A 57671-nucleotide genomic window follows, 5' to 3' on the forward strand; every position below is an offset into this window, starting at 1 on the left:
TCTGTATTAATTTTTAAATTATCAATTTTTATTTTATCAAATAATAAATTATATTTTTTTAAAGCATTATCTCCTTTTTTTTTTACTTGATTTAAAATATTTGTTACATTATTTTTAATTTTTTTATCTATTAAAAATATTGGTCGAGATAATATTTTTTTTTTTTCATCTTTATTATGATTATGCCAATAAATTAAATTATTTATAATAGTCATTTTATTACTCCATTATTTTTTCAATAGGTAAAACTAAAATAGAACTTGCTCCTAATAATTTTAATTTTTCCATTTTTTCCCAAAATAGTGTTTCACTACATACCATATGTATGGCTATTTTTTTAGTTTCTCCCATTAATGGTAAAATAGTAGGATTTTTAACATAAGATAATAATGACATTACTTGTTTTAATTTTTTATTTGGAATATGTAACATTATATATTTAGATTCTCTAGCTTGAATAACTCCTTTTATTCTAGTTAATAATTTATTTATTAATTTTTGTTTAAAATTTGATATTTTATCATAACGTTGTATTAAACACGCTTGAGAAGCATATATAATTTCTACTTCTTTAATACCATTAGCTTCTAATGTTGCTCCTGTTGAAACTAAATCACAAATAGCATCTGATAAACCTACTCTAGGAGCTAATTCTACTGAACCATTTAACATACATGATTTAAATATAATATGATGTTTATCGAGATACTTTTTTAATAAATTAGGATAAGAAGTTGCTATACAAGTATTTTGTAAAGATTGTAATCCTGTATAATTTTTATTAATAGGAATTGCTATAGATAATCTACATATACCAAAATCTAATTTACGTAATGTTAGATAATTTGCATTATCTCCTCTTGAGAGTCTAGTTAAAACTTCTTCTTCCAAAACATTTTTCCCAATAATACCTAAATCAACTACACCTTCCATAATTAATCCAGGAATATCATCATCACGTACTCTCAGAATATCAATAGGCATATTTTCTGTAAAAGCAATTAATCGTTGTTGTTGTAAATTAATTTTAAGACCACAATTTTTTAAAAGTTTACTAGATTCATTACTTAAACGACCAGATTTTTGTATTGCAATACGTAAACGATTATTATCTAGCATATTTTACCTTTTTATTTAAAAAACTTTAATTTTTTAAATATAAATTTAATAATTAAAAATTATTTATTTTATTTAAACTTAAATAACTTATTTAAAAATAACAACCATTTTTATTAAAAATTTTTTATAAATTTATTTTTTTAAATTTTATAAAAATATTTTTTAAAAAATTAAAATATATTTATTTTTATTTTATGTAACCTAAATCCCTATTTATAGGGTTTTTTGCTGAAATACGAGCTAATTGATCACATTTATTATTCATTTCATGATATGAATGTCCTTTAATCCATTTCCAATAAATATTATGGTTAGATAAAGCAAATTCTAATCTTTTCCATAAATCAATATTTTTTACTTTTTTTTTATTATCACGTAACCAATTACATTTTTTCCAATTATATATCCATTTTGTAATTCCTTTTTGTAAATAATTACTATCAGTAAATATGTAAATATTACAATTCTCTTTTAGAGATTCTAATGCTATAATAGAAGCCATTAACTCCATTCTATTATTAGTTGTTAAAAAAAATCCTTTAGTTAAAATTTTTTCATATTTATGATATTGTAAAATAGCAGCACATCCTCCTGGTCCAGGATTATATATACAAGAACCATCTGTAAAAATATTTATATTTTTATACATATAACTTTTTTATTAAAATTTACATTATTTATATAACAAATATGAAAAAATTTAATATACGTCAAGTAGTTTTAGATACAGAAACAACTGGGATGAATTTATCTTATCCCTATTATATAGGACATCGTATTATAGAAATAGGAATTATAGAAATTATTAATCGTAATATTACTAAAAATTACTTTCATACATATATAAATCCACAACAAACTATAAGTAAAGAAGCATTTAATATTCATGGTATTTCTAATGAATTTTTATATAAAAAACCTATTTTTTCTAACATTGTTGATAATTTTTTAAATTATATTAAAGGTTCAGAACTTATTATTCATAATGCTCAATTTGATATTAATTTTTTAAATTATGAATTATCTTTATTAAAAAAAAATTTTCCTAAAATAGAAGATATTTGTACTATAAAAGATACTCTTAAAATAGCTAGAAATCTTTTTCCAGGAAAAAGAAATTCATTAAATTCTTTATGTTCTAGATTTAATATTGATAAAAGTAAACGTAATTTACATGGAGCTTTATTAGATGCGAAACTTTTAGCATATGTTTTTTTATTTATGACTACTGAACAAAATTCATTTGAATTAAAATTTTCTAAAGAAAAAAATAATGAATTAGAAAATTTATTTAAAAAATTTAAAAAAAAAAAATTATTAATTATCACAGCTTCTAATCAAGAATTAAAATTACACAAATTAAATTTAAATTTAATTAAAAAAAAATGTGGTTTTTATTTATGGAAAAAATAAATAAAAGTATTGACGATTAACAATATGATATATAATATAATAATTATTATGGTGCGATAGTTCAGTTGGTTAGAATACCGGCCTGTCACGCCGGGGGTCACGGGTTCAAGTCCCGTTCGCACCGTAGTATTAAATTTTTAATATAGTAAAAATATAATAATTTATTAATAATATTATTAATCATTATTAATCCATAATACACATGATTTTTTATATAATTCTAAATTATTTTTTAAAATATTAATTAAATCTGAACAAATTTCTTTTTTATTTATAAAATCATTAATCCAAAAAAAAACAGTAAAATTAATAGAATTATTAGTAATTTCATCAACAATAACATTAACAATTGAATTTTTTATTATTTTATCATTTAAGGAAACAGTATCTAATAAAATTTTTTTAATCATATTTATATCTTTTTGTATTAAATCTCGTGAAATACCTAAAGTAATTTTATTACGATATTCATTTGATTTAGAAAAATTTACTATATTTTCTGTAAGAATTTTTCCATTCGGAACAGATATAATACTACCATCAAATGTTTTTAAAAGAGTACAAAAAATTTCAACATTAGTAATTTTCCCAGTAATATTACCTATGTTAATATAATCTCCTACTTTAAAAATACGAAAAGTAATAATTAATAATCCTGAGGCTAAATTTGCTAATGCACTTTGCCAAGCTAAACCAATTACTAATCCTATAGTTCCAAATGCAGCAAAAATTGATGATGTTTTTAATCCAATACTACTTAATGCACTAACTATAACAAAAATAGTTAAACTATATTTAAAAACATTTGTCAGAAATCCAGTTGTAATAGGATCTATATTTCTAATAGTAAAAACATTTTTTATTGTTTTAGTAACAAATTTCACCCCCCATAATCCAAAAAATAAAACCATCCCGGCTAAAATAAAATGCTCACATTGATATAAAATAAAAATTCTATTTTTAAATATCCACATTTTTATAAAATCTAATACACTAGTAAATTTATTCATATTTTAATAATCCCTTTTATAAAATAATTTGTATTGTTTTTTATAATTTAAGTAATTTATTTTTTATAATATATTAATCGCATTTAATTCTTTAAATGTTCTTTCTAGTCGTTTTTTCATAGAAATTTGTGATGCTCTAATCCATGATCTAGGATCATAATATTTTTTATTAGGTTTATTTAATCCTTCTGGATTACCAAGTTGGTTCTGTAAATATTTTTTATATTTTTTATAAAATTTTAATATACCTTCCCATGTAGCCCACTGAGTATCTGTATCAATATTCATTTTAATAACACCATAATTTATAGATTTTTTAATTTCTAATAATGAAGATCCAGAACCACCATGAAATACAAAATTAATAGGATTTTTAGAAAGATTATGTTTTTTACTAATAAATTTTTGTGAATTTTTTAAAATTTCAGGCAATAATTTTACATTTCCTGCTTTATATACTCCATGAACATTACCAAAAGAAGCAGCAATAATAAACTGTGAACTGATTAATTTTAATTTTTCATAGGCATAATTTACATCATTATAATCAGTATATAATAATTTTTTATTTAAATTACTATTATCAATACCGTCTTCTTCTCCTCCTGTACATCCTAATTCTATTTCTAATGTCATTTTCATATGTGACATTCTTTTTAAATAATAACTACATATTTTAATATTATCTTTAAGAGACTCTTTAGATAAATCTATCATATGAGATGAAAATAAAGATTTTTTATGTATTAAATAGTATTTTTCATTTTCATTTAATAAATGATCTATCCAAGATAATTTATTTTTTGGACAATGATCAGTATGTAAAATAACTGGGATACCATAATATTTAGCAATTTTATGAACATGTTTAGCTCCAGAAATAGCTCCTATTACAGAAGCTAATCTAGGATTTATTTTTTGTAATCCTTTACCAGCAATAAAAGAAGCTCCTGAATTTGAAAATTGAATAATTACTGAAGATTTTACTTTTGCTGCAGTTTCTAATACTACATTAATAGAATCAGTACCAATACAATTAATAGCTGGTAAAGCAAAGTTATTTTCTTTTGCTATTTTAAATATGGTTTGTACATCATTACCAACAACGACACCAGGTTTTACATAATTTAAAATTTTAGACATAATATATACTTTACCTTATTGTAATTTTTTTATTATTAAAAATTTTAATATTTTAATTAAAAATTAAAATATTATAAAATATTTTCTAATATAGATATAACAGGTAATTTACGTCCTTCGATATATTTTAAAAAAGCTCCACCACCTGTAGAAATATAGGAAATTTTATTAAAAGCATTAAATAATTCTATTGCAGCTAATGTATCTCCTCCTCCTACAATAGAAAAAGCATTACTATTTATAATAGCTTTAACTATATTTTCAGTACCTTTTCTAAAATTTTTAAATTCAAATACTCCAATAGGACCATTCCATAATATGGTTTTTGCTTTTTTTAATTCATTTTTAATAATATTTATAGTTTTATGCCCTATATCGAGAATTTTTTCATTTTTTAATATGTTATTAATATTTTTTATTTTTACTAAAGAATTATTTTTAATAGATGTACTAACTACACAATCAACGGGAAGAATTATATTTTTATATTTATTAATTATTTCTTGTGCTAATAAAATAGCATTAGGTTCATATAATGAACTTCCAATATCATTATTTAATGATAATAAAGTATTTGCTATACCTCCTCCTACAATTACTTTATCAGATAATTTAGATATTTTTTTTAAAACATTAAATTTAGTAGATATTTTAGCTCCACCTATAATAGAAATTATTGGTTTTACAGGATTTTTTAATAATTTTTTTAAATTTTTTATTTCATTTATTAATAAAAATCCTGCACAAGATTTTTTAGCAAAATTAATAACACCATAAGTAGATGAATGAATACGATGAGAAGTTGCAAATGCATCCATTACAAATATATCGCATAAAGATGCATATTGTTTAGATAGTTTTATACTATTATCTTTTTCACCAATATTAAAACGAACATTTTCTAAAAGAATGATTTCATTATTTTTAAACTCACATCCATTTAAATAATTTTTTTGTAAAATAACTTTATGATTTAAAATTTTTTCTAAATATATAGCAATTTTTTTTAGAGAAAATAAAGAATTATATTTTCCTTCACTAGGTCTTCCTAAATGAGAAGCTATAATAATTTTAGATCCTTTTTTTAAAGCATACTTTATAGTTGGTAATGATAATCTAATTCTAATATCAGAAATAATATTACCATTTAAATCTATAGGCACATTAAAATCAGATCTAATTAATAAAATTTTATTTTTAATATTTAAATTTAAAATACTCAACATAAGTAATTTAATCCTATAATTTAAAATGTTAAAACAATTAATTATATATATTTTTAAAAATTTTTTTAATTTTTAAAATAATGTTTTCAACAGTAAAACCAAATATTTTAAATAATTCTTTTGCAGGAGCAGAATATCCAAAAGTATTAATACCAATTACACTACCATTTAAACCTACATATTTATACCAAAAATCTTTAGAACCAGCTTCAATAGCTATTCTACATTTAATATTAATAGGTAATATATAATTTTTATATTCTTTTGTTTGTTTATCAAAGGTATCAGTAGATGGCATAGATACTACTCTAATTTTATATTTTGAAATAGATAATTTTTTATATACTTCAACAGCTAAAGATACTTCAGAACCAGAAGCAATTAAAATAATTTGGGGATTTTTATCTATACAATCTTTTAATATATATCCTCCATATGATATAAATGATATTTCTTTTTTATTTCTTTTTTGTGTAGGTAAATTTTGTCTGGATAAAACTAATACAGTAGGTTTAGATATATTTTCAATAGCAATTTTCCATGCTAGAGCGGTTTCAATTTGATCACATGGACGCCAAATACTTATATTTGGAATTAATCTTAAACTAGATAATTGTTCTATAGGTTGATGTGTAGGTCCATCTTCTCCTAATCCTATAGAATCATGGGTAAAAATCATTATATTTCTAATTTTCATTAAAGAAGCCATTCTTATGGCATTACGACAATAATCTGAAAAAACTAAAAAAGTAGCAGTATAAGTAATAAATCCCTTATATAAGGAAATTCCATTTGCTATAGCCATCATACCAAATTCTCTTACTCCATAATGGATATAATTACCATCTTTAAATTGATTAATAGGTCGAGAATTTTTTAAAAAAGTTAGATTACTACTAGATAAATCTGCAGAACCTCCGAATAATTCTGGTAATAATTTTGAATATTTTTGTAAAATATTCTTAGATGCTTCTCTTGTTGAAAGATTAATATTAAAATGATTTAATTTATGGATATATTTATTTATTTTATTATTCCAATTATATGGTAGAATATTATTAATTCTTCTTTTAAATTCTTTAGCTAAAAGAGGAAATTTATGATAATAATTTTTAAACATATTTATCCATTTAAGTTCTTTTATACTACCTATTTTTTTTGCATTCCATTTGTCATAAATATATTCAGGAATTTCAAAAGGTTTATAATGCCAATTTAATTTTTTTCTTATTAGTATAATTTCTTCTTTACCTAAAGGAGTTCCATGTGCAATATTTTTTCCTGATTTATTAGGTGATCCAAAAGCAATAATTGTATTACAAATTAATAAAGAAGGTTTTTCTTCTTTAAGAGATTTAGCATTTTCAATAGCTATTTCTATATTTTTATAATTATGTCCATTTATATTTGGAATAACATTCCATCCATAAGATTCAAATCTTTTTTGAGTATCATCATTACACCATCCTTTAATATTTCCATCTATAGAAATGTTATTATTATCATAAAAAACTATTAATTTTTTTAATTTTAATGTTCCTGCTAAAGAACATACTTCATGAGAAATACCTTCCATTAAACAACCATCACCTACAAAAACATAAATATAATGATCAATTATATTAAAATCTAATCTATTAAATTGTGCTGCTAACGTTTTTTCAGCTATAGCCATACCAACAGCATTTGCTAATCCTTGTCCTAAAGGACCAGTACTAGTTTCAATATTAGAAGTACAGCCATATTCAGGATGTCCCGGAGTTTTAGAATATAGTTTTCGAAATTTTTTTAAATCAGAAATTGTTAAATTATATCCAGTTAAATGTAACAAACTATACATTAACATTACACAATGTCCATTGGATAATATAAATCGATCACGATTTATCCATAAAGGATTATTAGGATTATGATTTAGATAATTACGCCAAAGTACTTCAGCTATATCTGCCATACCCATTGGTGCTCCAGGATGTCCGGACTGAGCATTTTCTATAGCATCTATACTTAAAAATCGAATAGCATTAGCAAGATTTCTTCTAGAAGGCATAATTTAAATTACTCCTAAAGTTAAAACAAAAATATTTTATAAAAAAATTATTTATATAAAGAAATATATACTTAAAATGTTTTAAAATCTATGTATTATAATTTTAAAATTTTAATTTTTAAAAATTTTATATATATTTTATTTTAAATAAATATATAATAATAAAGAAAAAATATTTTTAATTATAAAAGGTAATATTAATGACAGAATATTTATTTACATCAGAATCTGTATCAGAAGGACATCCTGATAAAATAGCAGATCAAATTTCAGATGCTATACTAGATGATATAATAAAACAAGATATTAAGGCTCGTGTAGCATGTGAAACATATATTAAAAATAATATGATATTAATTGGAGGAGAAATAACTACAAAAGCTAAAATAAATATAGAAAAAATAACAAGAAAAACTATAAAAGAAATAGGATACACTAATCCTAATGCAGGATTTAATGCTAATACATGTACAATACTAAATATTATTAGTAAACAATCGGAAGATATTAATAAAGGAATAACATCTAATTTAGATAGATACAATCAAGGAGCAGGAGATCAAGGTTTTGTTTTTGGATATGCAACAAATGAAACAGATGTTTTTATGCCAGCACCTATTGTATATGCACATAAATTAGTATATCAACAAGCACAAATTAGAAAAAAAAAAATATTATCATGGTTAGAACCAGATGCTAAAAGTCAAATTACTTTTAAATATAAAAATAATAAAATTATTAATATAGATTCTGTTGTTTTATCTACACAAATTTCTAAAGAAATATCATATAAAAAATTACAAGAAGCTATTATGGAAGAAATTATTAAACCAGTTTTGCCTAAAAATTGGATAAATAAAAAAACAAAATTTTTTATTAATCCTTCCGGTCGTTTTATTATAGGAGGACCTGTTAGTGATTGTGGTTTAACTGGAAGAAAAATTATTGTAGATACTTATGGAGGAATGGCTAGACATGGAGGAGGAGCTTTTTCAGGTAAAGATCCATCTAAAGTAGATAGATCTGCTGCTTATGCAGCGCGTTATATAGCAAAAAATATAGTAGCATCCTCTTTAGCTTCACGTTGTGAGATACAAATTGCCTATATTATAGGTATTGCTAATCCAATTTCAATAATGGTAAATACTTTTGGTACTGGAAAAGTATCTAATAAAAAAATAATATTATTTATTAAAGAAATTTTTGACTTAAGACCTTTTAATTTAATTAAAATGTTAGATCTTTTAAAACCAATATATAAAAAAACTGCATGTTATGGCCATTTTGGAAGAAATATTTTTACATGGGAAAAAATAGATGAAGTAAATAAATTTAAAGATTTTTTTAGTATTTAAGAAAAAAAATATTAATTATTTATAATAATATTTTTTAAAAAATTAAATTCCATAAATTAGAAAGATTATTTAAATTTTCTGTAATCCAACAATTTTTTCATTAAATTTAGTTTTCATTATAATTACACCTTTAGTATTACGTCCAACAACACAAATTTCAGATATATTAACACGTATAAGTGTTCCCATATTAGTTATAATAATAACTTGATCATTGTTTTCTACTTTTAAAGATCCTATTAATTTTCCATTTCTTTTATTAATTTTTATAGATATAACACCTTTTGTAGATCTAGATTTTGTTGGAAATGCTATGTGATTTGTACATTTACCGTATCCATTTTCTGTTATAGTAAAAATATTATTTTTAGATTTATGTTTTATAATTATTAATGAAACTATATAATCATCTTTTTTATTTAAAATATTCATTCCTTTTACACCTATTGTATTCCTTTCCATAGATCTAATTTGAGATTCATTAAATTTAACTGCTTTTCCTGAAGAAGAAAATAACATTATTTTATCATCTTTATTAACAAGTGATACTCCTATTAAAGTATCGTTTTTTTTTAATTTTATTGCAATAATTCCATTAGATCTAGGATTACTAAATTTTTTTAAATTTGTTTTCTTTATTTTTCCTTGTGAAGTTACTAAAATTAGATTTGAATTATTTGTATAGTCATTTACTACAAGAAAACTATTAATTACTTCTTTATCTCTTAAAGAAATTAAATTTATAATAGGTCTTCCTTTAGCATATCTGTTAGCTTCAGGAATATTATATACTTTTAACCAATATAAACGACCTTTATTAGAAAAACATAAGATGTTATCATGAGTATATGCTATTAAAATTTTATGAATAAAATCATTTTCTTTTAATTTTATAGCTAATTTACCTTTACCTCCTCTATGTTGTAAATTATATTCAGTAATTTTCTGATATTTAATATAACCTTGATAAGATAAAGTAATAATAACTTTTTCATGATTAATTAAATCCTTTTTTTGAATAAAAGAATTATTATTGAAAATAATTTCTGTTTTTCTATGATCTCCAAATTCTTTTTTTATTAAAATTAATTCATTATAGATTACTTTCATTAAGTATTCATAATTATTAATAATTTTAATTAATTTTGATATTTTATATATCAAATTTTGATATTCTATACATAATTTTTTATGTTCTAGGGTTGTTAATTTATTTAATTTTAATTCTAAAATAGCTTGAATTTGTTTATAACTAAAATGATAATTATCATTAAATTTTATTAAATTAGAATTAGTTAAATAAATATTTAATGTTTTTTTTTCTTTTAAATCAAAAATTTGAAATATATTTGGAATTTTCCAAGATTGAATATAAATTTTATTTCTTATAGTTTCTGATATTTTAGAAGAACGTATAATTTTTATAATTTCTTGTATATTTAATAAAGCTACTATTAATCCTTCTAATATATGTGCTTTATTGCGAGCTTTATCTATTTCATAATTTGTTCTTCTTATCACTATTTCACGACGATGAGAAATAAATGCTTTAATAATTTTTTTTAAAGACATTAATTTAGGCTCACCCTTATATAAGGAAACCATTTTTATACTAAAAGTAGTTTGTAATGATGTTAATTTATATAAATTATTTAAAAGAACATTAATAGATATATCTTTTTTGATTTTAATTAAAATACGTATACCATCTTTATCAGATTCATCTCTTAAAGTTTTAATACCTTGAATTTTTTTTTCTTTTATTAAAAAAGCTATTTTTTCTATTAATTTAGATTTATTTACTTGATAGGGGAGTTCATAAATTATGATAGTTTTATAATTTTTTTTTTCATCTTTAATTATTTTAATACGTCCTCTAAGAAAAATTTTTCCTTTTCCTGTACTATAAGCATTTTCAATACCATTTATACCATAAATAATCCCTGCAGTAGGAAAATCTGGACCTGGAATATGATTCATTAAATCTTTAGTAGTAATTGAATTATTATTAATATAAGCTAAACAAGCATTAATTACTTCAGTAATATTATGAGGAGGAATGTTAGTTGTCATTCCTACAGCTATACCTGATGATCCATTTATTAATAAATTAGGTATTTTAGTAGGCATTATTTCAGGTATTTTTTCAGTACCATCATAATTAGGTAAAAAATTTACTGTATTTTTTTCTAAATCAGTAATAATCTCCTGAGAAATTTTAGACATTTTTACTTCAGTATAACGCATAGCAGCAGCTGAATCTCCATCAATAGAACCAAAATTACCTTGTCCATTTATTAATGGATATCTTAAAGAAAATATTTGAGCTAATCTTACAATAGTATCATAAACTGCATTATCTCCATGAGGATGATATTTTCCTATAACATCACCTACTATTCTTGCTGATTTTTTATAAGGTTTATTCCATGTATTTCCTAATACATACATAGCGTATAATATACGTCTATGTACTGGTTTTAATCCATCTCTTACATCTGGTAATGCTCTTCCTATTATAACTGACATAGCATAATCTAAATAAGAATTTTTTAATTCTTCTTCAATATTAATTAATTTTATTTCTTTAGCAAAAGAATTCATATAAATAAATATCCTTTAAACTTAATTTTATAGGTTAAATATTTATCATTTATATTTATAAATATATAAATTTATTACAAAATTTATAAAAAAGTATAAATAAATTTTTTGATAAAATAAATTTTTGTATTTTTATATTCATATAATTATAATAATTATATTAATATAATAAATATATATATTTTATATAATACTAAATTTTTTAAAATATTTTTAACTTAAAGTATTATAATTTTTTAATTGTTTAATTTTTTTTTTTGCTTGATTAATAACTTCTTTAGGAATTCCTGCTAAAGATGCTACAAATAAACCATAATTTTTATTAATTGATCCAATTTTAACTTTATGTAAAAAAACAATAGAATTGTTTAATTCTATTGCATCAAAATATACATTTTTTATACATTTATTTTTAATTTTTAAGTTAGTTAATTCAATATAGTTAGTTGCAAATAAAGTAAGTGATTTATTTTTTTTTGCAATATTTTCTGCACAAGCCCAAGCAATAGCTAAGCCATCATGAGTGGATGTTCCTCTTCCTATTTCATCCATCAATACTAAACTTTTTTGTGTTGCATTTCTTAAAATATTTGCAGTTTCTATCATTTCTACCATAAAAGTAGATAATCCAGAAGAAATATCATCTGTTGATCCTATTCTAGTAAAAATTCTATCTATTGGTCCTATAATAGCTTTATCTGCAGGAACATAACTACCTATATAAGTCATTAATATAATTAATGCAACTTGCCTCATATAAGTACTTTTTCCCCCCATATTAGGACCTGTTATTAACAATATATTATGATTATTATTTAATAATACATTATTAGCTATAAATGGTGATTTTATAATATTTTCAACAATAGGATGTCTAGAATTAATTAAAGATATTCCTATTTTTTTTTTTATTATAGGACAAGTATAATTTAAAGTTAAAGATCGTTCAGCTAAGTTACATAATACATCTAATTCTGATAAATATAATGATAATTTTTGTAAATTTTTTAAAAAAGGATTAATGTAATCAAATAATTCTTCATATAATTTTTTTTCTAAATTTATAAGTTTTTCTTTTGAATTTAGAATATTTTTTTCGTATTTTTTTAATTCTGGAATTGTATATCTATTAAAATTTTTTAAAGTTTGGATTTGAATATATTTATTAGGTATATCAGATTTATAACTTTTATTAATCTGAATATAATATCCATGAATTGTATTAAATCCAATTTTTAATTTTTCTAATTTTAATAAATTACGTTCTTTTTGTTCTAAAAAAGATAGATATTTATTAGAATCTTTTGAAAATTTTCTTAATTCATCTAATAATATATTATATCCAGAAGCTATAACGTCTCCCTCTCTTAAGGATAAGGAAGGTTTTTTTTTTATAGATTTTTCTAATAAATTTTTTAATGAAAGAAATGATCCTAAATTTAAAATTTTAGTTTTTATTTCACAATTATCTATATTTTTAAAAATTTTATAAAAATAAGGTAAATAATTTAATGTTTGTCTTAAAGAAACTAAATCATGTGGTTTAGCAGTTTTTAATGCTAATCTAGCAATAATTCTTTCAATATCTCTAATTTTTAATAAAATTTTTTTAAAATCAAAATAATATTTTTGTAATATTGAAATATTTTTTTGTCTATTTAAAATAATTTTTATATCCCTTATAGGGTTATTTAACCATCGTTTTAATAAACGACTACCCATACTAGTAGTAGTATAATCTAATACTTTAATCAAAGTATTCTCATTATTTCCTGAAATACTGTTAATAATTTCTAAATTTTTACGAGTATTTTCATCCATAATAATTTCATTATTATGATTTTCTAAAAAAATATTATTAATATGCGGTAAATATACTCGTTGAGTATCTTTAACATATTGTATTAAACATCCTGCAGCTCTAACAGCTATAAGTGATTTTTCAATACCAAAACTTTTTAAATTTTTAGTTCCAAATTGCATATTTAATTGTTGAAAAGCTGTATCTATATCAAATTCCCACAATGGTCTACGTCTAATACAGTTTCTTTTTTCTATTAAACTTATATTTGTAAAATTTTCAGAATATAATAATTCTGTAGGGTTAGTTCTTTCTAATTCTCCTGCAATTATATTAATATCTTTATTTTCCATAATTCTAAAATCACCAGAACTAATATTTAATGTGGCATAACCAAATCCTAATTTTATATCTTGATATATTGCACCTAATAAATTATCAAAGTAATTATTTAATAAAACATCATCACTGACTGTTCCTGGTGTAATAATACGAACTATTTTTCTATCTAAAATTTTTTTTTTAGATAATATTTTTTTTTTTTGTATTTGTTCACAAATTGCTACTGATTCTCCTAATTTAATTAATTTTGATAGATAATTTTCTATACTATTAACAGGTATACCTGCCATAGGTATTGGTTTTCCATTTAATTTTCCTCTTTTAGTTAAGACAATATTTAATAATTTTGAGGCTTTTTTTGCGTCTTCAAAAAACATTTCATAAAAATCTCCTAATCTATAAAATAATAGAATATTAGGATATTGTTTTTTTAATTTAAAATATTGATCTATCATGGGTGTAGACATGTTTTTGTAATTTTTTAATATTTACTATTTTGAAAATTTATATTTCTTAATTTAAACAAAAATATTTTATATTAATAAAAATAAATAATCTATAAACAATTTTTATTTAAAAATAATTATTATTTATCATCATTATTATCATTAGTATCAATTAATCTTAGTATTATAAAAAATAAATTAATAAAGTCTAAATACAACATAAGTGCACCTAAAATAGCATATCTTCTTAAATTATCTTTATCATTTATATTTAAACTAATTTTTTTTGCAATATTTTTTAATTTTTGAGTATCATACGCAATAAGTAATGTAAAAAAAATTACACCAATATAATTTATTATAGATGCTACAAAATTATTTTGTAACCATAAATTTACAAATGAAGCTATAATTATACCAAATACACCCATTAATATAGTATTACCTAAATAACTTAAATCTTTTTTTGTATAATACCCCCAAATACACATAGATAAAAAAGTAAGTGATGTAGTTATAAATGCTGTAAAAATAGTATTTTGATTATATGTGCAAAATATTCCTGCTGTAGTTAACCCAGTTAAAGATGAATAAAACATAAATAAAGTAGTTAGTGTTTTTCCAGATAATCTATTTAAAAGATTTGAAATAGTAAATACTAGTACAAATTGTAAAAAACATAAACCTAATAAAAAGAATTTATTATTTAATATATAATTCATTATTTGAATTGTACTAGATACATACCATGCAACAAATGCTGTTAATAATAACCCACAAGACATCCACCCGTATACTTTTCTAAAGTATGTTTGTATATGATATTTTTCTTGTTTTAATGTAGTACTTTTAAAATTTGGATATTCTATCATAATTACACCTTTTAAAAAATTTAACCAAAATTTTAAAATAAATATTTTTATAAAAAAATATATTTTAACTATATTAATATTATATTATATAATATGTAAAATATATAGTATTTAATTTAAATATATATCATATAATGAATCATATACCTGTTTTATTAAAAGAATCTGTTCATAGTTTAAATATTAAAAAAAATGGAATATATATAGATGCAACCTATGGTTGTGGAGGACATACAAAATTAATTTTATCTAAATTAGGAAATTATGGACGAATATATGCCATAGATTGTGATATAAAAACAATATTAAAATATAAAATTATGGATAATAGAATTATTTATATCCATAATAAATTTTCAAATTTAAAATTAATTTTAAATAAAATGATAGGTAAAATAGATGGAATTTTTTTTGATCTAGGTATTTCTTCTTTTCAATTAAATAATCCTAAAAGAGGCTTTTCTTATATGTCTAATGGCCCATTAGATATGCGTATAAATCAAAATAATAAAATAACTGCTTTAAATTTATTAAAAAATATAAGTGAAAAAAAAATATCTGAAATATTAAAAAATTATGGTGAAGAAAGATATCATAAAAAAATAGCATATAATATAAAAAAATATATTTTAAAAAATAAATTACATAATACATATGATTTATCAAATTTAATTTGCTCTACAATTATTAAAAATAATAAATTTAAACATCCAGCAAAAAGATCTTTTCAAGCTATAAGAATCTTTTTAAATAAAGAAATAGAAGAACTTAAAAAGGTTTTAAATATTTCATTAGAATTATTAAAAAAAAATGGCATTATATCAATAATTAGTTTTCATTCAATAGAAGATAGAATTATTAAGAATTTTATGAAAAAACATAGTCCTTATTATAAGGGTAATATTAATAGTAAATTACCTTTAACTGAAAAAGAAATTAATTATTTATATTATAAAAATAATAAATTTAAATTAAAGATTATTAACAGAGTTTTTCCAAGTAAAAATGAAATTTTTAAAAATCCAAGAGCAAGAAGTGCAATATTACGTATTGCAAAAAAAATATAAAAAATAATAAATTTTATTTCTTTTATAGATTTAATAAAAATATTTTAAATTAAGGATTTAATCATTGAATTCTTCTTTATGTAGTTTACAAAAATTATTAAATAATTATATAAAAAATAATTTAATAAAAAATATTTTAATAGATAGAATAGTTTTAGATAGTAGAAAAATTAAAGGAAAAAATTGTCTTTTTATAGCAATAAAAGGACATAAAAATGATGGTAAAAATTTTATAGAACATGCTATCTTAAAAGGTGCTATTGCTATAATAACTTATTCAGATAATAAGGTACCATCTTATAGTATTTTATTTAAAAAAAATATACCTATTATTTATTTACCTAATTTACATAAATATATTTCATACATTGCAGGAATCTTATATAATCATCCAAGTAAAAAAATACCTGTTATAGGAATTACCGGAACTAATGGCAAAACAAGTATAACACATTTTTTAATGCAATGGATTACATTATTAGGAGGAAAACCAGCTGTTTTAAGTACAATAGGAAATGGTTTTTTAGAAAAATTAGTTAAAACTAAAAATACAACAGATTCAGCAATAAAAATACAATCTACATTAAAAAATTTTATAAAACAAAAAGCTAATATTATAATAATGGAAGTTTCATCTCATGGATTAACTCAATTTAGAGTATCAAATATACTATTTTCTATAGGAATTTTTACTAATTTAACTAGAGATCATTTAGATTATCATAAGAATATGCATAATTATGAATTATCTAAATTAAAATTTTTTACCGATCATAAAGTAAAAAAAAAAATTATAAATATTGACGATAATATAGGATTTAAATGGTTTAAAAAATTATCTAATGTAATATTAGTTACTACAAAAAAAAAATTTTTATGTAAATCTAATTTATTTATTTATGTAAAACATATAACTTATTCATCTGATAAAACAATTATTGTATTTAATTCTAGTTGGGGTAATGGAAAATTAAAAATTAATCTTATAGGTAAGTTTAATGTTATAAATATTATTTTAAGTATGGCTGCATTATTAAATTTAAATTATCCTTTAAAGAAATTAATAAAAACAGTATCTAAAATACATTCCGTGAAAGGAAGAATGGAAAAAATATTTTTTAAAAAAAAATATTCTAACATAATAATAGATTATGCTCATAATCCTGATTCTTTAAAAAATTTATTATTAACTATAAGAAAAAATAATTATGGTAAAATATGGTGTATTTTTGGATGTGGAGGAGAAAGAGATATAGGAAAAAGAAAAATAATGGGATATATAGCTACTAAATATGCTGATAATATAATCTTAACAACTGATAATCCTAGAACAGAAAATATAAATAATATAATTAAAGATATAAAAAAAGGATGTAGTAAATTAAATAATGTTTTTACTATTTTAGATAGGACTAAAGCTATTTCTTATGCAATCTTTAATTCTTCTAGAAAGGATATTATTTTGGTAATTGGTAAAGGTCATGAAAATTATCAAATTATTGGTAAAAAAATTTTAAATTATTCAGATTTTGATACTATTAACAATATATTAAGAAATATTAAATGAATAAATTAATTAGTTTAAAAAAAATATCAAAAATAGTCAATGGAATATTAATAGGTAATGATATTAAAATAATAAATTTTTCTATAAATAGTAGAAAAATAAAAAAAAAATGTATGTTTATTGCTATTTATGGTAAAAAATTTGATGGACATCATTTTATTAATGATGCCATTAAAAATGGAGCTTTAGCTATATTAGTTAATAAATATATTAATGTTAATATTCCTCAAATAATTGTATTAGATACTATCCTAGGATTAGGCAAATTAGGTTTATGGAAAAGAAATCAGTTTACAAATAATATAATAGGTATTACTGGTTCATCTGGTAAAACATCAGTTAAAGAAATGACAGTATCTATTTTAAAAAAAAAATATAAAACTATTTTTACTAAAAAAAATATGAATAATCATATCGGTATACCTTTAACATTATTAAATTTAACTAATAAATATAGATATGCCGTAATTGAAATAGGTGGTAATCAACTTAATGATATTTCTTATACTAGCAGTTTAGTAAAACCTAATATAGCAATAATTAATAATATATCAGAATCACATTTAGAAGGTTTTAAGTCATTAAAAAATATTATTAAAAGTAAAAGTAATATTTTTAATTATTTAACTGATAAAGGCACTGCAATTATTAATTATGATGATAATAATCAAAAAAAAATTTTAGAAAAATTAAATTATAATAAAAATATTTTAACTTTTTCCTTAAATAATAAAAAAGCTAATTTTTTTTCAAAAAATATAATAATTTTATCAAATAAAATTCAATTTATTTTAAATTCTCCTATAGGAGAAATATTAATTCAATTATTTCTTATCGGTGGAGGTATACATAATATTAATAACGCATTAGCATCTGCTGCATTATCTTTTGCAGTTGGATCTTCTTTAGAAGAAATATCTAATGGTTTAAAATATTTTAAACCTATTCAAGGAAGAATGTATCCAATTATTATTAATCATAATAAATTAATCATAAATGATACATATAACGCTAATCCTAATTCTGTAAATATAGCTATTAATGTTCTTAAAAATTTTCCTGGTAAAAAAATTTTAGTTATTGGAGATATGTTAGAATTAGGTATATATACATCATTTTATCATCAAAAAATAAAAAATTTAGTTTTTGTATCTAATATAGATTATATTTTTAGTATTGGTAAATATAGTAAATGTATTACTGAAAATAATATAAGAGCAAAACATTTTTCAAATAAAAATTTATTAATAAATGAATTATTTATAATTATTAAAGAATTAAAAAATTATACAATTTTATTTAAAGGATCACGTAAAAATAAAATGGAAATATTAATTAATATTTTACTGGAGAAATTAAAATGTTAATAATATTATTTAAATATTTAAATTTATTTTTAATTAATTTTAAATTACGTTTTATAATGACATTTTTATCATCATTTTGTATAACTTTTTTTTTTAGTCCCCTACTTATTAGTTACTTTAATCAAAAAAAAATTTCTCAAATTATTAGAAAAAATGGGCCTATTACACATTATTATAAAAACAATATTCCTACTATGGGTGGTTTAATTTTATTATTATCTATTTTAATTTCTGTTATTTTTTGGTCTAATTTATCAAATAAATATATTATTTATTCATTATTTATTATGATATTATATTCTATAATAGGTTTTATAGATGATTATTATAAAATAATTTTTAATAACTCAAAAGGATTAGAGCCATATAAAAAACTTTTTTTACAATTAATAGCCACTACTATAATTATAGTTATTATTTATATAAATAATAAAGAAAAGCTATATATACAATTTATTTTACCTTTTATTAATCAAATAATAAAATATAAATTAAATTTAACTATATATTTAATAATATCTTATTTAATTATTATAGGAATAAGTAATTCTGTAAATTTAACTGATGGATTAGATGGTTTAGTAATTATGCCTATAATTTTTATTTCTTTAGGATTATCTTTATTATGTTATTTTTCAGGAGATATATTTTTTTCTCAGTATTTTAATTTTATTTATGTAAAAAACGCAAAAGAATTAATAATTATATGTTTATCTATTGTTGGTTCTGGATTAGGTTTTTTATGGTATAATACATATCCTGCAAAAATTTTTATGGGAGATGTAGGATCATTATCTCTAGGAGCTATTATATCAATAATAGCTATTTTAATAAGACAAGAATTTTTATTTCTTATAATGTGTGGTATATTTATATTAGAATCACTATCTGTAATAATCCAAGTTATAAAATTTAAATATAATAAAAAACGTTTTTTTTTAATGGCTCCTTTACATCATCATTATGAATTACAAGGAATTGCTGAACCTTGTATTATTATTAGATTTTGGATTATTTCGTTAATATTAGTACTATTTTCTTTAATTTTAATAATATAAAAATTTTGTAAAATGAAAAAAAAAATTCTTATTATAGGATTAGGTATAACAGGCATATCATGCGTAAATTTTCTTTTAAAAAAGAAAATTATACCATCTGTAATGGATAAATGTATTAATCCAAAATTAATAGAAAAAATACCATCTTACATTCCATGTCATTTAGGATCTTATAAGAAAGATTGGATATTAAATTCTAATTTAATTATTTTAAGTCCTGGTATATCAATATTTAATAATTTTCTATTAGAAGCACAACAAAAAGGAATTGAAATAATAGGAGATATAGAATTATTTGCTCGTTATAATACTACTCCTGTAATAGCTATTACAGGTACAAATGGTAAAAGTACCGTTACTAATATGATTAGTAAAATTATGAAAAAAAATAATTTTAATATTAGTATAGGGGGTAATATAGGATATCCAGTATTAGATTTATTATCTTTTACAAAAGATTTCTATATTCTAGAAATATCTAGTTTTCAATTAGAAACAATAAAACAATTAAATATATATATTGCCGTTATTTTAAATATTTCACAAGATCATATGGATAGATATCCTTTAGGTATTAAACAATATCGTAACTTTAAATTACGTATTTATAAACATTCATCTATTTGTATATATAATTCTGATGATAAATTATGTTATCCTCATTATTTTTCTCCAAAAAAAAAATATATAACTTTTGGTAAAGTTTCTGGTAAATATAAATTATGTTATTATAAAAATAATATATATTTACAAATTAATAATAAAAAAATTTTAAATTTTAATAAAACAAAATTAATTGGTATCCATAATTATGTAAATGCTTTAGCTGTATTAGCTGTGACAGATACATTAAAAATTTCCAAAAAAATTTCTTTACAAGAAATAACTAATTACTTAAATATGAATCATATTTTACAAATAATCCATGTAGAAAATGGAGTTACTTGGATTAATGATTCAAAATCTACAAATATTAATAGTACTAAAGCAGCTTTAAAATATTTAGATAAAAAAAAAATTTGGTTATTATTAGGAGGATATGACAAAAATTGTGAATTATATTTATTAAAAAAATACTTACAAAAAAGAGATAATATTAATATTTACTGTTTTGGAATATCAAGTAAAAAAATATTATCTATTTATCCTAAAGCAATACTAGTAAAAACAATATATCAAGGAATTAAAAAAATAATTAAATTAGTAAAATTTGGAGATTTTGTATTATTATCTCCTGCATGTTCTAGTATTGATCAATTTAAAAATTTTAAACATCGTGGTAACGAATTTATTAGATTAGTTAAAAAATTTCATAATATTGAATAATATTTTTTTATTAAAAAATATTATATAATTAAAATATTTTAATTTATATCAAAATATTTTTAAATTATGAAAAAAAACAAAAAAATTCTTATAGTAGCTGGAGGAACAGGAGGACATATTATTCCTGCTTTAAATATAGCATATACATTAATAAAAAAAGGATGGGAAGTACGTTGGTTAGGAACATATTCTAGAATGGAGTCTAAAATTATTCCTAAAAAAAATATACGTATTTATTTAATAAAATTTTTTAGATTTAAAAAAAAAAATATTTTTTCAATTATTATTACTATAATTAAATTATTTATATCTACTTATAAATCAATTTTAATTTATAAAAAATATAAACCACACTTAGTATTAACAATGGGAAGTTATATTTCTGGACCTAGTGGTTTAGCTGCATGGTTATGTAAAATACCATTAGTCATACATGAACAAAATAATATTCCAGGTATAACAAATAAAATATTATCTAAAATTGCTACAGTCGCAATGCAAGCATATCCAAATACATTGCAGAATGCAATAGTAGTAGGAAATCCTTTAAGTGAAAAAATTATTAAATTATCTTTATATAAGAGATCTATTTTAAAAATTCATAAACCAATTCATTTATTAATTACAGGAGGTAGTCAAGGATCAAATATAATAAATAAAATAGGTATAAAATTAGCTTATATTTTAAAAAATAAAATATCAATTTTACATCAAGTAGGAAAAGGTAATTTAAAAAAAATATTTCATAAATATAAAAAAAATAAAATTAATAATTTAATTATAAAAGAATATATTAAAAATATGCATCAAGCATATGAATGGGCTGATATTATTATCTGTAGATCAGGAGCTATGACTGTAAGTGAGATTACTGCAATAGGATTACCTGCTATTTTTATACCATTTCAACATAAAGATAAACAACAATATTTTAATGCAATAAATTTACAAAAAATAGGAGCTGCTAAAATTTATGAACAACATAATTTAAATATTAATAATATTGTAAATACTATATTATCTTTAAATACCAAAAAAATGCTAAGTATATCAAAAAAATCTTATAATCTATCTATTATAGATTCTACAAAATTGATTTATAAAGAATTAAATAGAATAAAAATTAATTAATTTAATATTTACATAAGATGAAAATTAAAAATGTTTAGTAAAAAAATTTTTAATAAAATACCAAAAATGAAAAATATTAATCATATATATTTTATTGGTATTGGTGGTTCTGGAATGGGGGGGATTGCGACTATATTGGCAAAACAAGGATATAAAATTAGTGGTTCAGATTTATTTTCTAATTTTATTATAAAAGATCTAACTTTATTAAATATAAAGATATATTTTAAACATGATGCTAAAAATATAACAAATAATATAGATCTCGTTATAGTATCTACTGCTATAAAAAATGATAATCCAGAATTAATTACTGCAAAAAAATTAAATATTACTATACTTAGTAGAGCACAAATGTTGGCAAAATTAATGAAATTTTCTTATGGAATAACTATTACAGGAACTCATGGAAAAACAACAACTACAGCTATGATATATGAAATATATAAATTAGCTGGATTAAATCCTACATTTATAAATGGGGGTATTTTAAAATCTTCTAAAAAATACGCTTATTTAGGTTCAAGTAAATATTTTATTGCAGAGGCAGATGAAAGCGATGGATCTTTTTTACATTTAAAACCTATTATAAACATCATTACAAATATTGAAAATGAACATTTAGATTTTTATGAACATAATATTGAAATATTAAAAAAAACATTTTTAAAATTTTTAAAAAAACTTCCATCTTATGGATGTATAATTATTTGTATAGATAATATACATAACTATGATTTAATCAAAAAAAATAAACATCTTTTAAAAAAAAATATTATTACATATGGATTTCATAAAGATGCTGATATACAATTGTTTAATTATAACCAGAATGGTTATAAAACTAGTTTTTTTTTATTAGAAAAAAAAAAAAATTTATATTTAAAAATAAAATTAAATATTCCTGGTTATCATAATGTATTAAATGCAACAGCTGCATTTGCAGTATCATCTTATATTGGTTTAAATTATTCAATAATTTTAAGATCTTTAAAAAAATTTCAAGGTATTAAAAGAAGATTTGATATTTTAGGAATGTTATTTCCTTATAAAAATATAAATAATAAAAAAAATATAATTATTATTGATGATTATGGTCATCATCCAACTGAAATAAAAATGACTATAAATACAGCTCGTAAAATATGGCCAAATAGAAATTTAATCATGATTTTTCAACCACATCGTTATTCTAGAACTAAAAATTTATCAAATGAATTTGTAAAAATATTATCAAAAGTTGATAAATTATTTTTATTAAAAATTTATTCTGCAGGAGAAAAATTTATAAAAAATGCTAATAGTGAATATTTATTTAAAAAAATTAAAAAATTAGGAATTATAAAACCTATTTTGATTAAATCGAAAAATTATTATATTATTATAAATAATATATATTCGCAATTAATAGGAAATGAAATATTAATTTTTCAAGGAGCAGGTGATATAAATAATATATCTTCATTATTAATGAAATATAAATTTAAAAATAAAAAAATTAATAATCAAAACTTATAATAAATTTTAATTAAATTATGTCTAGAAAAATAGCTGTATTATTTGGGGGTAATTCTCCAGAAAGAGAAATTTCTTTAAAATCTGGTAAAGCAATTTTAAATGCTTTAGTAAAATTAGGTATTAATGCTATTGGGATAGATCCAATAAACTTCCCATTATTATATTTAAAAAAATATGGATTTAAAAAAATTTTTATATCTTTACACGGTAAAGGTGGAGAAGATGGTACTGTACAAGGAATATTAGATTATCTTAATATTCCTTATACTGGAAGTGGATTATTATCTTCTGCAATAACTATGAATAAATTTATTACAAAAACTCTTTGGAGAGAGTATGGATTACCTGTTGTCTATCCTTATTTTTTATTAAATAAAAAAAAATTTATAAAATCAAATTATTTAAAAATAGAAAAAAAAATTTTAAAATTTAAATTACCTATTTTTATAAAACCTAATTGTAATGGATCTAGTTTAGGTATTTCAAAAGTAAATCATTTAGATAATTTATTTGATGCAATAAAAAAAGCATTTATATATAGTGAGGATATTTTAATTGAAAAATATATAAAAGGTGAAGAATATACAGTTGGAATTCTAGATAAAAAAATTTTACCTCCTATAAAAATAGAATATTCTAGTTCTTTTTATAATTATCAAGCTAAATATTATTTAAATACTACTAAATATTTTTGTCCTAGCGGATTAAATAAAAATAAAGAAAAAGAATTAGAAAAAATAGTTTTAAATGCTTGGAATGTTGTAAAATGTAATACATGGGGAAGAATTGATATTATTTTAGATGAAAATAAAAATTTTCAATTATTAGAAATAAATACTATACCTGGTATGACTTCTCAAAGTTTGTATCCAATAGCAGCTAAAAAAGCAGGATTATCTTTTTATGATTTAGTTATAAAAATTTTAAATTTAACTAAATAAATTTTTCTATATAAAATAATTTATTTAATAAAAATTAATTTAAATTTTATTAATAATAGGCTATTTTAATAAATCTTTTTATTATATAACCTAATTTTTTAGGACTTTTTTTTGCAATATTTAATAATAATTTAGCACTATATTTCGTTAATAAATTTTTTTCTAAATTATATTTATTATTAATATTATTTTTAATAAATGTTGTTTTTAAAAAAACAGGATTAATTTTAATATCTATCTTTTTTAAAGATGGAATAACATATTTTTTTAGATAAACTAAAATAGTTGATTTTATAGATAAAAATCTCATTAAGGAACTTGCATTATATGTTTCTATAATTAGAATATTATTTTTTAAATTTTTAACATTATACCAATGGTGTAATTGTACAGGTAAATATTTTTTGATAATTTTATTAATTTTTATTAAAATATCTGTATGTATATATATTTTATGTAATATCTTCGTATAAGAAGAATAATATTTTTTTTGAAAAATTGTATTAATTAATAATAATTTATTATTACGCATCATTTTTGTCTTTTAAAGTTTTTTATAAAAAATTATAAATATTTTTTATATTTTTGTTAAAATAAATATTAAATAATATTTATAATTATACAATTATATTTTTATTAAGAGTATTTATATGTTAAAAAAAATTTTTACTAAAATTTTTGGTAGTAATAATGATCATGTTTTACGACGTATTCAAAAAACAGTAAATATTATTAATGATATGGAAATAGAATTTGAAAAATTAACTAATTTTGAATTACAAAATAAAACTTTATTTTTTAAAAAAAAATTACAAAATAATTTTTCTTTAGAAAATATTTTACCAGAAGCTTTTGCAACAGTTAGGGAAGCTAGTAAAAGAGTATTTGGTATGCGTCACTTTGACGTTCAATTAATAGGAGGTATTGTATTAAATAATAATTGTGTAGCAGAAATGAAAACTGGAGAAGGTAAAACATTAACATCTACATTACCAGCATATCTTAATGCTCTTACTGGTAAAGGAGTCCATATTGTTACTGTTAATGATTATTTAGCAAAACGTGATGCTATAAATAATAAAATATTATTTAAATTTTTAGGATTAAATGTCGGTATTAATATATCAAATATGTCATTACAAGAAAAAAAAATTGCTTATCAAGCAGATATTACTTACGGGACTAATAATGAATATGGATTTGATTTTTTAAGAGATAATATGGTTCTTGATTATAATGATAAAGTACAACGTAGTTTAAACTACGCTATTATAGATGAAGTTGATTCAATATTAATTGATGAAGCTCGCACTCCTTTAATTATTTCAGGATCTGCTGAAGATAGTTCAGATTTATATATTAAAATAAATAATATTATACCTCATCTAATATATCAATCAAAAGATGATTCTCCTTCTTATCAAGGTAAAGGACATTTTTTTATAGATGAAAAATCTCGTCAAGCATATTTAACTGAGAAAGGTTTAATTTATTTAGAAAAAATATTAATAGAAAAAAAAATAATAAATATAGGAGAATCTTTATATTCTAAAAATAATATTATTATTTTACATCATATTATTTCTGCATTAAGAGCACATAAACTTTTTAAAAAAAATGTTGATTATATATTAAAAAATAATAAAATTATAATAGTAGATGAACATACTGGAAGATTAATGGAAGGTAGAAGATGGTCAGAAGGATTACATCAGGCTATAGAAGCTAAAGAAAATGTTAAAATTAATAATGAAAATCAAACTCTAGCATCTATAACATTTCAAAATTATTTTAGATTATATAAAAAATTATCAGGAATGACAGGTACCGCTATTACAGAATCTTTTGAATTTAAAGAAATTTATAAATTAGATACAATAGTTGTTCCAACTAATAAACCTATGATTAGAAAAGATTTAGCAGATTTAATTTATTTAACTAAAAAAGAAAAAATAAAAGCTATAATTAAAGATATAAAAGAAAAACACCTAAAAGGTCAACCTATATTAGTTGGTACTGTTTCTATAAAAAAATCAGAATTAATTTCTCAAAAATTAAAAGAAATAGGTATAAAACATAATATTTTAAATGCTAAATTTCATGCTAAAGAAGCAGAAATAATTTCAAAAGCAGGTATAAAAAATGCAGTAACTATTGCAACTAATATGGCAGGTAGAGGGACAGATATTGTTTTAGGTGGTAATTTTATATTTAGTAATAATAAATATAATTTAGATAAAATAAAAAATTTAAAATTACAATGGCAAGAAAAACATAATGAAATTGTAAAATTAGGTGGTTTATATGTTATCGGAACTGAACGTCATGAATCTAGAAGAATTGATAATCAATTAAGAGGTCGTTCTGGTAGACAAGGAGATAAAGGTATATCAAGATTTTATTTGTCAATGGAAGATTCTTTAATGCGTATTTTTGCTCCTAAAAATATGTTATTTTTAATGAATAAACTTGGTATGAAATCTAATGATTATATTGAACATCCTTGGATAACTAAAGCTATATCTACAGCACAAAAAAAAGTAGAACATTATAATTTTGATATACGTAAACAATTACTTGAATACGATGATGTAATAAATGATCAACGTTTAGCAATATATTTACAAAGAAATAAATTATTAAAATCATTAAATATTAATCAAATAATTAAAAATTTTAGAATTGATGTTTTTACAAAAATAATAAATAGTTATATAAAATCTGATAGTTTTATCAAAGAAAAGTGGAATTTAAAAAAACTAAAAATTTATTTTTTTAATGTTTTTAATTTACAATTTCCTATTAAAAATTGGATACATAAATATCAAGAAAAAAATAAAAAAAAAATTAATAAAAATTATTTTTTTAAAAAAATTATTAATTTTTCAGAACAAGAATATATAAAAAAAATAAATACTCTAGATATTAAAACAGAATATATAAAAATTTTTGAAAAAAATATTGTTTTACAGATTTTAGATAGTTTATGGAAAGATCATCTTGCTGCAATAGAATATTTAAAACAAGGTATTCATTTAAGAGGCTATGCACAAAAAGATCCTAAACAAGAATATAAACGTGAATCTTTTCATATGTTTAATATTATGTTGGATACTTTAAAAAAAGAAGTTATTATTACTTTAAGTAAAATAGAAAATGAAATAATAAAAAATTATCATAAATCTTCAAAAAAATCAGAAAAAACTAGAATTTTTAACGATTATATAAAAAATAATAACTTAATTATTATAAAAAAAATATCTGATTCTTCTATAAATAATACAAATAAATATTTAAATAATACAAATTTTCTTCAAAAAAAAATAGGTAGAAATGAAAAATGTCCTTGTTTTTCAGGAAAAAAATATAAATTTTGTCATGGTTTAATAATAAAATAACTCTCATAATAATAGAGGGTATAAAAAATAAATTTATTTTTTATACCCTCTATTATTATGAGAGTTATTTTATATTATAAAAAAAATTTTTAATATTATCTAAAAATTTTCTTATTTTAGGAAAATTTTTATAACTAGAAAATTCATTAAAACTTTCATCTAATTGATACAAAATATTTTTTTGTTTATTATTTAAATTAATTGGTGTTTCAATTATTATCTTACATAATAAATCACCAAAAATACTATTTTTTCTAATTGATTTTATTCCTTTATTACGTATTCTAAACATCTTACCTGTTTGAGTCCCTTCAGGAATTTTTAATTTTACATAACCATTTAACGTAGGTATTTTTATATTACCACCTAATGTAGCTGTGATAAAATTAATAGGTAATTCACAATATAAATTACTTCCTTCACGAATAAAAAGAGAGTGTTTTTTAATTTTAATTTCTATATATAAATCTCCAGATTTAGCTCCATTATTACCTATTTCTCCCTCCCCATTTAATCTAATACGATCTCCAGTATCAATACCACTAGGTATTTTAACTGATAACGTTTTATAAACTTCTAATTTTCCTTGACCTTTACAATAAAAACAAGGATTTTTAATAAAATTACCTTGTCCATGACATCTAGGACAAGTTTGTTGTACAGTAAAAAAACCTTGGCTCATTTGTATTTGTCCATGTCCATTACATGTGTGACATTTTTGTAAAGAACCTTTAGCACCTGTTCCATTACAATAATTACAAGTTTTTAAAATAGGAATTTTTATTTCTTTAGTTATACCTTTTATTGCTTCTTCTAATGAAATTTCAATTAAATATTTTAAATCAGCACCTTTTTTAGATTTTTGATTACTTCTTGAACTACCAAATATATCACCAAAAACATCTCCAAAAATATCACTAAAATCAGTTGTATTACTTATGTTTTCTTGCTCAAAAGCAGAATGTCCATATTGATCATAGGCATTTCTTTTTTTTACATCACTTAAAATTTCATAAGCTTGTTTAATTTCTTTAAACTTATTTTCAGCCTCTTTATTTCCCGGATTACGATCGGGATGAAATTTCATAGCTAAACGTTTATATGCTCTTTTAATCTCACGATCTTCAGCATTTTTAGCAACACCTAAAATATCATAATAATCTTTTTTTGCCATAATAAATTACACTATTCTAATCTAACTTCATAATTTTATTAATACCGATCACTTTTAATAAATAAACGGTACTAATAATATTTTTTAATAATTTATTTATAGAAATAATTAAATAATTATTTTTTTTTATCTTTAATTTCTTCAAATTCAGCATCCACAACTTCATTATCCTGATTTTCAGGTTTTATATTATTATTTTTTTCTTCTTTAATATTATCATTATTTTTAGTTAAATTCATAATATTACTAGATACTTCTATTAATTTTTGTATTTTTGTTTGTATATTATCTTTATCTTCTGTTTTAAGGGATTTATTTAATTCATTAATTGCATTTGTTATTAATAATTTATCTTCTTTTTTAATTTGATTGTTTATTTCTTTAATTTTTTTTTCAGTATTATGTATAAGTTGATCCCCTTCATTACGTATTTTTACTAATTCTTCAAAAATACGATCAGATTCAGTATTAGCTTCTGCATCTCTTATCATTTTTTCTACTTCTTGTTTATTTAAACCTGATGATGCTTGTATAGTAATTTTCTGTTCTTTACCACTTTTTTTATCTTTAGCAGAAACATGTAAAATTCCATCTGCATCTATATCAAATGTTACTTCTATTTGAGGAATACCTCTAGGAGCAGGACTAATTCCATCTAAATTAAATTGTCCTAAAGATTTATTATCATTTGATCTTTTACGTTCTCCTTGTAAAACATGAATTGTAACAGATGATTGATTATCTTCAGCTGTTGAAAAAACTTGACTATGTTTAGTAGGGATAGTTGTATTCTTATTAATTAAGGATGTCATTACTCCACCAATAGTTTCTATACCTAAAGATAATGGAGTTACATCTAATAATAATACATCTTTTACATCTCCTGATAATACTCCACCTTGAACTGCTGCTCCTATAGCCACTGCTTCATCAGGATTTACATCTTTTCTTGGTTCTTTACCAAAAAAAGCTGCTACTTTATTTTGAACCATAGGCATACGAGTTTGCCCACCAACTAAAATTACATCACTTATATCTGAAGTAGATAAATTAGCATCTTTTAAAGCTATTTTAAGAGGTTTAATTGACGTATCTACTAAATCTTCTACTAAAGATTCTAGTTTAGCTCTTGTTAATTTAATATTTAAATGTTTTGGTCCTGAAATATTTGCTGTAATATAAGGTAGATTAACATCAGTTTGTTGTGCTGAAGATAATTCAATTTTAGCTTTTTCTGCAGATTCTTTTAATCTTTGCATAGCTAATGGATCATTTTTTAAATCTATTCCTTGATCTTTTTTAAATTCTGTTACTAAATAATTAATTATACGACTATCAAAATCCTCTCCTCCTAAATGTGTATCACCATTTGTGGATAATACTTCAAAAGTTTTTTCACCATCAACATCATCTATTTCGATAATAGAAATATCAAAAGTTCCTCCACCTAAATCATATACAGCTATAGTACGATTACCATGTCCTTTATCTAATCCATATGCTAAAGCAGCCGCGGTAGGTTCGTTTATAATTCTTTTTACTTCTAATCCAGCTATTCGTCCTGCATCTTTAGTAGCTTGACGTTGAGCATCATTAAAATAAGCAGGTACTGTAATAACAGCTTCATTTACTTTAACACCTAAAAAATCTTCAGCTGTCTTTTTCATTTTTTTTAAAACTTCAGCTGAAATTTGTGGTGGTGCCATTTTTTTACCTTTAATATCTATCCATGCATCACCATTATCTGATTTAATAATTTTATATGGCATTATTTTTATATCACGTTGTACTTCTTCATCATCAAATCGTCGACCAATTAATCTTTTAATAGCAAAAAGAGTATTTTGGGGATTAGTAATAGCTTGACGTTTTGCTGGTTGTCCTACTAAAATTTCTCCATCTTGGGTATAGGCAATTACCGAAGGTGTAGTTCTATCCCCTTCTGCATTTTCTAAAACTCTTGGTTTATTACCATCTATAATTGCTATACAAGAATTGGTTGTACCTAAATCGATACCAATTATTTTACTCATACAAATTACTCCTATAAATTTATAATTATTTTATGATATAAAATTTAATATATAAATATTTATAACATATTTATTATGTATTAAATAAAGCATAATCCCTAATGAAGAGGAAATGGGGACACATATTAATGTGTCAAGGGGGTAATACATTTTTTTTTTAAAATATAAGATTTATTTATTTTATTATAAAATATTTTTGTTAAAATAATATTACATATTAAAGTAATAATTACCTATTATTTCAAATTACAAAATATAAAATTATACTTTATTTAAATTATTTTTATTTCTATTTTTGGAGATTATAAATGAAATATACAGCAGAAAAAATAACTTTTTTAAATAAAAATTTATTAGATTGTATAGTAATACCTATATTTGAACAATATAAATTTTCTGAAATTACAAAAAAAATAAATAAAATATCTAATAATTATATATTAGATACTTTAAAAAAAAATAATGTACAAGGGAAAATAAATCAAAATATAATTTTATATAATATTCCTAATTTTTTATGTTCTAAAACAATAATTATAGGTTGTGGAGTTAGAAGTAAACTTAATAGAGAAAAAAATAAATTAATTATATATAATGTTATTAATATTTTAAAAAAACATTTAATTAAAGAAATTAATTGGTACCTTACAGATTTAGAAATAGATAATTATCAATTATATTGGAATATAAGAGATACAATTACCATTATTGAAAAAAATATTTATTTATTTAATAAATTTAAGAAAAATAAATTATCTTTTTCATCTAAAATAAAATTTATTATTACTAATAATAATGATGAAATTTACTTTAATGCTATAAAGCATTCAATAGCTATTAATTTAGGTATTAAAAAAGCTAAAAATATGGCTAATTTACCTCCTAATATATGCACTCCTAAATATTTATCTATTAAATCAACAAAATTAACAAAAAAATATAAAAATTTTTCTATTAAAATTATTGATGAAAAAATGATGCAAAAAATAGGTATGAATGCTTATTTAGCTGTAAGTCAAGGATCTAAAAACAAGCCTTTTATGTCTATAATAGAATATAAAAATAATAATAAGTTACAACCTATAATTTTATTAGGTAAAGGAGTGACTTTTGATTCAGGAGGTATATCTTTAAAACCTAGTAAAAATATGGAAGAAATGAAATATGATATGTGTGGTGCAGCTGCTGTATACGGGACTATGTATGCAATAGCAGAATTACAGTTACCTTTAAATATTATTGCTATTTTAGCTGGTTGTGAAAATATGCTTAGTGCTAATTCATATAGACCTAGTGATATTATAAAAACAATGTCAGGTACTACTGTAGAAATTATAAATACAGATGCCGAAGGACGTTTAATTTTGTGTGATGTATTAACATATATTAAAAAATATAATCCTAAATATGTAATTGATATTGCTACCCTAACAGGAGCTTGTGTTATTGCATTAGGTAATAATATAAGTGGTTTAATGTCTAACAATAAAAAATTATCTAATGAAATCATAAAAGCTTCATTAGAAGCAGATGATAGAGTTTGGGAATTACCTATTAATGATATAAATTATTTTAATAAATTAAAATCTAATATTGCTAATTTAGTTAATAGTAGTGATGGTGTTGCAGGTACAATAACTGCTGCTTGTTTTTTATCTCAATTTACTAAAAAATATAAATGGGCTCACATAGATATAGCAGGAACAGCATGGTATTATATAAATAATAAATCAACTGCTTCAGGAAGACCTATTAATATGTTATGTCAATTTTTGATTAATCAAGCTATAATTATAAATAATAATTAATAATATTAATATAAATTTTATTTATATACAGGATAGTTTTTATCATGGATAAAATATATAATCCAAATATTTTTGAAAAAAAAATTTATAATTATTGGAAAAATAATAATTATTTTAAAAATAAATTAGATAATTCTAAAAAATGTTTTTCTATTATGGTCCCTCCACCTAATATTACAGGTTATTTACATATAGGACATGCATTACAATATACTCTTATAGATATTTTAGTACGATATAATCGTATGTTAGGTAAAAATATATTATGTCAAGTAGGTATTGATCATGCAGGTATTGCAACACAAAATTTAATAGAACAAAAAATTTTTAATGAAACAGGAAAAACAAAAAATGATTATAGTAAAAAATTTTTTTTAGATTATATTTGGAAATGGAAAAATAAATACTGTAATATTATTTATGATCAAATGAAACGATTAGGTTTATCTGCAGATTGGGAAAAAACAAGATTTACTATGGATGATAAATTTACTAAATCTGTAAGAGATATTTTTATAATTCTTTATAATAAAGGATTAATTTATAAAAAAAAGAGATTAATACATTGGGATTTTAAACTTAAAACAGTAATATCTGATTTAGAAGTAGAATATAAAAAAATTAAAACTAATATATGGTATATACGATACCTTTTTGTAGATCAAATAACAACCTTAAATAAGAAAAATTATTTAACTATAGCTACAACTAGACCAGAAACATTATTAGCTGATAGTGCAATAGCTATTAATCCTTTAGATAAGAGATATAATAACTTAATTGGTAAATTTGTAATTATTCCTATAATTAATCGAAAAATACCTATTATAGCAGATCATTACGCTAAAATTACAAAAGGAACTGGGTGTGTTAAAATTAGTCCTGCACATGATTTTAATGATTATCAAGTTGCCATAAGACATAATTTACCTTTAATTAATATTTTTGATCTAGAAGGTAATATATTAAAAAAATGTCAAATTTTTAATGTAAAACAACAAGTAATTAAATTTAATAATAACATACCAAAAAATTTACAAAAAATTAATTTTATAAAAGCAAGAAGTATAATTATAAAAAAAATTAAACAACAAGGATTACTAGATAAATATAAAATAAAATCTACATTAATTCCATTTAGTATTCGTAGTAATACAATTATTATCCCTATGTTAACAAATCAATGGTATTTAAATGTTAAAATTTTATCTAAAAATGCAATAAATGCTGTAAAAAATAAACAAATTATATTTTTTCCTAAAAAATATAAAAATATGTTTTATGCATGGATGAATAATATTCAAGATTGGTGTATATCTCGTCAATTATGGTGGGGACATAAAATACCTGTTTGGTATGATAAACAAAATAAAATTTATGTCGGAAATAATGAAAAAGAAATAAGAAGAAAATATAATTTAGATCAAAATATTAATTTAACACAAGATCCTGATGTTTTAGATACTTGGTTTTCTTCTAGTTTATGGACTTTTATTACTTTAGATTGGCCTAATAATAAAAATTTTTCTTTTTTTCATCCTACTAGTGTTATTATTAGTGGTTTTGATATTATATTTTTTTGGATATCTAGAATGATAATGATAACAATGCATTTTGTTAAAAATAAAGATAATACACCTCAAATTCCCTTTAAAAATATTTTAATGACAGGTTTAATAAGAGATGATAAAGGAAATAAAATGTCAAAATCAAAAGGTAATGTTATTAATCCTTTAGATTTTATTGATGGTTCTTCCTCTATAAATTTTTTAAAAAAAAATAATTTTTTAAAAGATAATAAAATTAATTTAATTAAAAAATTAAAAAAAAAAACATTATATAATAAAATTTATGGAGCAGATGCATTAAGATTTACATTAACTGCTTTATCATCTACAGGTCGTGATATATATTGGGATATAACTAGATTAGAAGGATATCGTAATTTTTGTAATAAAATTTGGAATGCAAGTATTTTTATTTTAAAGAATATAAAATATGAATTTATTAATAAAAAAGAAAATTTGTCTCTAATAGATAGATGGATTTGGTCTGAATATTTTTTAGTTGTAGATTATTATATAAAATCATTAAACAAATATCGTTTTGATCATGCTGCTAATATTTTATATAATTTTATATGGAATAAATTTTGTAATTGGTATTTAGAATATAGTAAAATAATTTTTAAAGAAAATAATCAATTTAATTATATTGGAACACATTATACTTTATATAATCTTTTTGAATCATTATTACGATTATCTCATCCAATAATTCCATTTATTACTGAAGTTATATGGCAAAAAATAATTAAAAATAAAAAAAATATATCTAATAGTAGTATTATGATACAATCTTTTCCTAAAGTAAATAAAATAGAAATAGATAAAAAAATTATAAATATTTTTAATATATTTATTAATGTAATTATAATTATTCGTAATCATAGAATAGAAATGAATATTAAAAATACTAAAAAAATTAATTTATACATAAAAAATATAAGTAATGAATTTGATATATTTTTGAAAAAAAATATAAATATTTTAAAAAAATTTGTAAATTTAAATAAAATTATTTTTATTGAAAAAAATCTTGATTTTCCTAAAAAAACATTAATTAATAAAATTAATAATATTGAATTTGCTATTCCATTAAATAATAAAATTATTAATCAAAAAAAAATATTAAATCAAATTAATAAAAAATTACATGATAATCAAAAAATAATAAATATTTTAAATAAAAATATAAAAAATAAAAATTTTTTATCTAAAGCACCTAAACCAATTATACAAAAAACTTTAGAAAAATTAAAAAATTGTAAGATTTTAAAAAAAGAATTATTACAAAAAAATTTATTGATTAAAAATTTATAAAATTTTATTTTTTATTATTTTAAAATTATTTATAAATCAGGACTTAAATTATGAATCAATTTTATAATAAACATTTTTTAAAATTATCAGATTTTTCTAAAAAAGATCTTTATGAATTAATTAAAATTTCAGAAAAATTAAAATATAAAAAAAAAAAATTTAAAGAAGAAAAAAAATTAATTAATAAAAATATTATTTTAATATATGAAAAAAATTCAACAAGAACAAGATGTTCTTTTGAAATAGCTTGTTTTGATCAAGGAGCAAATATTACTTATTTAAATATAAAAGATAGTCATATAGGTTACAAAGAATCTTTAAAAGATTCTGCTAGAATTTTAAGTAATATGTATCATGGATTACAATATAGAGGACAATATCAAAAAAATATAGAAGTTATTGCAAAATATGCTTCTATTCCTGTATGGAATGGATTAACAAATGAATTTCATCCTACTCAAATATTAGCAGATTTATTAACTATTAAAGAAAATTTAAAAAATAAAAAAATTGAACAAATTAAATTATCATATATAGGTGATATAAATAATAACATATCTTATAGCTTAATAGAAGCATCAATTATAATTGGATTTAAATTATGTTTAATTTCTCCACAAAAATTAAAATCAAATAATAATAAATATATAAATAATATAATAAAAAAAATTAAATATAATAATAATATTCATATTACTAATAATATTAATTTTGGTATAAAAAATACAGATTTTATTTATACTGATGTCTGGTTATCTATGGGAGAAAAAGAATCTCCCCAATTATGGGAAAAAAAAATAAAAGAATTACACACTTATCAAGTTAATAAATCACTATTAATGAAGAGTCAAAATAATAATATTAAAGTTATGCACTGTTTACCTTCATTACATTTATATAATCATTATAAAAATTTATTTAATAAAGCTATAATAGCTAAATATAATTTATATAATGGATTAGAAATAACAGATGAAGTTTTTGAATCTAATAATAGTATTATTTTTCAACAAGCAGAAAATAAAATTCATACCATGAAAGCTATAATTATTACTTCTTTATTAAAAGAAAAATATTAAAATTTATTATAAAAAATTTTTATAAATAAAATTTTAATAAATTATTTTAAAAATTAAATAATAGATTTTTTATAAAAAAATATTTTAACTAAAATTTACTATTTCGATAAGACCATGTATATGAAATATTAAAATTAAAAATAAAATTTGTGTTTTGAAAAAAAAGTCATATTTTACAAATTTAATAAATAAAGTGTTAAAATTTTTAAAAATATAAAATATATATTTTAAAAAAATAAATTTTTCATTAGTCTTATAACAAAGATTATAATTTTTTTTTAAAAATACTAAAAATTATTAACTAAAATTTTTTTAAAAATATCTAATTTATCTAAAAATGTAAAAATTTAAATTTAAGTTATTAAAATTAAATATAAATAATTTAAATATATTTATAAGGTTTAATAAAATGTTTTTATTTTTTAGAATAATATGTATTATTTTTATAATAATATTATTACCAATAACAAAAAAATATTTTAATAATACAAAATTGCATCAAGATACTATTTTTTTTTACAATTGGACAGAATATGTTCCTCAAGAAATTTTAAATAAATTTACTCAAGAAACAGGTATTAAAGTTATTTATTCTACATATGAATCTAATGAAAGTATGTATACTAAATTAAAAACTTATAAAAAACAATCATATGATTTAGTTGTACCTTCTACATATTTTGTAGCTAAAATGAAAAATGAAGGTATGATACAAAAGATAGAAAAAAAAAAAATACCTAATTTTTCAAATTTAGATCATAAATTTTTAAATAAACCATTTGATTTAAATAATGAATATTCTATACCATATATGTGGGGAGCAACAGCTATAGGAATTAATACAAATGTTATAAATCCTAATTCTATTAATAGTTGGAATGATTTATGGAATTTAAAATATCATAAATCTATTTCTTTAATAGATGATGCTAAAGAAGTATTTCAAATGTCATTAATAAAATTAGGTTTACCAGGAAATACTACAAATCCTAATCATTTTAAAAAAGCTTTTATAGATTTAAAAAAATTAATGCCTAATATTATTTCATTTAATTCTGATAATCCTGGATATCCTTTTATTGAAGGTTCAGTAAATATAGGAATGATTTGGAATGGTTCTGCTTTTTCTATACAAAAATTAGGTATTCCTTTAAAATTTATTTGGCCTAAAGAAGGAGGTATTTTTTGGATGGATAGTTTTGTTATTCCTAGTAACGCAAAAAATATTAAAGGAGCGTTAAAATTAATTAATTTTTTATTAAGACCAGATATTGCAGCACAAATAGCTGAAAAAACAGGTTTTTCTACCCCAAATTTAAAAGCTAAAAAATTATTACCATTAGATATAATTAATAATAATATATTATATCCTAATGATGAAATAATTAATAAAGGTATATGGCAAAACGATATTGATATTAATATAAGTAAAAAATATGAAACTTATTTTCAAATATTAAAAAATTTATAATATTAAATTAATTTTTAAATTTTAATTAAAATTAATTATATATTTTTATATAAAAATACTAGTTATATAAACTATATGTTAGTATATTTTCTAAGTTAGAAAATATAATTTTCTTGACAGATAAATAATATTTATATTATATTAGTTTATAAATTATATTTTCCTCTGTAGTTCAGTTGGTAGAACGGCGGACTGTTAATCCGTATGTCACTGGTTCGAATCCAGTCAGGGGAGTAAAATAATTAAAATTTTTATATCATAAAATATATTTTTATATTTAAATTAATTAATATATAATTTTATTATGGGATATATTATATGATAATAAAACTACAACATCTTCTTAAAAAAAAAATTATATATGAATTATTATCTATCCAAGATATTGTACGTTGGATAGCAAGCTGTTTTAGTATGTCTAATTTATGGTATGGTCATGGTAATGATAATCCTTGGGATGAAGCTTTAAATTTAGTATTACCAGTATTAGGGTTACCTCCTTATTTATGGATTAATGTTTATAAATCTAGATTATCTCTTAAAGAACGTAAATTAATTTTTGAATTAGTATTAAAACGTATAAAAAAAAGAATTCCTGTAGTATATTTAACAAACAAAACTTGGTTTTGTGATCATGAACTCTATATTGACAATAGAGTATTAATACCTAGATCTCCAATTTCTGAATTAATTAATAATAAATTCAAATCTATTATTTCATCTAATAGTAAACCTAAATATATATTAGATTTATGTACTGGAAGTGGCTGTATAGCTATTGCTTGCGCATATTTATTTCCTAACGCATATATAGATGCTGTAGATATTTCAATAGATGCAATTAATGTAGCAGAACATAATATTCAATTACATGGATTAGAAAATCGTATTACTCCTATATGTAGTAATTTATTCGATAAATTAAAAAAATCTACTTACGATTTAATTATAACTAATCCTCCATATGTAAATAAAAAAGATATGGCTTTCTTACCAAAAGAATATTCATATGAACCTAAAATAGGATTAATTTCTAATAATAATGGTATAGAAATTATTGAAAAAATAATATCTAAATCACCTTTTTATCTTAAAAAAAATGGAATTTTAATTTGTGAAGTAGGAGATAAAATGTTAGATATTATAGAAAAATATCCAAATATATATTTTCAATGGCTCAATATAAAAAATGGAGGTATAGGTATTTTTAAAATAAAAAATATATAAGGTATTTAACACTTAAATTTCATAAATAATTTTTTTATAAATCTAGGAGCCAATATTTATGTCAGGTAATAGTATCGGCAAATTATTTAAAGTTACAACTTTTGGTGAATCACATGGTACATCTTTAGGATGTATAATAGATGGAGTTCCTCCTAAAATTCCTTTAAAAATAATAGATATACAAAAAGATTTAGATAGACGTAAACCAGGATCATCAAAATATACTTCTCCTCGTAAAGAAATAGATAAAATCCAAATTTTATCAGGTGTATTTAATAATTTAACAACAGGAACAAGTATTGGATTATTAATCAATAATATGGATATTAGATCTAAAGATTATAATAATCTTAAAAATCTCTTTCGTCCCGGTCATGCTGATTATACTTATGAAAAAAAATATGGTATTAGAGATTATAGAGGTGGTGGACGTTCATCAGCTAGAGAAACAACTATGCGTGTAGCAGCAGGAGCTATTGCTAAAAAATATTTGCTAATGAAATATAATATAAAAATTAAAGGATATTTATCCCAAATAGGAGATATTATTTGTGATTTTGATGATTGGAAAGAAGTAAATAAAAATCCTTTTTTTTGTCCAAATAAATATCAAATAAAATCTTTACAAGATTTAATAAATAATTTAAAAAAATCTGGTAATTCTATTGGCGCTAAAATTAGTATTATTGTAGAAAATGTACCAGTAGGTTTAGGAGAACCTGTATTTGATAAATTAGATGCTGAATTAGCTCATGCTATCATGAGTATTAATGCAGTAAAAGGTATTGAAATCGGTGATGGTTTTAATTCTATAAATAAATTAGGAAGTAATTATAGAGACGAAATAAAAAAAAATGGATTTCAAAGTAATAATTCTGGAGGTATTTTAGGAGGAATTAGTACAGGACAAAACATAATTATACATTTTGTAGTAAAACCAACTTCTAGTATTTCTATACCAGGAAAAACAATAAACTTATTAGGAGAAGAAGTATGTTGTATTACACAAGGACGTCATGATCCTTGTGTAGGAATTAGAGCTGTCCCGATAGGAGAAGCAATGGTTGCTATAATTTTAATGGATCATTTATTACGTTATCGAGCACAATGTATTGACAATTTTAGTTATAAAAATTAGGATAATTCATCTATATTTTTAGATAAATAATTACTTATTCCTTTAGTAGTTGGAATTATACTTGTTTTACCTTTTTCCCACTGTGCAGGACATACATCTCCATATTTTTCATTATGTTCTAAAGCATCAACTATACGTATTATTTCATCAACATTTCTTCCAAATTGGAGATCATTTACTAATTGATGTCTTATAATTCCTTTTTTATCTATTAAAAATAAAGCTCTTAATGCTATACCTAATTTAGGATGTTCAATACCGTAAGATTTTTGTATATTTTTTGTAATATCTGATATCATTATAAAATTAATATTTCCTATACCTCCTTTAATAATAGGAGTATTACGCCAAGCATAATGTACAAATTGTGAATCACAAGATATACCTAGTATTTTAACATTTCTTTTTTTAAAATTATTATATTGTTTATTTAATGCTATAATTTCTGTAGGACAAACAAATGTAAAATCTAAAGGCCAAAAAAATAATAAAGTTACTTGGTTTTTTGAATATTCATATAAATTAAAATTATCAATAATTGTTCCATTAGGAAGCACAGCAGATGCATTAAAATCTGGAGCTTTTTTTGTTACCAAAATCATATTTTCCTCATAAATTTTATTTGATATAATATAATTATATATGTTATTTTATACAAAAATTTTATATTTATATATAATATTTTTATAAAAAAATTAAAATTACAATAAAAAATATTTATAATTTATTACAATTAATTATTTTATGTTAAATAAATATAATATCAAACAATATATTTTAATAATTTTACTATTAATATTTAGTATCATATATTCTTTACCAAATATATATAAAGATATTCCTATTATTCAAATAAAATTTTTAAATAAAAAAAATTTAAATTTTATTATTTTTAATAATATTAATAAAATTTTAAAAAAAAATAATTTAATTTATATTAAAGCTTTTTTATATAGAAAAAATATAGAAATTATATTTAATAATATTGAAGATCAATTAAATGCATATAAAGTAATAAAAAATAATCTAAATATAGATAATCATTTTATTAATATTACTACTAAATTAATATCTTCTCTTCCTAATTGGTTAAAATATATAAAAGCTAAACCGATTAACTTAGGTTTAGATTTAAAAGGAGGAATATATTTTTTATTACAAATTGATAATAATTATGTTTTAAAAAAAATAAAAGAACAAAATATTGAAAACATAAAAAAAATTGTAAATATAAAAAATATATCTTTTATTAAAGATGAAAAATTTAATAATTTTAATTATAAAATTTTTTTTAAAAATAAAAAAAGTAGAAATAAAGTATTTTATAAATTAAAAAAAAAAAATAATAATATAATTATTAATTATAAAATTATTGATAATAATGGAATTAAAATATTTTTAAATAAACATGAATTAAATAAATTTAAAAACTTTATTATGGAAAAAAATATTAATGTATTACGTAATAGAGTAAATCAAATAGGAGTTACTGATACTGTAGTTCAAAAAAAAGATTTAAATCATATAATTATAGAACTTCCAGGAGTACAAAATTTTCAAGAAGCAAAAAATATATTAGGTAATACATCAACATTAGAATTTCATTTAATTAATAAAAATAACTTTATTAATAATAAAAATGATTTTTATACTTTTTATTTAAAAAATAAAACACCTATTTTTATAAATAAAAAAAGTATAATAGATGGTTCAAATATAATAAATGCTACTTATAATAAAAATGAATATAATAAACCTCAAGTAAATATTTTTTTAGATAATAAAGGAAGTAATATTATATCTAAATTTACTCAAAAACACATTGGTGATAGTATAGTTACTTTACTTGTAAATTATATAAATAATAAAAAAAATATAAAAAATAATAATTCTATAATTAGAAAAATAAAAATTATTAATATAGCAGTAATTAAAACACAAGTTAATAATACTTTTAGTATTATAGGTCTAACTAATTTTAAAGAAGCAAAAAAATTAGCTTTTTTATTAAAATCTGGTAAATTAAGTTCTCCTGTAAAAATTATACAAGAAAAAATAATAGGTCCTTCTATTGGAAGGAAAAATATTATTCAAGGAATAAAAGCTTGTTTAATAGGGATTTTAATATGTATTATTTTTATGGTATTTTATTATAAAATTTTTGGTATTATTGCAATAATAGCATTATTTATAAATATACTTTTAATTATTAGTTTTTTTTCTTTATTACCAGGTTTAACCTTAACTATGTCAGGGATTACTGGTATAGTATTAACATTAGTTATAGCATTAAATACTAATATTTTAATAAATGAAAGAATAAAAGAAGAAATAAATAAAAAATTATTTATTCATAAAGCAATTTATTTTGGATATAAAAAAACTTTACCTAGTATTTTAGATATTAATATAATTACTATTATTAATACTTGTATTTTAAAAATTTTTGGATCTAGAGAAATGCAAGGTTTTGCTATTACAACTTTTATTGGGATTATTACATCTATATTTACTTCTGTATTTATAACTTGGTTAATTGTGAATTTTTTATATAGTAATAAAAAAATAAAAAAATTATCTATTTAAATTATAGTGTAAAATAAAATAAAATAAAATTAAATTATATGTATCTTTTAAATAATAAAATTACTAAATTTATAAAAAATAAAAAATTAAAATATTATAATTTTATGAAATGGAATAAATATGCTTTTACTATTTCTAGTATATGGATTATATTTTCTCTTATAATTATTTATTTTAATCATTTTAATTGGGGATTAGATTTTACAGGAGGAACTATAGTTGAATTAAGTTTTAATAAACCAATAAAAAATGTTAAAAAAATAAAGTTTTTATTACAAAAAATATTTATATCAAAAATTAATATTATTTTTTTTAAAAAAAAAAATATTATTTTAATTAAATTATCAAAAAAATTTATAAATAATAGATTTATAAAAAAAAAATTATTAATCATATTTAATAATTTTTTAAAATATCAATATAAAATTAAAAAAATAGAATTTTTAGGTCCTAATATAGATAAAAACTTTATTTTTTCTGGATTTGCAGCTGTTTTAGCAGTATTTTTAAGTATAAGTTTATATATTGGATTTAGATTTGAATGGAATTTATCATTTAGTATAATTTTATCTTTATTACATGATTTAATTATTACTATGGGATTAATTTCTTTATTACATATTGAAATAGATTTAACTATAATTACATCTTTTATATCAATAATTAGTTATTCTTTAAATGATAGTATCATAATTTTAGATAGAATAAGAGAAAATTGTTTTTTTATTAAAAATAAAAATATTATAAATATTATTAATTTATCTATAAATCAAACTATTAAAAGAAGTATTATTACTTCAAATATATTATTAATAATGTTATTAAATTTATATTTTTTTGGAGGAATTTTATTAAAAAATTTTGCATTTATTATGATTATAGGTATAATAATAGGAACTTTATCTTCAATATATATTGTATCTGCAATAGCATCAAAAATAGGGATTGATATAGATCATATTAATAATTAATAATTAATTAATATTTATTTTTTTTTACAAAAAAATTACTTTAAAATTTATATATTTTTTATTTTATATACAGAAAATTTTTTATTTTTAGATAAAATAAAAAATTTATATGTAAAATTATTAAAAATTTTTTTATATGGTATAAAATTATTAGCTACAAATAATAATTCTCCTTTATATTTTATATTTTTTTTAAATTCATCTATCATTTGATAAATAAATGTTAAGGAATATTTTAAATCATCATGAAAAGGGGGATTAGATATGATGAAATCAAATTTGTCTTTAATATTAGAATAAATATTACTAGGAAATACATGAATATTTTTTATTAAATTTTCTTTTAATGTTTTTTTAGTTGAATAAACTGCTTTAGCATCTATATCTACCGAATATATTGAATATTTTTTTTTATATTTTCTCATATTATTATTTATAATTATAGAAATAATTCCAGAACCACAACCTAAATCTAATATCTTACCTTTTATTAAAGAATAATTATTAATAGTAGAAATTAGTAATTCACTACCATTATCAATCTTATTACCTCCAAATACTCCAGGTAAATTATATATTTTATAATTATTATAATTATAATAATTCCAATAATTATTTATATTAAAAGAAATATGTTTAGTTAAAATTCCATAAAAAATAATATGTTTCCTTGCATTAATAGTATTTTTAAAATTAATTATTTTAAATTTTTCTAGATTATGAAGGCTTCTAACTCCACTATTATTAGCACCTAAAATAAATATTTTAGTTTTTAAAGATAAAAATGATAAAATATTATTTAAAATAAATATAGATTCTTGTTTATTTTTTAACCAAAAAAATATAAGAACATTAAAATTATATTTTTTATATTTATTTTTCATAATTCCATAACATAAATTTTTTTTACAAAAATTTTTTTTTAACCATGTATAATAGTTATAATTATAAGTATTAATAAAACTAAATAAAGTATTTAAATATATAGGTATTTTATCTTTAATATTCCCTGCAAAAATAATTTTTTTATTTAAAAATTTATCTTTAAACAAATTTATAAAATACTTATTTATTGGTGATAATACATACATTTTAAATTATACAATTTATATTATAAAATTTTTTTTTTTCCCATGAAAAAATTGTTAAATTTTTTCCCCAACAACATCCAGTATCTAATCCTATAATATTTTTAGGAGTATATTGTCCACCTTGTAAATCAGACCAATGACCAAAAAATATTGTATATTTATTATATAAGTTATTAGGAATCCAAAACCATGGTTTTAATATTTTAGAAGTAATATCATTAGGAGCTTTTTTAGTTAACATTTCTAACTTACCATCTGGATAACAATATCTCATTTTTGTTAATGCATTAATAATAAAATTAAAACGTTGAAATCCTATTAATGTATTTTTTTTCCAGTCATTTATTTGATATTTTTCATTATTCATATAATCTAAAAATATTTTATTATTTTTCCCAGATATTATATTTTGCGCTTCATTAGAAGCGGATAATATAATATTAATATTATCCCATTGGGGGGTAATACCTGCATGTGACATTAAAATTTTTTTATTTTCATCATATTGAACTAAGGGTTGATATTTTAACCAAGAATTAATAATAAATCTTATTTTATTATCTTTTAATAAATTTAAAATTTCTTGATCATTTATATAATTAATATTAGTCCCTAAAATTAGGGATATTAAATATAAATCATGATTTCCTAAAACTAATTTTATAGATTTTTTAATAGAATATAAAAAATATAAAACTTTTATAGAATCTGGTCCTCTAGATATAAGATCACCTGTGATCCACAATTGATCTTTTTTATAATTAAAATTAATTTTTTTTAATAAGGAAATAAATTCATTATAGTGACCATGAATATCTCCAATAAAATAAGTAGTCATATTTTTTTATATAATAATTGTATTAATGAATATAAGTTTTAATTGCTAAACGGAATATAGGAATATCTATATGATAGACATGATTATTTTCATCTATCATTATATAATGTCCTTGCATAATTCCAATCGGAGTTTTTAAAATTGTACCACTAGTATAGTGAAAATCATTTCCTGGTTTAATATATGGTTTATGACCTATTATTCCTTCACCGTATATTTGAGTTTTTTCACCATTACCATTAGTAATGGTCCAATAACGACTAATTAATTGTAAAATTTTTTTTCCTAAATTATGTATAGTAATTGTATAAGCGAAAACATAACGATTAACAGCAGGTATTGATTGTGATTCTATATAAATACTATGTACTTTTATATAAACTTGAGATAATAATGATTTCATAAGTTTATAACCTTTTATTATTTAATTCTAACCAATGAGCTAATTGACAATATTCTGATATTGAAACATTTTCAGCACGAATTTTATGATCAATACCTAAATAATTTAATTCTTCTATGGAAAATAAATTTCTTAAACTATTTCGTAAAATTTTTCTTCTCATGCTAAAAGCTTGTTTTATAATTTTTGTTAAAAAAAAAATATTTTTAAAATTATAAGGATTATTAATATAAGGTCTCATATACACCATAGTAGAAAATATTTTAGGTTTAGGGAAAAAAGAATTTGGTTTAATTTCTATTAAAGATTTTATTTTACAAAATAATTGCGTCATTATACTTAAACAACCATAATTTTTTTCTCCAGGATGAGCAGTTAAACAATTTACTACTTCTTTTTGCATTATAAAATTCATATCTTTAATATTATATAAGTATTTAAATAAATAAAATATTATTGTAATAGAAATATTATACGGTAAACTACCAAATATACGTATTCTTTTTTTATATTTTTTTATTAAAATTAAAAAATCAAAATTTAATACATTATTTAAAATAATATTTACATTTGAATCCATTAAAATCTTATTTTTTTTTAAAAGATTAACAAAATTTTGATCAATTTCAATTATTGAAATATTTTTATTATAATTAATAATTGGAATAGTTAATGCTCCTAAACCTGGCCCTATTTCTACCATAATATGGTAATATTTAGGATTTATAAAAGATATAATTTGTTTTATAATTTTTCTGTTAACTAAAATATGTTGACCATATTTTTTTTTAAAAAAAATTTTCATATTATTAATATATAATATTTTTATTTTATCAAAAATTTATTATTTATATATATCTAATATTAGATATTAATACAATAATATTTTTATAATTAAATTATATTTTTTATATACATATTTTGGGATTTTTCATAAATCAATAAATCAGCTTCTTTTTCTATACTTTCTGTTAAAATAATTTGATATGCTTTTTTTTTAAAAAATAATTTATTATTTAAAATATTTTTTTTATCTAATAATTGTATTATAAAAAAACTATCAGATTCTTTAATAGGTAAACTAAATTCATTTATTTTTAATTTTTTTATAATTTTTTTAAATTTTGGAGAAAAATTATTTAATAATATCCAATTTTTATTATCTCCATATTTAATAGTTATTATATCATCAGAAAATAATTGAGCTGCTTTTTTAAAGGTAATTTTTTTTTTTAAAATATTAAAATATATATTATTAATTTTTTTATAAAAATCTTTATTACTTAAATTTTTTTTTTTAATAAATATAAATCTTAATAAAACTTTTTCATTATCTAAATTATCTATTAATTTAATATTATTTATTTGTAAAATTAGTAATTTTGAATTTAAATATATTGGTCCTATTACATCTTTTTTTTTAGAATTATCTAAATAATTAATAATATTTTTTGATAATTTATTTTCTATATTTTTTAAAATTATTTTTTTTATATTAAAATGAGAAATAAATATTTTTATATTATATTTTTTTGTATTATTATTTAATTTTTTATTTTTTAAAATATTTACTAATTGATTTAATAATATAATTTTATTATGAAAATTATTTTTTAAAGATTTTTTATTAATTAAAAAATAAAAAATAGTAATATTATATATTTTACGGTTTTTTGATTTTTGATATAATTGATTAGTTAATGAATTAATTTCTTCATCATAAATATTAATATCTTTTTGTACTAATTTAATTTTCAATATATTTATTAAAATAATTTCTTTTAAAATATTAAAATATCTTTGATAATTAATATTTTTAATTAAAAAATTTTTTTTTAATATATTTTCATTAATATTATTAAGTTTATATATTTTAAATATAATATTATCTACATTTTCTTCTGAAAAAGAAAAATCAGAACTTTTCATTATTTGTAAAAAAATATAATGTTTTATTATATCTTTAGTATTTTTAATATTTAAAATAGAATATAATTGTGGATATATACTATTATTAATTTTTTTTGTAAAAGATAAAATATTATCTATATCTTGTTTTAAAAAAATATCTTCATTTATAATTATTTTAATACTATTAATATTTTGCATAGACATACATTTAGAAATATTGAATATACAGCAAAATAATACTATAATATAAATTATTTTTCGAATTATCATTTTTAATCCTATTAGGTAGATAGATAAGTATAAATATATATTATTAATATATAATAAAAAATTTTAATTTATTAAATTTCTATTATTAAAAATAATATTTAATTATAATAATTTTATATATTAATTATCTATTATAATAGATAATATGAATTATAATTTAAATATATTTATTGAGGAAAATATGTTTTCTTTTTTAACATTATTATTATTTTTAATAAAATTTATAATTAATTATAATATAAGTTATAATTTATTAAATATAATAATATTTATATTAATTAGTTATTTTATTAATAAAATAACTAAATTTTATAATAAAAAACGTTATGTTAACTATATAAATAGTATAAGAAAAATATTTCTTCAAACTAATTTTGAAGTTATGGGATATATAAGTAAATCTAAAGGTTTTATAAGTAAAAATGATATAAATTTTACAATTATATTAATGAAAAAAATAAATTTAAATAATAAAGAAATAAATTTTGCTAAAAAAGCATTTAAAAATGGTAAGAAAAAAAATTATCCTTTAATTTTTAAATTAAATAATTTAAATTATTTAATTTATAAAAATATAAATTTAATAAATAAATTTATAGAAATACAAATTGAACTATCTTTTATAAATAGATATTTACATTCTAAAACTAGAAAAATATTAAATATTATTTTTGAAGAATTTAATATATCATCTTATGAACTTTTATCCATAATAAATAAATTAAAATATAATAATAACCATATTAATGAAGAAGATTTATTTTTTAATTATAATTTTAATAAAGAAAAAAATAATAACTATCATCATAGTAATAATGATAATAAGTTTCAAAATATAAATAATCATAAAACAGATTTAGAGAAAGCATATGAATTATTAGGTATTAAATATAATGACAATCTTTTAACCATAAAAAGAGCATATCATAAATTAATTAGTAAATATCATCCAGATAAATTAATTTCAAAAGGTTATTCATTAAAAAAATTAGAAATAGCAAAAATTAAAACACAAAATATACATAAAGCATATAGTATAATTAAAAAACATATTACATAATATTAAATTTTATATGTTTCAATTATAACTATTGCACAAGTATATTTTTTTTCATCTGATAATGAAACATGAACTTTATATTTGAAAACTATATTTTTTAAAAAATTTAAAGTTTTTTTATAAAATTTTATTTTTGGTTGACCTGTTACATAATGAGATAATTCTATTTGATTAAAAAATATACCATTAGTAAAACCAGTACCCAAAGCTTTTGAAGCTGCTTCTTTTACTGTAAAATATTTTGCTAAAATTTTAGCTTTATTATTATTTTTTTTATATATATTTAATTCATACTTAGTAAGTATTTTATATGCAAAACGTTCACCAAAACGCATAATAATTTTTTTTATTCTACTTACTTCTATAATATCAATACCAATACCAATAATTTTCATATTAATAATTTTAATTTACATAAATTTTTTATAAATTATTTTATTTTTATCCATATATTTAAATTTATTTTTTTTTTAAAAAATTTTTCTATACTTTTTTCAGATCTATATTTAATTAATTTTAATGTTGTAGCATTTTTACCTATTATTATTTTTTTTTGGTTTATATTTTTTATTAATAAAAAAATTTTTATTTTATTTGGTATTATTTTAAATTTTTTATAAAAAAAAACTTTAATATCTATTAAATAGGGTAATTCTTTATGTAAATATTTAATGATACTTTCTCTTATAATTTCTTTTAAAATAATTTCTTCTGTTTGATTAGTAATATAATTTTTAGGGTACTGATGTTTTTTTTTAGGTAAGTTTTTACAAATTATATTATTAATATCAATAGTATATAATTTATATTTAGCTGAAACCATAAATAAATAAATAAATTTTATTTTATTTTTAAGAAAATTTATATATGGTAATAATATACTTTTATTATTAATTTTATCTATTTTATTAAGAATTAAAATTATTGGTATATTTGTTTGATTTAAAATTTTTACAAATTTATTTTCAATAAAATTCCATTTATTTCTATCTAAAATAAATAATATATAATTATATTCATTATTTTTTAATGAATTTATAATATTATTATTATAAAATATATTTCCTGGAGTATCAATATACTTTATTTGATAAGAACCTTTATTATATATTCCTGTAATACTATAATTAGTAGTATTAATTTTATGAGAAATAATAGATATTTTTTTACCTATTAATGTATTTAATAAGGTAGATTTTCCGGCATTAGATCTACCTAAAATTAAAATACTTCCGTAATATTGAGATATTATTTTCACATAAATTACCTTTTATTATAAATAAATAAATTATTCAAGCCCAAGCTTTTTTAAAGCTTTTTCAGCAGCAGATTGTTCTGCTTTACGACGGCTTGAACCTATTCCTGTAATCATTGCAGATACCCCACTAATTTTACATTGTATTGTAAATTTTTGATTATGTACTTCTCCATTTATTTGTATTATAAAGTAATAAGGCAAGGGAAGATGTGATCTTTGTAAATATTCTTGTAATCTTGTTTTAGGATCTTTTTGATTATTTCCAGGTAATATTCTTTTTAATCTAAATTGATACCAAAGTAAAATAATTTTTTCTACTACTTTAATATTACTATCTAAACAAATACTTCCTATTAAAGCTTCCATTGTATCAGCTAAAATAGATTCTCTATTATATCCTCCATTTTTAAATTCTCCAGGACCTAAAAATAAATATTCACCTAATCTAAATTCTCTTGCGATACTTGCTAGTGTATTTCCTCTAACTAGAGTAGCACGCATACGACTCATATTACCTTCATTAACATCAGGAAATTTATTATATAATGCTTTAGCTATTATATAACTTAAGATAGAATCTCCTAAAAATTCTAATCTTTCATTATGTTTACTACTTGCACTTCTATGTGTTAAAGCTTGATATAATAAATTTTGATGATTAAAAATATAACCTAATTTTTCTTGTAATTGACTAATCATAATAAAATTCATATAATTGTATTTTTAATATATAATATTTTATATAAATAAGTAATATTTTAAATAAATTAATTAATTTTATGTATTCTATTAAATCTAATTTTAAAAAACCATGAATTTGTTTTTTTTTGAATACTTAACCAAATGAATACAGCTTTTCCTAATAAAAATTTTTCATGAACAAATCCCCAATATCTACTGTCAAAACTATCATCACGATTATCACCCATAACAAAATAACATTTATTAGGAACTTTCCAAGTATATAATGGCATGTTTTTTTGTTTATATATTTTTAATGTTTCATCTTTTATTTCTGGTATAAATAAAATTTTATGTGATAATCTATTTATATGTTCTGTATATTGTAAAAATCTTAATTTTTTTAACAAAATATATTTTGTAGGATTTTCATAAAAATTAATTAAATTACTTTTTTCAAGATGTTTATATTTTATAATATATGTTTTTATATATTTTTTATTATATAATGTAATTTGTTTATTTTTATAATTATAAAAAATTATATCTCCTGGTAATCCAATAATTCTTTTAATATAATTTATTTTAACATTTTTAGGGTATTTAAAAACAATTACATCTCCTCTTTGAGGAAATTTATTATTAACAATAATTTTATTATTTAAAGGATTTTTAATCCCATAAATAAATTTATTAACTAAAATAAAATCACCTTCTACTAAAGAAGGAATCATAGATCCTGAAGGTATATAAAAAGGTTCATATATAAATAAACGGATAATAAAAATTAATAATATTATAGGAAATAAAGAAACTATTTGTTTTATCAAATATTTTTTGTTTAACATACATATTATGTAATTATATATGTTAAAATTTTTATTTGAGTAAAAATAATTTAAAGTGATTATTTTATAATAAATCCATATACAACTAATTATTAAAAAACTAAAAAGAAATATTTTTGTATATATATTATTCATATGATATATTCTAAACCAATTATTTATTTATTTTTAACAAAGCTAAAAAAACTGAAGATGGTAATTTAATATTACCAATATTTTTCATCCTTTTTTTCCCTTCTTTTTGTTTTTGAATTAATTTTTTTTTTCGACTAACATCTCCTCCATAACATTTAGCAATTACATTTTTACGTAATTGTTTAATATTTACACTAGAAATAATTTTTTTCCCAATTGCTGCTTGAATCACAATATCAAATTGTTGTCTAGGAATTAATGTTTTAATTTTATTTACTAATAGACGACTATAAGCATAAATTTTACTTTTATAAGTAATTGTTGTTAAAGCATCAACACATTTTTTATTAATTAAAATATTTATACACATTAAATCAGATTTTTTAAATTTTAAAAAACTATAATCTAAAGATCCATATCCTTTAGTAATAGATTTTAGTTTATCAAAAAAATTTATAATTACTTCAACCATAGGTATTTCATAAATTAAAATTACTTGATTATTATGATAAATTATATTTCTTTGTATACCATGTTTAGTAATACATAATTTAATAATTTTACCTATGTATTTAATAGGAGAAAGAATTTTACATTTTAAAATAGGTTCTCTTATTTCTTTTATTAAATAAGATGCTGGAAATTTTGATGGATTATCTATGTATAAAATATCTTTATTAATTTTTTCTATTTGATATTTTACAGTAGGCATTGTTGTAATAATATTTATATTATATTCATTAAATAAACGTTGTTGTATAATTTCCATATGTAATAAACCTAAAAAACCACATCTATATCCATAACCTAATACATCAGAATTTTCTGGTTCAAAAAATAAAGCTGAATCATTTAAACTTAATTTTTTTAATGCATTACTAAAATTTTTATATTCATTTGATATAACTGGAAATAAACCAGCAAATACTTTAGGAATACTTTTTTTAAATCCAGGTAATATTATATTAGATGGTTTTAAAGATGATGTTATTGTTGCTCCTATGGGAATTTCATTTATATTTTTTATACCTAAAACTATCCAACCTACTTCACCACTATTTAATAAATTTAAATTAATTTTTTTAGGTGTAAAAATACCTATTTTTTCTACAAAATATTTTTTTTTCGTATTTAAAATAGTTATTTTCATACCTTTATGAATTTGACCATTTTTAATACAAACTAATGCAACTACTCCTAAATAATTATCAAACCATGAATCTATAATAAGAGCTTGTAATAATTCATGAATACTTCCTTTAGGAGGAGGAATATTTTTAATTAAATTTTCTATTACTTCTCTAACTCCTAAACCAGTTTTAGCTGAACATTTAAGATATTCTTTAGATTTAATACCTATAATTTCTTGTATATCTTTTTTTATTTTTTTAATATTTACAGTTAATAAATCAATTTTATTAATAACTGGTAATACTTTTAATCCCATTTCAATAGCAGTATTACAATTAGATAAAGTTTGTGCTTCTATTCCTTGTGAAGCATCTATTAATAATAAAGCTCCTTCGCATGCTGCTAAAGATCTAGAAACTTCATAAGAAAAATCTACATGTCCTGGAGTATCAATAAAATTTAATTTATAAAAATTATTATCATATGATTTATAATTTAAAGAAACACTTTGTGCTTTTATTGTAATACCTCTTTCTTTTTCTAAAATCATACTATCTAATACTTGTGATGTCATTTCTCTTTTAGATAATCCACCGCAAATTTCTATTAATCTATCTGCAAATGTTGATTTACCATGATCAATATGAGCAATAATTGAAAAATTTCTTATATTTTTCATAAAATAATATTTTTAAAATCCTATTTATATAAAAATAAATTTTAAAATATACATAATTATATTTTAATTCCTCTTTGTATAAGTAAAGCATTACTATCTAATTCTCTACCTCTAAATTTTTTGAATAAAATAGTAGGTTCTTCAGAACTACCTAAAGATAAAAAATTTTCTAAAAATTTTTTTCCAATAATTGGATTAAATAACCCATTTTCTTTAAAATAAAAAAAAGAATCAGCAGCTAATTGTTCTGCCCATAAATAACTATAATATCCTGCTGCATATTCTCCTCCAAATATATGATTAAATACATTAGTATATTTATTCCAAATAGGGAGTGGAGATATTGTTACTAAATTTTTTCTTATTTCTTCTATTAAATTAGATATTTGATTATTTTTTTTTATATTAAATTCATTATGAATTCTTATATCAAATAAACTTAATTCTATTTGACGCATAAGAGATAAAGCAGCATTATATTTTTTAGATTTAATTAATTTATTAATTATATTTATTGGAATATTATTTTTTTTTTCATAATGTTCAGATATTAAATTTAAAGATTTATTTTCCCAACACCAATATTCCATAAATTGACTAGGAAATTCAACAATATCTAAGAGTATACCATTAATACCTGATATATTTGGTATATCTATTTTTGAAGTAATATGATGTAAAGCATGTCCAAATTCATGAAATAAAGTTAAAACTTCGTTGTGATTAAGTAAAAAAATATTATTTATAGAAGGAGTAAAGTTACAATTAACATAAGCTACAGGATGTTGTAATATTCCATTATTTTTTAATATTCTAGATTGACATATATCCATCCAGGCACCACTTCGCTTTTCGGAACGAATATATAAATCAAAATAAATACTTCCATATAATTTATTATGAGAATCGAAAACATTAAAAAAAGTAACATTTTTATTCCAAACTGATACTTTTTTTTGCTTAAAAACTAAACCATAGATTTTATTAGTAATGTTAAACATACCTTTCATTACAATATTAATTGGAAAATAATCACGAATAATATTATCATTTATACCATATAAATAAAATTTATATTTTTCTGAAAAAAACGCTACATCCCATGGTTTAATATTAATAATATTATATTTTTTTTTAATAAATCTTTTTAAATTTAAAACTTCTTTTTGAGCTTGTTTTTTAGATAATTTTATTAATTTATATAAAAAAGATAAAACTTTATCGATTTTTTTTGCAGATTTATTTATTAAAGATTGTTCAGAATAAGAATTATATCCTAATAAATTAGATAATTTAAAACGTAAAGATAATTCTTTTATTATAATTGGTTCATTATTTAATTTAGATGAATTAGTTTCTATAGAAGAAGCTCTTGTATTATACATATAATATATTTTTTGTCTTAAATCTTTATTTTTACAGAATGTAATTATTGCTAAATAAATAGGATTATCTAAAGTAATTAGATATCCTTTTTTTTTTTTTAAAATAGCATTTTTTTTCATAATATTTATTATATGATTTGGAATACCATCTAATTTTTTTTTATCTAAAATATTTTTTTCTAATTGTTGAGTACTGTCAAAAACATTATTATTAAAATTATTTTGTAATTTTAATAAATTAGTAATTATTTTTAAATATATATTCTTTTTTTCTTTAGATAATAAAATTCCTGATAATTCAAAATCACGTATTATATCTTTAATAGATTTTATTTGCAATTTATTTAAATTTAAAATATTTTTATTATTTTTTACTTTTATATAAGCATTATATAAATATTTATTTTGTTTAAACCATATATTATAATTAGTTATTATTTGAATAATAATTTCATAATTTTTCCTTATTTCATTATTATTACATACATAATTTAAATGATTTATAGGTGAAAAAATACGATATAATTTTTCATCTAATTCTAATATTTTTTGACAAAAATTTTTCCAATTATAATTATTTTTATTTTTATTTAAAATTTGATCAATCTTTTTTTTAGTCTGATTAATTGTAATTTCTATTGCAGAAACCATACAATCATTTGTTATTTTATCAAAAGGAGGTAATAGGAAATCAAGTAATAAAGGATTATTCATAGTAAATTTCCAATTTTTATTAAGAAATATATAATTAAAATATTTAAAAAATATTTATTAAATATATAATATATTTTTTTAAAAAAAAATTATATTTTATATTAAATTATAGTAAGATTAGTTTTTAATTATAAAAAATAATTT

At 19.4% G+C, this 57671-nt stretch carries 44 protein-coding genes, 2 tRNA genes and 2 pseudogenes (2 of these 48 only partly in view); 22 read left to right on the forward strand and 26 right to left on the reverse strand.

Annotation, left to right across the window (positions count from 1 at the left end):
* The 3 genes from hisD to rnhA all read right to left on the reverse strand — a co-directional run.
* Positions 1–215, reverse strand: the 5' end (the start) of a protein-coding gene (gene hisD, locus GJT98_RS02310) for a histidinol dehydrogenase (protein WP_211080540.1). The gene continues 2188 nt to the left of window position 1, outside the view; 215 of the gene's 2403 nt are visible here — the first part of the coding sequence; the start codon lies at positions 213–215; its stop codon lies beyond the left edge, outside the window.
* Positions 216–219: 4 nt separating this feature from the next.
* Complete coding sequence (hisG, locus tag GJT98_RS00620; protein WP_168820857.1) at positions 220–1119, reverse strand: ATP phosphoribosyltransferase; 900 nt, start codon at positions 1117–1119, stop codon at positions 220–222.
* 187 nt (positions 1120–1306) lie between these two features.
* Positions 1307–1768: a ribonuclease HI gene (gene rnhA, locus GJT98_RS00625; RefSeq protein ID WP_168820859.1), complete on the reverse strand. Its 462-nt coding sequence runs from the start codon at positions 1766–1768 to the stop codon at positions 1307–1309.
* Between the two features lie 41 nt (positions 1769–1809).
* On the opposite strand from rnhA, the gene dnaQ reads away from it, so the two are divergent.
* Both dnaQ and GJT98_RS00635 read left to right on the forward strand, forming a co-directional pair.
* A complete protein-coding gene (gene dnaQ / locus GJT98_RS00630) occupies positions 1810–2532 on the forward strand; it encodes a DNA polymerase III subunit epsilon (RefSeq protein WP_168820861.1) in 723 nt (240 codons plus the stop codon).
* Between the two features lie 50 nt (positions 2533–2582).
* Positions 2583–2656, forward strand: a tRNA-Asp gene (locus GJT98_RS00635).
* Between the two features lie 52 nt (positions 2657–2708).
* On the opposite strand, the gene GJT98_RS00640 is transcribed toward GJT98_RS00635, so the two are convergent.
* The 4 genes from GJT98_RS00640 to tkt form a co-directional block, all read right to left on the reverse strand.
* Positions 2709–3542 carry a mechanosensitive ion channel domain-containing protein gene (locus GJT98_RS00640; protein WP_168820863.1) on the reverse strand — a complete coding sequence of 278 codons (834 nt, stop codon included), beginning with the start codon at positions 3540–3542 and terminating at the stop codon, positions 2709–2711.
* A gap of 63 nt (positions 3543–3605) precedes the next feature.
* A complete protein-coding gene (gene fbaA, locus GJT98_RS00645) occupies positions 3606–4685 on the reverse strand; it encodes a class II fructose-bisphosphate aldolase (protein WP_168820865.1) in 1080 nt (359 codons plus the stop codon).
* Between the two features lie 71 nt (positions 4686–4756).
* Positions 4757–5911, reverse strand: coding sequence for a phosphoglycerate kinase (locus GJT98_RS00650; RefSeq protein WP_168820867.1), 1155 nt, complete (start codon positions 5909–5911; stop codon positions 4757–4759).
* Positions 5912–5948: 37 nt separating this feature from the next.
* Positions 5949–7961 carry a transketolase gene (gene tkt / locus GJT98_RS00655; RefSeq protein ID WP_168820869.1) on the reverse strand — a complete coding sequence of 671 codons (2013 nt, stop codon included), beginning with the start codon at positions 7959–7961 and terminating at the stop codon, positions 5949–5951.
* A 200-nt stretch (positions 7962–8161) separates the two neighbouring features.
* Between tkt and metK the strand changes: the two genes are divergently transcribed.
* The gene (metK, locus tag GJT98_RS00660) at positions 8162–9316 is read left to right on the forward strand and encodes a methionine adenosyltransferase (RefSeq protein WP_168820871.1); all 1155 of its coding nucleotides are present in this window, start codon (positions 8162–8164) and stop codon (positions 9314–9316) included.
* Between the two features lie 69 nt (positions 9317–9385).
* Here the strand turns inward: metK and gyrA are convergent, their stop codons facing one another.
* The 3 genes and pseudogenes from gyrA to GJT98_RS00675 form a co-directional block, all read right to left on the reverse strand.
* Positions 9386–11920: a DNA gyrase subunit A gene (gyrA, locus tag GJT98_RS00665; RefSeq protein ID WP_168820872.1), complete on the reverse strand. Its 2535-nt coding sequence runs from the start codon at positions 11918–11920 to the stop codon at positions 9386–9388.
* A gap of 231 nt (positions 11921–12151) precedes the next feature.
* Positions 12152–14530: pseudogene (mutS, locus tag GJT98_RS00670) on the reverse strand (DNA mismatch repair protein MutS); the annotation flags it as partial.
* 119 nt (positions 14531–14649) lie between these two features.
* A complete protein-coding gene (locus tag GJT98_RS00675) occupies positions 14650–15381 on the reverse strand; it encodes a Bax inhibitor-1/YccA family protein (RefSeq protein ID WP_168820876.1) in 732 nt (243 codons plus the stop codon).
* Positions 15382–15515: 134 nt separating this feature from the next.
* On the opposite strand from GJT98_RS00675, the gene rsmH reads away from it, so the two are divergent.
* The 8 genes from rsmH to GJT98_RS00715 all read left to right on the forward strand — a co-directional run bounded on the left by rsmH (position 15516) and on the right by GJT98_RS00715 (position 25356).
* On the forward strand, positions 15516–16448 hold the full coding sequence (gene rsmH / locus GJT98_RS00680) for a 16S rRNA (cytosine(1402)-N(4))-methyltransferase RsmH (protein ID WP_246208945.1): 933 nt from the start codon (positions 15516–15518) through the stop codon (positions 16446–16448).
* A 64-nt stretch (positions 16449–16512) separates the two neighbouring features.
* On the forward strand, positions 16513–18015 hold the full coding sequence (gene murE / locus GJT98_RS00685) for a UDP-N-acetylmuramoyl-L-alanyl-D-glutamate--2,6-diaminopimelate ligase (protein ID WP_168820878.1): 1503 nt from the start codon (positions 16513–16515) through the stop codon (positions 18013–18015).
* Positions 18012–19382 (forward strand): UDP-N-acetylmuramoyl-tripeptide--D-alanyl-D-alanine ligase, encoded by a 1371-nt coding sequence (locus GJT98_RS00690; RefSeq protein WP_168820880.1) that lies wholly within the window; start codon positions 18012–18014, stop codon positions 19380–19382. The genes murE and GJT98_RS00690 overlap by 4 nt, the downstream gene beginning before the upstream one ends.
* Positions 19376–20440, forward strand: a complete 1065-nt coding sequence (gene mraY, locus GJT98_RS00695) for a phospho-N-acetylmuramoyl-pentapeptide-transferase (RefSeq protein ID WP_168820882.1) — start codon at positions 19376–19378, stop codon at positions 20438–20440. The genes GJT98_RS00690 and mraY overlap by 7 nt, the downstream gene beginning before the upstream one ends.
* Positions 20441–20452: 12 nt before the next feature.
* Complete coding sequence (gene murD, locus GJT98_RS00700; RefSeq protein WP_168820885.1) at positions 20453–21766, forward strand: UDP-N-acetylmuramoyl-L-alanine--D-glutamate ligase; 1314 nt, start codon at positions 20453–20455, stop codon at positions 21764–21766.
* A 66-nt stretch (positions 21767–21832) separates the two neighbouring features.
* A complete protein-coding gene (gene murG, locus GJT98_RS00705; RefSeq protein WP_168820887.1) occupies positions 21833–22897 on the forward strand; it encodes an undecaprenyldiphospho-muramoylpentapeptide beta-N-acetylglucosaminyltransferase in 1065 nt (354 codons plus the stop codon).
* Between the two features lie 30 nt (positions 22898–22927).
* Positions 22928–24415 (forward strand): UDP-N-acetylmuramate--L-alanine ligase, encoded by a 1488-nt coding sequence (gene murC, locus GJT98_RS00710; protein ID WP_168820889.1) that lies wholly within the window; start codon positions 22928–22930, stop codon positions 24413–24415.
* 17 nt (positions 24416–24432) lie between these two features.
* Positions 24433–25356: a D-alanine--D-alanine ligase gene (locus GJT98_RS00715; protein WP_168820890.1), complete on the forward strand. Its 924-nt coding sequence runs from the start codon at positions 24433–24435 to the stop codon at positions 25354–25356.
* Between the two features lie 49 nt (positions 25357–25405).
* Here GJT98_RS00715 and GJT98_RS00720 read toward each other — a convergent pair whose 3' ends face one another.
* Complete coding sequence (locus GJT98_RS00720; RefSeq protein ID WP_168820892.1) at positions 25406–25891, reverse strand: hypothetical protein; 486 nt, start codon at positions 25889–25891, stop codon at positions 25406–25408.
* A gap of 115 nt (positions 25892–26006) precedes the next feature.
* Between GJT98_RS00720 and secA the strand changes: the two genes are divergently transcribed.
* On the forward strand, positions 26007–28754 hold the full coding sequence (gene secA, locus GJT98_RS00725) for a preprotein translocase subunit SecA (RefSeq protein WP_168820894.1): 2748 nt from the start codon (positions 26007–26009) through the stop codon (positions 28752–28754).
* Between the two features lie 64 nt (positions 28755–28818).
* Here the strand turns inward: secA and dnaJ are convergent, their stop codons facing one another.
* Complete coding sequence (gene dnaJ, locus GJT98_RS00730) at positions 28819–29928, reverse strand: molecular chaperone DnaJ (RefSeq protein WP_168820896.1); 1110 nt, start codon at positions 29926–29928, stop codon at positions 28819–28821.
* Between the two features lie 116 nt (positions 29929–30044).
* A complete protein-coding gene (gene dnaK, locus GJT98_RS00735; protein WP_168820898.1) occupies positions 30045–31961 on the reverse strand; it encodes a molecular chaperone DnaK in 1917 nt (638 codons plus the stop codon).
* A gap of 308 nt (positions 31962–32269) precedes the next feature.
* Here dnaK and GJT98_RS00740 point away from each other — a divergent pair, with 308 nt between their 5' ends.
* From GJT98_RS00740 to aroC, 7 genes and pseudogenes are all read left to right on the forward strand, one after another.
* Entirely contained in the window at positions 32270–33769 is a 1500-nt protein-coding gene (locus GJT98_RS00740; RefSeq protein ID WP_168820900.1) for a leucyl aminopeptidase, read from the forward strand.
* Between the two features lie 44 nt (positions 33770–33813).
* A complete protein-coding gene (locus GJT98_RS00745; RefSeq protein ID WP_168820902.1) occupies positions 33814–36651 on the forward strand; it encodes a valine--tRNA ligase in 2838 nt (945 codons plus the stop codon).
* Positions 36652–36701: 50 nt separating this feature from the next.
* Complete coding sequence (argF, locus tag GJT98_RS00750; RefSeq protein WP_168820904.1) at positions 36702–37730, forward strand: ornithine carbamoyltransferase; 1029 nt, start codon at positions 36702–36704, stop codon at positions 37728–37730.
* A 502-nt stretch (positions 37731–38232) separates the two neighbouring features.
* Positions 38233–39201: pseudogene (locus tag GJT98_RS00755) on the forward strand (extracellular solute-binding protein); the annotation flags it as partial.
* A gap of 161 nt (positions 39202–39362) precedes the next feature.
* A tRNA-Asn gene (locus GJT98_RS00760) sits at positions 39363–39435 on the forward strand.
* An 84-nt stretch (positions 39436–39519) separates the two neighbouring features.
* Positions 39520–40428, forward strand: a complete 909-nt coding sequence (prmB, locus tag GJT98_RS00765; protein ID WP_168820908.1) for a 50S ribosomal protein L3 N(5)-glutamine methyltransferase — start codon at positions 39520–39522, stop codon at positions 40426–40428.
* A 58-nt stretch (positions 40429–40486) separates the two neighbouring features.
* Complete coding sequence (gene aroC / locus GJT98_RS00770) at positions 40487–41566, forward strand: chorismate synthase (RefSeq protein WP_168820910.1); 1080 nt, start codon at positions 40487–40489, stop codon at positions 41564–41566.
* Here the strand turns inward: aroC and GJT98_RS00775 are convergent.
* Positions 41563–42168, reverse strand: coding sequence for a peroxiredoxin (locus GJT98_RS00775; protein ID WP_168820912.1), 606 nt, complete (start codon positions 42166–42168; stop codon positions 41563–41565). The genes aroC and GJT98_RS00775 overlap by 4 nt on opposite strands.
* Positions 42169–42310: 142 nt before the next feature.
* Between GJT98_RS00775 and secD the strand changes: the two genes are divergently transcribed.
* Together secD and secF are read left to right on the forward strand one after the other, a co-directional pair.
* A complete protein-coding gene (secD, locus tag GJT98_RS00780) occupies positions 42311–44152 on the forward strand; it encodes a protein translocase subunit SecD (RefSeq protein WP_168820914.1) in 1842 nt (613 codons plus the stop codon).
* Positions 44153–44190: 38 nt separating this feature from the next.
* Positions 44191–45123, forward strand: a complete 933-nt coding sequence (secF, locus tag GJT98_RS00785; RefSeq protein ID WP_168820915.1) for a protein translocase subunit SecF — start codon at positions 44191–44193, stop codon at positions 45121–45123.
* Positions 45124–45170: 47 nt separating this feature from the next.
* Here the strand turns inward: secF and GJT98_RS00790 are convergent, their stop codons facing one another.
* The 5 genes from GJT98_RS00790 to GJT98_RS00810 all read right to left on the reverse strand — a co-directional run bounded on the left by GJT98_RS00790 (position 45171) and on the right by GJT98_RS00810 (position 49570).
* Entirely contained in the window at positions 45171–46214 is a 1044-nt protein-coding gene (locus GJT98_RS00790; RefSeq protein ID WP_168820917.1) for a methyltransferase, read from the reverse strand.
* 1 nt (position 46215) lies between these two features.
* Complete coding sequence (locus GJT98_RS00795) at positions 46216–47052, reverse strand: symmetrical bis(5'-nucleosyl)-tetraphosphatase (protein ID WP_168820919.1); 837 nt, start codon at positions 47050–47052, stop codon at positions 46216–46218.
* A 22-nt stretch (positions 47053–47074) separates the two neighbouring features.
* Entirely contained in the window at positions 47075–47455 is a 381-nt protein-coding gene (gene apaG, locus GJT98_RS00800) for a Co2+/Mg2+ efflux protein ApaG (protein WP_168820921.1), read from the reverse strand.
* 4 nt (positions 47456–47459) lie between these two features.
* Complete coding sequence (rsmA, locus tag GJT98_RS00805) at positions 47460–48260, reverse strand: 16S rRNA (adenine(1518)-N(6)/adenine(1519)-N(6))-dimethyltransferase RsmA (protein WP_168820923.1); 801 nt, start codon at positions 48258–48260, stop codon at positions 47460–47462.
* 89 nt (positions 48261–48349) lie between these two features.
* Positions 48350–49570 (reverse strand): peptidylprolyl isomerase, encoded by a 1221-nt coding sequence (locus tag GJT98_RS00810; protein ID WP_168820925.1) that lies wholly within the window; start codon positions 49568–49570, stop codon positions 48350–48352.
* Positions 49571–49817: 247 nt separating this feature from the next.
* Between GJT98_RS00810 and djlA the strand changes: the two genes are divergently transcribed.
* Positions 49818–50696, forward strand: a complete 879-nt coding sequence (gene djlA / locus GJT98_RS00815; protein WP_168820927.1) for a co-chaperone DjlA — start codon at positions 49818–49820, stop codon at positions 50694–50696.
* Positions 50697–50698: 2 nt separating this feature from the next.
* Here djlA and acpS read toward each other — a convergent pair whose 3' ends face one another.
* The 7 genes from acpS to rlmB form a co-directional block, all read right to left on the reverse strand.
* Complete coding sequence (acpS, locus tag GJT98_RS00820) at positions 50699–51091, reverse strand: holo-ACP synthase (protein ID WP_168820929.1); 393 nt, start codon at positions 51089–51091, stop codon at positions 50699–50701.
* Between the two features lie 35 nt (positions 51092–51126).
* Entirely contained in the window at positions 51127–51954 is an 828-nt protein-coding gene (gene era, locus GJT98_RS00825) for a GTPase Era (protein WP_168820931.1), read from the reverse strand.
* 30 nt (positions 51955–51984) lie between these two features.
* The gene (rnc, locus tag GJT98_RS00830) at positions 51985–52665 is read right to left on the reverse strand and encodes a ribonuclease III (protein ID WP_168820933.1); all 681 of its coding nucleotides are present in this window, start codon (positions 52663–52665) and stop codon (positions 51985–51987) included.
* Between the two features lie 56 nt (positions 52666–52721).
* A complete protein-coding gene (gene lepB / locus GJT98_RS00835; protein WP_246208946.1) occupies positions 52722–53483 on the reverse strand; it encodes a signal peptidase I in 762 nt (253 codons plus the stop codon).
* Between the two features lie 154 nt (positions 53484–53637).
* Complete coding sequence (gene lepA / locus GJT98_RS00840) at positions 53638–55428, reverse strand: translation elongation factor 4 (RefSeq protein ID WP_168820937.1); 1791 nt, start codon at positions 55426–55428, stop codon at positions 53638–53640.
* A gap of 56 nt (positions 55429–55484) precedes the next feature.
* A complete protein-coding gene (locus GJT98_RS00845) occupies positions 55485–57527 on the reverse strand; it encodes a M3 family metallopeptidase (RefSeq protein ID WP_168820939.1) in 2043 nt (680 codons plus the stop codon).
* Positions 57528–57655: 128 nt separating this feature from the next.
* Positions 57656–57671: the end of a 23S rRNA (guanosine(2251)-2'-O)-methyltransferase RlmB gene (gene rlmB, locus GJT98_RS00850; protein WP_168820941.1), read on the reverse strand. It continues 728 nt past the right edge of the window; the window shows 16 of its 744 coding nt (coding positions 729–744); the start codon falls outside the window, past its right edge — the gene reads right to left on this strand; its stop codon occupies positions 57656–57658.

Origin of the sequence: Enterobacteriaceae endosymbiont of Donacia sparganii (genome assembly GCF_012569045.1) — a bacterium.
Classification (GTDB): domain Bacteria; phylum Pseudomonadota; class Gammaproteobacteria; order Enterobacterales; family Enterobacteriaceae.

Coding starts and splice junctions, on each gene's coding strand:
- GJT98_RS00845 (WP_168820939.1), bottom strand. CDS start 57,527: ATGAATAATCCTTTATTACTTGATTTCCTATTACCTCCTTTTGATAAA.
- fbaA (WP_168820865.1), bottom strand. CDS start 4,685: ATGTCTAAAATTTTAAATTATGTAAAACCTGGTGTCGTTGTTGGTAAT.
- djlA (WP_168820927.1), top strand. CDS start 49,818: ATGTTTTCTTTTTTAACATTATTATTATTTTTAATAAAATTTATAATT.
- GJT98_RS00795 (WP_168820919.1), bottom strand. CDS start 47,052: ATGACTACTTATTTTATTGGAGATATTCATGGTCACTATAATGAATTT.
- lepB (WP_246208946.1), bottom strand. CDS start 53,483: ATGTTAAACAAAAAATATTTGATAAAACAAATAGTTTCTTTATTTCCT.
- GJT98_RS00790 (WP_168820917.1), bottom strand. CDS start 46,214: ATGTATGTATTATCACCAATAAATAAGTATTTTATAAATTTGTTTAAA.
- GJT98_RS00690 (WP_168820880.1), top strand. CDS start 18,012: ATGAATAAATTAATTAGTTTAAAAAAAATATCAAAAATAGTCAATGGA.
- GJT98_RS00640 (WP_168820863.1), bottom strand. CDS start 3,542: ATGAATAAATTTACTAGTGTATTAGATTTTATAAAAATGTGGATATTT.
- rsmA (WP_168820923.1), bottom strand. CDS start 48,260: ATGAAAATTTTTTTTAAAAAAAAATATGGTCAACATATTTTAGTTAAC.
- GJT98_RS00810 (WP_168820925.1), bottom strand. CDS start 49,570: ATGTCTATGCAAAATATTAATAGTATTAAAATAATTATAAATGAAGAT.
- dnaK (WP_168820898.1), bottom strand. CDS start 31,961: ATGAGTAAAATAATTGGTATCGATTTAGGTACAACCAATTCTTGTATA.
- GJT98_RS00775 (WP_168820912.1), bottom strand. CDS start 42,168: ATGATTTTGGTAACAAAAAAAGCTCCAGATTTTAATGCATCTGCTGTG.
- GJT98_RS00675 (WP_168820876.1), bottom strand. CDS start 15,381: ATGATAGAATATCCAAATTTTAAAAGTACTACATTAAAACAAGAAAAA.
- GJT98_RS00650 (WP_168820867.1), bottom strand. CDS start 5,911: ATGTTGAGTATTTTAAATTTAAATATTAAAAATAAAATTTTATTAATT.
- acpS (WP_168820929.1), bottom strand. CDS start 51,091: ATGAAAATTATTGGTATTGGTATTGATATTATAGAAGTAAGTAGAATA.
- dnaJ (WP_168820896.1), bottom strand. CDS start 29,928: ATGGCAAAAAAAGATTATTATGATATTTTAGGTGTTGCTAAAAATGCT.
- dnaQ (WP_168820861.1), top strand. CDS start 1,810: ATGAAAAAATTTAATATACGTCAAGTAGTTTTAGATACAGAAACAACT.
- secA (WP_168820894.1), top strand. CDS start 26,007: ATGTTAAAAAAAATTTTTACTAAAATTTTTGGTAGTAATAATGATCAT.
- rnc (WP_168820933.1), bottom strand. CDS start 52,665: ATGAATTTTATTATGATTAGTCAATTACAAGAAAAATTAGGTTATATT.
- GJT98_RS00745 (WP_168820902.1), top strand. CDS start 33,814: ATGGATAAAATATATAATCCAAATATTTTTGAAAAAAAAATTTATAAT.
- tkt (WP_168820869.1), bottom strand. CDS start 7,961: ATGCCTTCTAGAAGAAATCTTGCTAATGCTATTCGATTTTTAAGTATA.
- prmB (WP_168820908.1), top strand. CDS start 39,520: ATGATAATAAAACTACAACATCTTCTTAAAAAAAAAATTATATATGAA.
- secF (WP_168820915.1), top strand. CDS start 44,191: ATGTATCTTTTAAATAATAAAATTACTAAATTTATAAAAAATAAAAAA.
- argF (WP_168820904.1), top strand. CDS start 36,702: ATGAATCAATTTTATAATAAACATTTTTTAAAATTATCAGATTTTTCT.
- mraY (WP_168820882.1), top strand. CDS start 19,376: ATGTTAATAATATTATTTAAATATTTAAATTTATTTTTAATTAATTTT.
- secD (WP_168820914.1), top strand. CDS start 42,311: ATGTTAAATAAATATAATATCAAACAATATATTTTAATAATTTTACTA.
- hisG (WP_168820857.1), bottom strand. CDS start 1,119: ATGCTAGATAATAATCGTTTACGTATTGCAATACAAAAATCTGGTCGT.
- gyrA (WP_168820872.1), bottom strand. CDS start 11,920: ATGAATTCTTTTGCTAAAGAAATAAAATTAATTAATATTGAAGAAGAA.
- aroC (WP_168820910.1), top strand. CDS start 40,487: ATGTCAGGTAATAGTATCGGCAAATTATTTAAAGTTACAACTTTTGGT.
- GJT98_RS00720 (WP_168820892.1), bottom strand. CDS start 25,891: ATGATGCGTAATAATAAATTATTATTAATTAATACAATTTTTCAAAAA.
- metK (WP_168820871.1), top strand. CDS start 8,162: ATGACAGAATATTTATTTACATCAGAATCTGTATCAGAAGGACATCCT.
- apaG (WP_168820921.1), bottom strand. CDS start 47,455: ATGAAATCATTATTATCTCAAGTTTATATAAAAGTACATAGTATTTAT.
- murG (WP_168820887.1), top strand. CDS start 21,833: ATGAAAAAAAACAAAAAAATTCTTATAGTAGCTGGAGGAACAGGAGGA.
- murC (WP_168820889.1), top strand. CDS start 22,928: ATGTTTAGTAAAAAAATTTTTAATAAAATACCAAAAATGAAAAATATT.
- lepA (WP_168820937.1), bottom strand. CDS start 55,428: ATGAAAAATATAAGAAATTTTTCAATTATTGCTCATATTGATCATGGT.
- rsmH (WP_246208945.1), top strand. CDS start 15,516: ATGAATCATATACCTGTTTTATTAAAAGAATCTGTTCATAGTTTAAAT.
- murD (WP_168820885.1), top strand. CDS start 20,453: ATGAAAAAAAAAATTCTTATTATAGGATTAGGTATAACAGGCATATCA.
- GJT98_RS00740 (WP_168820900.1), top strand. CDS start 32,270: ATGAAATATACAGCAGAAAAAATAACTTTTTTAAATAAAAATTTATTA.
- rnhA (WP_168820859.1), bottom strand. CDS start 1,768: ATGTATAAAAATATAAATATTTTTACAGATGGTTCTTGTATATATAAT.
- GJT98_RS00715 (WP_168820890.1), top strand. CDS start 24,433: ATGTCTAGAAAAATAGCTGTATTATTTGGGGGTAATTCTCCAGAAAGA.